General features: G+C 73.0%; 55 protein-coding genes, 1 other RNA gene and 1 pseudogene (2 of these 57 cut by a window edge). 30 read left to right on the top strand and 27 right to left on the bottom strand.

Annotated features, from left to right (window positions below; all coding sequences use genetic code 11):
• Nucleotides 1–860, top strand: partial view of a cytochrome P450 gene (locus ACIQVT_RS07440; protein WP_403748937.1) — the 3' portion only. Its footprint begins 355 nt before the window's first position; the window shows 860 of its 1,215 coding nt (coding positions 356–1,215); its start codon lies off the left edge, out of view; its stop codon occupies nucleotides 858–860.
• Here the strand turns inward: ACIQVT_RS07440 and ACIQVT_RS07435 are convergent.
• From ACIQVT_RS07435 to ACIQVT_RS07415, 5 genes are all read right to left on the bottom strand, one after another.
• Complete coding sequence (locus ACIQVT_RS07435) at nucleotides 850–1,269, bottom strand: hypothetical protein (RefSeq protein ID WP_403748934.1); 420 nt, start codon at nucleotides 1,267–1,269, stop codon at nucleotides 850–852. The two genes, ACIQVT_RS07440 and ACIQVT_RS07435, sit on opposite strands and share 11 nt — an antisense overlap.
• An 87-nt stretch (nucleotides 1,270–1,356) precedes the next feature.
• The gene (locus ACIQVT_RS07430; protein ID WP_403748931.1) at nucleotides 1,357–2,574 is read right to left on the bottom strand and encodes an MFS transporter; all 1,218 of its coding nucleotides are present in this window, start codon (nucleotides 2,572–2,574) and stop codon (nucleotides 1,357–1,359) included.
• Between the two features lie 105 nt (nucleotides 2,575–2,679).
• Nucleotides 2,680–3,729 (bottom strand): endonuclease/exonuclease/phosphatase family protein, encoded by a 1,050-nt coding sequence (locus ACIQVT_RS07425; protein WP_403748928.1) that lies wholly within the window; start codon nucleotides 3,727–3,729, stop codon nucleotides 2,680–2,682.
• A 191-nt stretch (nucleotides 3,730–3,920) separates the two neighbouring features.
• Nucleotides 3,921–4,547, bottom strand: coding sequence for a TetR/AcrR family transcriptional regulator (locus ACIQVT_RS07420; RefSeq protein WP_403748926.1), 627 nt, complete (start codon nucleotides 4,545–4,547; stop codon nucleotides 3,921–3,923).
• 76 nt (nucleotides 4,548–4,623) lie between these two features.
• A complete protein-coding gene (locus ACIQVT_RS07415; RefSeq protein WP_403748924.1) occupies nucleotides 4,624–6,210 on the bottom strand; it encodes an MFS transporter in 1,587 nt (528 codons plus the stop codon).
• 170 nt (nucleotides 6,211–6,380) lie between these two features.
• Here ACIQVT_RS07415 and panB point away from each other — a divergent pair, with 170 nt between their 5' ends.
• From panB to ACIQVT_RS07400, 3 genes are all read left to right on the top strand, one after another.
• A complete protein-coding gene (gene panB, locus ACIQVT_RS07410) occupies nucleotides 6,381–7,247 on the top strand; it encodes a 3-methyl-2-oxobutanoate hydroxymethyltransferase (RefSeq protein WP_403748922.1) in 867 nt (288 codons plus the stop codon).
• A gap of 195 nt (nucleotides 7,248–7,442) precedes the next feature.
• Nucleotides 7,443–8,468, top strand: a complete 1,026-nt coding sequence (locus tag ACIQVT_RS07405; RefSeq protein ID WP_403748920.1) for an ATP-binding cassette domain-containing protein — start codon at nucleotides 7,443–7,445, stop codon at nucleotides 8,466–8,468.
• Nucleotides 8,465–9,286 (top strand): ABC transporter permease, encoded by an 822-nt coding sequence (locus ACIQVT_RS07400; protein ID WP_403748918.1) that lies wholly within the window; start codon nucleotides 8,465–8,467, stop codon nucleotides 9,284–9,286. Before ACIQVT_RS07405 ends, ACIQVT_RS07400 begins: the two co-directional genes overlap by 4 nt.
• Nucleotides 9,287–9,298: 12 nt before the next feature.
• Here ACIQVT_RS07400 and ACIQVT_RS07395 read toward each other — a convergent pair whose 3' ends face one another.
• Nucleotides 9,299–12,544 carry a BTAD domain-containing putative transcriptional regulator gene (locus ACIQVT_RS07395; protein ID WP_403748916.1) on the bottom strand — a complete coding sequence of 1,082 codons (3,246 nt, stop codon included), beginning with the start codon at nucleotides 12,542–12,544 and terminating at the stop codon, nucleotides 9,299–9,301.
• A gap of 22 nt (nucleotides 12,545–12,566) precedes the next feature.
• Nucleotides 12,567–13,094, bottom strand: coding sequence for a DUF6578 domain-containing protein (locus ACIQVT_RS07390; RefSeq protein WP_403748914.1), 528 nt, complete (start codon nucleotides 13,092–13,094; stop codon nucleotides 12,567–12,569).
• A 107-nt stretch (nucleotides 13,095–13,201) separates the two neighbouring features.
• Here ACIQVT_RS07390 and ACIQVT_RS07385 point away from each other — a divergent pair, with 107 nt between their 5' ends.
• Nucleotides 13,202–14,002 (top strand): site-2 protease family protein, encoded by an 801-nt coding sequence (locus ACIQVT_RS07385; protein WP_403748910.1) that lies wholly within the window; start codon nucleotides 13,202–13,204, stop codon nucleotides 14,000–14,002.
• Here the strand turns inward: ACIQVT_RS07385 and ACIQVT_RS07380 are convergent.
• The 3 genes from ACIQVT_RS07380 to ACIQVT_RS07370 are packed head-to-tail and all read right to left on the bottom strand — an operon-like array spanning nucleotide 13,992 to nucleotide 16,063.
• The gene (locus tag ACIQVT_RS07380) at nucleotides 13,992–14,234 is read right to left on the bottom strand and encodes a hypothetical protein (RefSeq protein WP_403748907.1); all 243 of its coding nucleotides are present in this window, start codon (nucleotides 14,232–14,234) and stop codon (nucleotides 13,992–13,994) included. The genes ACIQVT_RS07385 and ACIQVT_RS07380 overlap by 11 nt on opposite strands.
• A 13-nt stretch (nucleotides 14,235–14,247) precedes the next feature.
• Complete coding sequence (gene npdG / locus ACIQVT_RS07375; protein WP_403748904.1) at nucleotides 14,248–14,952, bottom strand: NADPH-dependent F420 reductase; 705 nt, start codon at nucleotides 14,950–14,952, stop codon at nucleotides 14,248–14,250.
• Between the two features lie 37 nt (nucleotides 14,953–14,989).
• On the bottom strand, nucleotides 14,990–16,063 hold the full coding sequence (locus tag ACIQVT_RS07370) for an exo-alpha-sialidase (RefSeq protein ID WP_403748901.1): 1,074 nt from the start codon (nucleotides 16,061–16,063) through the stop codon (nucleotides 14,990–14,992).
• Between the two features lie 108 nt (nucleotides 16,064–16,171).
• Between ACIQVT_RS07370 and ACIQVT_RS07365 the strand changes: the two genes are divergently transcribed.
• Nucleotides 16,172–16,774, top strand: a complete 603-nt coding sequence (locus tag ACIQVT_RS07365) for a hypothetical protein (RefSeq protein WP_403748898.1) — start codon at nucleotides 16,172–16,174, stop codon at nucleotides 16,772–16,774.
• A gap of 548 nt (nucleotides 16,775–17,322) precedes the next feature.
• Here ACIQVT_RS07365 and ACIQVT_RS07360 read toward each other — a convergent pair.
• Nucleotides 17,323–17,556, bottom strand: coding sequence for a hypothetical protein (locus ACIQVT_RS07360; RefSeq protein WP_403748896.1), 234 nt, complete (start codon nucleotides 17,554–17,556; stop codon nucleotides 17,323–17,325).
• Nucleotides 17,557–17,614: 58 nt separating this feature from the next.
• Between ACIQVT_RS07360 and map the strand changes: the two genes are divergently transcribed.
• Nucleotides 17,615–18,472 carry a type I methionyl aminopeptidase gene (map, locus tag ACIQVT_RS07355; RefSeq protein ID WP_403748893.1) on the top strand — a complete coding sequence of 286 codons (858 nt, stop codon included), beginning with the start codon at nucleotides 17,615–17,617 and terminating at the stop codon, nucleotides 18,470–18,472.
• A 78-nt stretch (nucleotides 18,473–18,550) separates the two neighbouring features.
• Here map and ACIQVT_RS07350 read toward each other — a convergent pair whose 3' ends face one another.
• Both ACIQVT_RS07350 and ACIQVT_RS07345 read right to left on the bottom strand, forming a co-directional pair.
• Entirely contained in the window at nucleotides 18,551–18,748 is a 198-nt protein-coding gene (locus ACIQVT_RS07350) for a hypothetical protein (RefSeq protein ID WP_403748891.1), read from the bottom strand.
• A gap of 115 nt (nucleotides 18,749–18,863) precedes the next feature.
• On the bottom strand, nucleotides 18,864–19,523 hold the full coding sequence (locus ACIQVT_RS07345; RefSeq protein WP_403748889.1) for a PhzF family phenazine biosynthesis protein: 660 nt from the start codon (nucleotides 19,521–19,523) through the stop codon (nucleotides 18,864–18,866).
• A gap of 219 nt (nucleotides 19,524–19,742) precedes the next feature.
• Here ACIQVT_RS07345 and efeO point away from each other — a divergent pair, with 219 nt between their 5' ends.
• From efeO to ACIQVT_RS07325, 4 genes are read left to right on the top strand one after another with little or no spacing between them, the layout of a single operon-like run.
• Nucleotides 19,743–20,888, top strand: coding sequence for an iron uptake system protein EfeO (gene efeO, locus ACIQVT_RS07340; RefSeq protein ID WP_403748886.1), 1,146 nt, complete (start codon nucleotides 19,743–19,745; stop codon nucleotides 20,886–20,888).
• Nucleotides 20,889–20,904: 16 nt separating this feature from the next.
• A complete protein-coding gene (efeB, locus tag ACIQVT_RS07335; RefSeq protein WP_403748883.1) occupies nucleotides 20,905–22,164 on the top strand; it encodes an iron uptake transporter deferrochelatase/peroxidase subunit in 1,260 nt (419 codons plus the stop codon).
• Nucleotides 22,165–22,167: 3 nt separating this feature from the next.
• On the top strand, nucleotides 22,168–23,040 hold the full coding sequence (gene efeU / locus ACIQVT_RS07330) for an iron uptake transporter permease EfeU (RefSeq protein WP_403748881.1): 873 nt from the start codon (nucleotides 22,168–22,170) through the stop codon (nucleotides 23,038–23,040).
• Nucleotides 23,000–23,992: a hypothetical protein gene (locus tag ACIQVT_RS07325; RefSeq protein ID WP_403748879.1), complete on the top strand. Its 993-nt coding sequence runs from the start codon at nucleotides 23,000–23,002 to the stop codon at nucleotides 23,990–23,992. The genes efeU and ACIQVT_RS07325 overlap by 41 nt, the downstream gene beginning before the upstream one ends.
• Nucleotides 23,993–24,104: 112 nt before the next feature.
• Here ACIQVT_RS07325 and ACIQVT_RS07320 read toward each other — a convergent pair whose 3' ends face one another.
• The 4 genes from ACIQVT_RS07320 to ACIQVT_RS07305 form a co-directional block, all read right to left on the bottom strand.
• Complete coding sequence (locus ACIQVT_RS07320; RefSeq protein ID WP_403748877.1) at nucleotides 24,105–24,842, bottom strand: bifunctional DNA primase/polymerase; 738 nt, start codon at nucleotides 24,840–24,842, stop codon at nucleotides 24,105–24,107.
• 158 nt (nucleotides 24,843–25,000) lie between these two features.
• The gene (locus ACIQVT_RS07315) at nucleotides 25,001–26,002 is read right to left on the bottom strand and encodes a small ribosomal subunit Rsm22 family protein (RefSeq protein ID WP_403748874.1); all 1,002 of its coding nucleotides are present in this window, start codon (nucleotides 26,000–26,002) and stop codon (nucleotides 25,001–25,003) included.
• Nucleotides 26,003–26,216: 214 nt separating this feature from the next.
• Entirely contained in the window at nucleotides 26,217–27,386 is a 1,170-nt protein-coding gene (locus ACIQVT_RS07310; RefSeq protein WP_403748871.1) for a serine hydrolase domain-containing protein, read from the bottom strand.
• Nucleotides 27,338–28,627, bottom strand: a complete 1,290-nt coding sequence (locus ACIQVT_RS07305; RefSeq protein ID WP_403748869.1) for a multidrug effflux MFS transporter — start codon at nucleotides 28,625–28,627, stop codon at nucleotides 27,338–27,340. The genes ACIQVT_RS07310 and ACIQVT_RS07305 overlap by 49 nt, the downstream gene beginning before the upstream one ends.
• An 87-nt stretch (nucleotides 28,628–28,714) precedes the next feature.
• Between ACIQVT_RS07305 and ACIQVT_RS07300 the strand changes: the two genes are divergently transcribed.
• Both ACIQVT_RS07300 and ACIQVT_RS07295 read left to right on the top strand, forming a co-directional pair.
• Nucleotides 28,715–29,776 (top strand): Gfo/Idh/MocA family protein, encoded by a 1,062-nt coding sequence (locus tag ACIQVT_RS07300; RefSeq protein WP_403748867.1) that lies wholly within the window; start codon nucleotides 28,715–28,717, stop codon nucleotides 29,774–29,776.
• Between the two features lie 56 nt (nucleotides 29,777–29,832).
• Nucleotides 29,833–30,591 carry an SDR family oxidoreductase gene (locus ACIQVT_RS07295; RefSeq protein WP_403748865.1) on the top strand — a complete coding sequence of 253 codons (759 nt, stop codon included), beginning with the start codon at nucleotides 29,833–29,835 and terminating at the stop codon, nucleotides 30,589–30,591.
• A 321-nt stretch (nucleotides 30,592–30,912) separates the two neighbouring features.
• Here the strand turns inward: ACIQVT_RS07295 and ACIQVT_RS07290 are convergent, their stop codons facing one another.
• A complete protein-coding gene (locus tag ACIQVT_RS07290; RefSeq protein ID WP_403748863.1) occupies nucleotides 30,913–32,118 on the bottom strand; it encodes a D-alanyl-D-alanine carboxypeptidase family protein in 1,206 nt (401 codons plus the stop codon).
• Between the two features lie 199 nt (nucleotides 32,119–32,317).
• Nucleotides 32,318–32,644, bottom strand: a complete 327-nt coding sequence (locus ACIQVT_RS07285) for a nuclear transport factor 2 family protein (RefSeq protein ID WP_403748861.1) — start codon at nucleotides 32,642–32,644, stop codon at nucleotides 32,318–32,320.
• Nucleotides 32,645–32,838: 194 nt separating this feature from the next.
• Here ACIQVT_RS07285 and ACIQVT_RS07280 point away from each other — a divergent pair, with 194 nt between their 5' ends.
• From ACIQVT_RS07280 to ACIQVT_RS07255, 6 genes are all read left to right on the top strand, one after another.
• On the top strand, nucleotides 32,839–33,384 hold the full coding sequence (locus ACIQVT_RS07280) for a DoxX family protein (protein ID WP_403748859.1): 546 nt from the start codon (nucleotides 32,839–32,841) through the stop codon (nucleotides 33,382–33,384).
• A gap of 448 nt (nucleotides 33,385–33,832) precedes the next feature.
• The gene (locus ACIQVT_RS07275) at nucleotides 33,833–34,171 is read left to right on the top strand and encodes a MazG-like family protein (RefSeq protein ID WP_403748858.1); all 339 of its coding nucleotides are present in this window, start codon (nucleotides 33,833–33,835) and stop codon (nucleotides 34,169–34,171) included.
• A 210-nt stretch (nucleotides 34,172–34,381) separates the two neighbouring features.
• Complete coding sequence (locus ACIQVT_RS07270; RefSeq protein WP_403748856.1) at nucleotides 34,382–35,383, top strand: hypothetical protein; 1,002 nt, start codon at nucleotides 34,382–34,384, stop codon at nucleotides 35,381–35,383.
• A gap of 154 nt (nucleotides 35,384–35,537) precedes the next feature.
• On the top strand, nucleotides 35,538–36,353 hold the full coding sequence (locus tag ACIQVT_RS07265) for an SDR family NAD(P)-dependent oxidoreductase (protein ID WP_403748853.1): 816 nt from the start codon (nucleotides 35,538–35,540) through the stop codon (nucleotides 36,351–36,353).
• A 323-nt stretch (nucleotides 36,354–36,676) separates the two neighbouring features.
• Nucleotides 36,677–37,807 (top strand): ATP-binding protein, encoded by a 1,131-nt coding sequence (locus ACIQVT_RS07260; protein ID WP_403749730.1) that lies wholly within the window; start codon nucleotides 36,677–36,679, stop codon nucleotides 37,805–37,807.
• Nucleotides 37,804–38,850: a ParA family protein gene (locus ACIQVT_RS07255; protein ID WP_403748849.1), complete on the top strand. Its 1,047-nt coding sequence runs from the start codon at nucleotides 37,804–37,806 to the stop codon at nucleotides 38,848–38,850. Before ACIQVT_RS07260 ends, ACIQVT_RS07255 begins: the two co-directional genes overlap by 4 nt.
• A 191-nt stretch (nucleotides 38,851–39,041) precedes the next feature.
• Here the strand turns inward: ACIQVT_RS07255 and ACIQVT_RS07250 are convergent, their stop codons facing one another.
• Both ACIQVT_RS07250 and ACIQVT_RS07245 read right to left on the bottom strand, forming a co-directional pair.
• Nucleotides 39,042–39,395 (bottom strand): hypothetical protein, encoded by a 354-nt coding sequence (locus ACIQVT_RS07250; RefSeq protein WP_265861963.1) that lies wholly within the window; start codon nucleotides 39,393–39,395, stop codon nucleotides 39,042–39,044.
• A 16-nt stretch (nucleotides 39,396–39,411) separates the two neighbouring features.
• Nucleotides 39,412–40,668 (bottom strand): multiprotein-bridging factor 1 family protein, encoded by a 1,257-nt coding sequence (locus tag ACIQVT_RS07245; protein WP_403748846.1) that lies wholly within the window; start codon nucleotides 40,666–40,668, stop codon nucleotides 39,412–39,414.
• 347 nt (nucleotides 40,669–41,015) lie between these two features.
• Between ACIQVT_RS07245 and ACIQVT_RS07240 the strand changes: the two genes are divergently transcribed.
• The 6 genes and pseudogenes from ACIQVT_RS07240 (at nucleotide 41,016) to ACIQVT_RS07215 (ending at nucleotide 44,788) form a co-directional block, all read left to right on the top strand.
• Nucleotides 41,016–41,222 carry a hypothetical protein gene (locus ACIQVT_RS07240; RefSeq protein WP_403748844.1) on the top strand — a complete coding sequence of 69 codons (207 nt, stop codon included), beginning with the start codon at nucleotides 41,016–41,018 and terminating at the stop codon, nucleotides 41,220–41,222.
• A 79-nt stretch (nucleotides 41,223–41,301) separates the two neighbouring features.
• Nucleotides 41,302–41,562, top strand: coding sequence for a putative ATP-grasp-modified RiPP (tgmA, locus tag ACIQVT_RS07235; RefSeq protein WP_403748841.1), 261 nt, complete (start codon nucleotides 41,302–41,304; stop codon nucleotides 41,560–41,562).
• A 5-nt stretch (nucleotides 41,563–41,567) separates the two neighbouring features.
• Nucleotides 41,568–42,527: an ATP-grasp ribosomal peptide maturase gene (gene tgmB / locus ACIQVT_RS07230; protein WP_403748838.1), complete on the top strand. Its 960-nt coding sequence runs from the start codon at nucleotides 41,568–41,570 to the stop codon at nucleotides 42,525–42,527.
• Nucleotides 42,524–43,686 (top strand): annotated as a pseudogene (gene tgmC / locus ACIQVT_RS07225) (ATP-grasp peptide maturase system methyltransferase). Before tgmB ends, tgmC begins: the two are co-directional and overlap by 4 nt.
• A 17-nt stretch (nucleotides 43,687–43,703) precedes the next feature.
• A complete protein-coding gene (locus tag ACIQVT_RS07220; protein WP_403748836.1) occupies nucleotides 43,704–44,000 on the top strand; it encodes a DUF6087 family protein in 297 nt (98 codons plus the stop codon).
• A 353-nt stretch (nucleotides 44,001–44,353) separates the two neighbouring features.
• Nucleotides 44,354–44,788, top strand: coding sequence for a hypothetical protein (locus ACIQVT_RS07215; protein WP_403748834.1), 435 nt, complete (start codon nucleotides 44,354–44,356; stop codon nucleotides 44,786–44,788).
• Between the two features lie 193 nt (nucleotides 44,789–44,981).
• On the opposite strand, the gene rnpB is transcribed toward ACIQVT_RS07215, so the two are convergent.
• Nucleotides 44,982–45,385: RNase P RNA component class A (gene rnpB, locus ACIQVT_RS07210), an RNA gene on the bottom strand.
• Between the two features lie 164 nt (nucleotides 45,386–45,549).
• Between rnpB and yaaA the strand changes: the two genes are divergently transcribed.
• A complete protein-coding gene (yaaA, locus tag ACIQVT_RS07205; RefSeq protein WP_403748832.1) occupies nucleotides 45,550–46,335 on the top strand; it encodes a peroxide stress protein YaaA in 786 nt (261 codons plus the stop codon).
• 65 nt (nucleotides 46,336–46,400) lie between these two features.
• Complete coding sequence (gene eda, locus ACIQVT_RS07200) at nucleotides 46,401–47,069, top strand: bifunctional 4-hydroxy-2-oxoglutarate aldolase/2-dehydro-3-deoxy-phosphogluconate aldolase (RefSeq protein ID WP_403748829.1); 669 nt, start codon at nucleotides 46,401–46,403, stop codon at nucleotides 47,067–47,069.
• On the opposite strand, the gene ACIQVT_RS07195 is transcribed toward eda, so the two are convergent.
• From ACIQVT_RS07195 to ACIQVT_RS07185, 3 genes are read right to left on the bottom strand one after another with little or no spacing between them, the layout of a single operon-like run.
• Nucleotides 47,059–48,411 carry a bifunctional RNase H/acid phosphatase gene (locus ACIQVT_RS07195; protein ID WP_403748827.1) on the bottom strand — a complete coding sequence of 451 codons (1,353 nt, stop codon included), beginning with the start codon at nucleotides 48,409–48,411 and terminating at the stop codon, nucleotides 47,059–47,061. The two genes, eda and ACIQVT_RS07195, sit on opposite strands and share 11 nt — an antisense overlap.
• Before the next feature lie 15 nt (nucleotides 48,412–48,426).
• The gene (locus ACIQVT_RS07190) at nucleotides 48,427–49,170 is read right to left on the bottom strand and encodes a zinc ribbon domain-containing protein (RefSeq protein ID WP_403749728.1); all 744 of its coding nucleotides are present in this window, start codon (nucleotides 49,168–49,170) and stop codon (nucleotides 48,427–48,429) included.
• 13 nt (nucleotides 49,171–49,183) lie between these two features.
• Nucleotides 49,184–50,032: a Nif3-like dinuclear metal center hexameric protein gene (locus ACIQVT_RS07185; protein ID WP_403748824.1), complete on the bottom strand. Its 849-nt coding sequence runs from the start codon at nucleotides 50,030–50,032 to the stop codon at nucleotides 49,184–49,186.
• A gap of 187 nt (nucleotides 50,033–50,219) precedes the next feature.
• Between ACIQVT_RS07185 and ACIQVT_RS07180 the strand changes: the two genes are divergently transcribed.
• Nucleotides 50,220–51,455, top strand: a complete 1,236-nt coding sequence (locus tag ACIQVT_RS07180; RefSeq protein ID WP_403748821.1) for a hypothetical protein — start codon at nucleotides 50,220–50,222, stop codon at nucleotides 51,453–51,455.
• A gap of 97 nt (nucleotides 51,456–51,552) precedes the next feature.
• A complete protein-coding gene (locus ACIQVT_RS07175; protein WP_403748819.1) occupies nucleotides 51,553–51,720 on the top strand; it encodes a hypothetical protein in 168 nt (55 codons plus the stop codon).
• Between the two features lie 34 nt (nucleotides 51,721–51,754).
• Here the strand turns inward: ACIQVT_RS07175 and ACIQVT_RS07170 are convergent, their stop codons facing one another.
• On the bottom strand, nucleotides 51,755–52,678 hold the full coding sequence (locus ACIQVT_RS07170) for a MaoC/PaaZ C-terminal domain-containing protein (RefSeq protein WP_403748816.1): 924 nt from the start codon (nucleotides 52,676–52,678) through the stop codon (nucleotides 51,755–51,757).
• Nucleotides 52,679–52,863: 185 nt separating this feature from the next.
• Between ACIQVT_RS07170 and ACIQVT_RS07165 the strand changes: the two genes are divergently transcribed.
• Complete coding sequence (locus tag ACIQVT_RS07165) at nucleotides 52,864–54,177, top strand: sensor histidine kinase (RefSeq protein WP_403748813.1); 1,314 nt, start codon at nucleotides 52,864–52,866, stop codon at nucleotides 54,175–54,177.
• Here the strand turns inward: ACIQVT_RS07165 and ACIQVT_RS07160 are convergent.
• Nucleotides 54,143–55,069: the 3' portion of an alpha-L-arabinofuranosidase B gene (locus ACIQVT_RS07160; RefSeq protein ID WP_403748810.1), read on the bottom strand. It continues 666 nt past the right edge of the window; 927 of the gene's 1,593 nt are visible here — the last part of the coding sequence; the start codon falls outside the window, past its right edge — the gene reads right to left on this strand; its stop codon occupies nucleotides 54,143–54,145. The genes ACIQVT_RS07165 and ACIQVT_RS07160 overlap by 35 nt on opposite strands.

Genomic DNA, 55,069 nt, shown 5'->3' with positions numbered 1-55,069 from the left:
TGGACGAGGTCGTGGCCAAGCTGCTGTCGGCGGTGGCCGAGGAGGGGCCGCCCGCGGACCTGGTGACGCGCCTGTCGGTCCCGCTGCCCCACCTGACGATCTGCGAGCTGCTGGCCGTACCGGAGGCCGACCGCGAGCGGCTGCGGACGTACACGATGCGGCTGCTGGTCACCTCACCGGACGCCCGCGAGGACGCGGCCGACGCCAAGGCCGCCCTGCGGGAGTACTTCGCCGGGCTGATCCCGGCCCGGCGGGAGGCACCGGGCGAGGACCTGCTCAGCGCGATGATCACCGCGCCGCTGCCGCCGGGCGAGGAGCCGCTGGGCGACGACGAGTTGGCGGTCATGGCGGTGACGCTCATCCTCAGCGGCAACGACACCGCGACCTGCCAGATCAGCAACATCGTCTACCTGCTGCTGACCCGGTTCGAGGACCGTGCCGCGCTGGTGTGCGACTCCGACCGGTTCCCCGGCGCGCTGGAGGAACTGCTGCGGTTCATCCCCTTCCGCAAGGGCGTGGGCATTCCGCGGATCGCGCTGGAGGACGCGGAGGTCGAGGGCACCGCGATCGGTGCCGGCGACTACGTGCACGTGTCCTACCTGGCGGCCAACCGCGACCCGGCCGTCTTCCCCGATCCGCACCGGCTGGACCTGGAACGGCCGGTGCGTCCGCACATGACGTTCGGGTGGGGCGGGCACCACTGCCTGGCCGCGCCGCTCGCGCGGGCCGAGCTGGAGAGCGCGGTGACCGCTCTGCTGACCCGTTTCCCGCAGCTGCGCCTCGCCGTGCCGCCCGAGGACATCGAGTGGGACACCGGGACCATCCGCCGCTTCCCGGTGCGGCTGCCGGTCACCTGGTAGCCGCGGGGCGGGCTCGGCGGCCGGAGCGGCGGCCGAGGAGCACGAAGAGGAGGAGGCCGGCGGCGGACAGCAGTACGCCGCCGGCCAGGAACGGCACCGGCGCGTACTCGTCGGTGCAGGTCTGCGCGGTGGCCGTGGTGGCGCACACGGTGCCGGGGCCGCCGCGGTTGGAGTAGGCGAGGTAGAGGAGCGGCAGGGCCAGGCCGGTGAGGCTCCCCGCGACGGCGGTCCCAGGTCCCCGGCGGAGCAGGAACACGGCGGCCGCCACGGCCAGGACGATCAGGATCACGCCGAACGACAGCAGGGCGGCCAGTCCCAGGGCGAAGGCCCCGCCGACGGCCAGCCAGGCCAGGAACCAGCCCCACCGCACATCCGGCCGGTCCTCGGCCGCCACCGTCGTCCGTCGCACCGTGCCTCCTGTCGAGGGGCGAGCCTGCGCGCGCCTCCGGCACGGCGCCGGTGGCCGGTCCAGCGTACCGCCGGGCCGCGGGACGGGTCAGTGGTGCAACGCCCCTGATTCCTCCGGCAGGTGGGAGGTGACGACCCGGCCCGTCGACGGGGTCGCCCGGCGGCGGTCCACCGCGTGGGCGACGCCCGCGACCCCCAGGCCCAGGACGGCCAGGGCCGCCCCCGTCAGCGCCGGGGAGGTCGTGCCGAGGCCGGCCGCGAGGGCCAGGCCGCCGATCCAGGCGCCGCCGGCGTTGGCCAGGTTGAAGGCGGCCTGGTTGGCAGAGGAGGCGAGGGAGGGGGCCGCCGAGGCCTTCTCCATGACCATCAGCTGGAGCGGGGAGCCGGTGACGAACGCCGCCGCGCCGAGCAGTGTCACGGCGAGGGCCGCGCTCCACTCCGCGCGCATCAGCAGCGGGAACAGGCCCAGCACGACGGCCAGGGAGGCCAGGCCGCCGAAGAGGGTGCCGCGCAGGCAGTGGTCGGCGAGCCGGCCGCCGAGGAGGTTGCCGGCGGTGGCGCCGACGCCGAAGAGGGCGAGCAGCACGGTGACGTTCGTCTCGGCGAAGCCGGCGGTGTCCGTCAGCATCGGGGTGACGTAGCTGTAGGCGGCGAACAGCGCGCCGAAGCCGGCGACCGTGGTGCCGAGGGCCAGCCACACCGGCAGCGACCTCAGGGCCGCCAGTTCGCCGCGCAGGCCGGCCGACGGCGCCGCGTGCGTGCCGTCGCGCGGGATCAGCAGGGCGAGGGACGCGATGGCGACCAGGCCGATCGCGCTCACGCCGAGGAAGGTGGCCCGCCAGCCGAGGTGCTGGCCCATGAGGGTGGCGGCGGGGACACCCGCGACGTTGGCGACGGTCAGGCCGAGGAACATCAGGGAGACCGAGCGGGCCTTGCGCTCCGGCGGGACCATTCCGGTGGCGACGACCGCGCCGACGCCGAAGAACGCGCCGTGCGGCAGGCCGCTGAGGAAGCGGGCGGCGAGCAGGGAGCCGTTGCCGGGGGCGAACGCGGAGAGCGCGTTGCCGGCGACGAACAGGGCCATCAGCGCGATGAGGACCGTGCGCCGGGACATCCGGGCCGTGAGCGCGGCCAGCAGCGGGGCGCCGATGACGACGCCCAGCGCGTACGCCGAGACCAGGTGCCCGGCGCTCGGGATGGAGATGCCCAGGTCGTCCGCGACGTCGGGCAGCAGGCCCATCATCACGAACTCGGTGGTGCCGATGCCGAAGGCTCCGACGGCCAGGGCGAGCAGGGCCAGGGGCATGGGGGACCTTTCGAGGAGCGTGGTGCCGTACGGGTGCGAGTCTCGCAGTATGTTCCCGTCCGGAACAAATACGCTCGGTTCCGGTATTCCCCCGGTCCCCCGGGGTTACGACGGGGTGTCGAGCTTCACACGCGCGGCCACCGGCAGATGGTCGCTGTTCGTGCGGGGCAGCGTCCAGGAACTGAGCGGCCGCACGCCCTTGACCATGATCTGGTCGATCCGCGCCATCGGGAACGACGCCGGCCAGCTGAACCCGAAGCCGCTGCCGGCCGCGCCCTGCGTGGAGCGCAGCTGGGAGGTGACGGCGTTGAGCGAACGGTCGTTCATCGTGCCGTTCAGGTCGCCGAGCAGCACCACGCGGTGCAGCGTCTCGTCGGCGATGGCCTCGCCGAGCGCGTCGGCGCTCTTGTCGCGCTGCCGGGCGGTGAACCCGGCCTGCATCTTCACCCGCACCGAGGGCAGGTGGGCGACGTACACCGCGACCGGGCCCTTCGGCGTGGTGACCGTGGCGCGCATCGCCCGCTTCCAGCCGAGCTTGATGTCGACGGCCTCCACTCCGGCCATCGGGTACCTGCTCCACAGGCCGACCGTGCCGACCACCGCGTGGTACTTGTACGTCGCCGCGAGCGCCTTCTCGTAGACGGGGACGGCGGAGGCGGGCAGCTCCTCCAGGGCCAGCACGTCCGCGCCCGAGGCGGCCACGTCGCGGGCGGTCGCGGCCGGGTCGGGGTTGTCGGCGTTCACGTTGTGGGTGGCCACCGTCAGGTCGCCGCCGCCGCCCGACCGGTCGGTGAGCAGTCCGCCGAACAGGTTCAGCCACACGACCGCCGGGAGCAGCACGGCGACGAGCGCGGTCGCCGACCGGCGCAGCAGGGCGAGGACCAGCAGCACCGGGACGGCCAGGCCCAGCCAGGGCAGGAAGGTCTCGGTGAGACTGCCGAGGTTGCCCACCCGGTTGGGGATGCGGGAGTGCACCAGCATCACCAGGCCGAGGAGCAGGGCCAGCGCGGCGAGCACGAGGCCACGGCGCCAGATGCCCGGATCGTCCCGCCAGCCGGCGGCCAGGCGGTGCGCGAGGCGCCGAAGCCGGGTTCCCGGTCGCTCGGGCCCCGAGCCGCCGCCGTCCGTCTCCGTCATGTACGCCTGCTGCGCCATACCGCCTGCCTCACTGCCTGCCGTGCACACCGTTCGTCCCCCGTTCACTTCCGACCCTAGGGGATGATCGGTCCCGTTCCCGCCGTCGCGTGACGGCCTTACGGAAGAGGACGACGAGCGGTGCGGGGCGGAGAGTTCCGTTTAGTCCCCGTCCGGGCGGGGTCTGTGACGGAACCCGCACATCGGCGTGACTAGGCTGTCGAGCTGACGGGCCGTAGGCCGGCCAGGACGGTGTCGACGATCTGCGCCGCGAGCCCCTCGGGGAGGTCGCCCTCCGGGCGCATCACGGCGCGCACCAGCATGGGGCCGACGAACATGTCGTTGGCCAGTTCCAGGTCGACGTCGGCGCGCAGTTCGCCGTTCTCCTGCCCGCGGCGCAGCACCTCCAGGCCGAGGACGCGGCGGGGCTCTATGACACTGGCGTGGTAGGCGGCCCAGATCCGCGGGCTGCTCTTCATCTGCGCGTACACGTTGTGCAGGATCGCCGAGGAGCGGCTGGCCAGGCCGCGCCGGCGCAGCGACTCCAGCAGCACCACGAGGTCGTCGCGCAGGGAGGTGCCGGGGAGTTCGGGGTCGGGGGGCTCGGCGGCGCGGACGACGTCGACGAACAACTCCTCCTTGCCGCTCCAGCGGCGGTAGATGGTGGCCTTGCCGACCCCGGCCGTGCGCGCGACGCGCTCGATGGACAGCTCGGCGAGGGGCACGCCCTCCTCCAGGAGCTTCATCACGCCTTCCAGGATGGCGTGTTCCACGGCTTCGCTGCGCGGCCGGCCCCGCACGGGTCCCTCCGGCCGCGGCCGGCTGTCGGCAAGGCTCACGTCGTACCGTCCTCTCACTGACTGCGGGAATTCTCCCGCAACGGCCCCCCTCCCCCGTGGATGTCGCGCCGGACCGTCAGTCCTTGGCGCCGACCAGTTCCGCTTCCTTGTCCTTCGGCTGCCCGGCCTGCGGCCTGCCCGGCAGGAACAGCGCCACCACCACGGCACCGACCAGCGCGACGCCCGTACCGCACAGGGCGGTGATGTGCATGGCGTGCAGGAAGGCGTCGTCGGCGGGGGTGACCAGGGCCTGGCCCCGCGGGCCCAGCTTCTCGGCGATACCGAGGGTGGCCTCGATGGACTCCCCCGCGGTGTCGCGCAGGGCCGGCGGCAGCGCGCCGAGCTTGCCCTCGATGCCGTTGCGGTAGGAGGTGGCGAGCACCGAGCCGAGGACGGCGATGCCGAGGGCGCCGCCGACCTGGCGGAAGGTGTTGCTGAGCGCGGAGGCCGAGCCCGCCTTCTCGCGCGGCAGGGCCTGCATGATGACGACCGAGGTGGGCGTCATGATGTGCGCCATGCCGGTGCCCATCAGGAAGAAGACGACCTCCAACAGCCAGATGGGCGTGTCGGCCTCGAAGCCGGCGAACGCGGCCAGCGTCGCCGCGATCAGCAGCAGACCGGCGGTGGTGGTGGCCTTGTTGCCGAACCGGTCGACCACCAGCCGGGCGCGCGGCGCGAAGATCAGCTGGGCGACGGCGAGCGGCAGCATCAGCACGCCCGACTCCAGCGGGGAGTAGCCTCGCACGCTCTGGGTGTAGAAGACGCCGAAGAACGTGACGCCCATCAGCGCGAAGAAGACCAGCGCGATGGCGCTCATGGCGGCCGAGAAGGCCTTGTTGCGGAAGTAGCTGACGTCCAGCGACGGGTGGTCGCTGCGCTTCTCGAAGACGATGAACCCGGCGAGCACGACGAGGCCGGCGATGATGGTCGCCAGTACCTTCGGGTCGGTGAAGTCGGCCAGCTCGCCGCCCTTGATGATGCCGTAGACCAGCAGGACCAGGCCGACGACGGACAGCACCACGCCGACGGGGTCGAGGCGGCCGGGGCTCGGGTCGCGGGAGTCGGGCACCAGCCAGATCATCAGCACGAGCGCGAGGATCACGATCGGCACGTTGACGAAGAAGACCGAGCCCCACCAGAAGTGGTCCAGGAGCGCGCCGCCGGTGATCGGGCCGATCGCGATGGCGAGGCCGACGCCGCCGGCCCAGATGCCGATGGCCTTGGGCTGCTCCTCGCGCTCGAAGACGTTCATGAGCACGGCGAGGGTGGCGGGCATGACGAAGGCGGCGCCGACGGCCATCAGCGCGCGGTAGGCGATCAGCTGGGCCGGGGAGCCGGACTCGGCGGCGAGGGCCGAGCCGATGCCGAAGACGGCGATGCCGCCGAGGAGCACCTTCTTGCGGCCGATCCGGTCGCCGATGAGGCCGGAGGTGAACAGCAGGCCGGCGAAGACGAGGGTGTAGGAGTTGATCGCCCACTCGATCTGGCCCTGGGTGGCACCGAGGCCGGTGGGCGCGGGAGTGGCGATGGTCTTGATGGCGACGTTCAGGATCGAGTTGTCGAGCACCACGATGAGCAGGCTCAGCATCAACACGCCCAGGATCGCCCAGCGGCGCCGGTGCACCGCCTCCGGTATCCGGGGGGCAGGGACGGGACTTGTCATGGGTACGAGCCTAGGGGCATTTCGATACGGAACCGTTCCGTATCTTATTTTCTTTACCAAGGCCTTAATCACGGAACCCCCCTCTGGCCGTGTCCGGCACGAGGTGCCACCATGGAGGCGATCCGGGGACGCCGTCAGGGCGCCTCGAGATGACTGAAGGAGCCGTTGCCATGACGCAGCTCTCGGCTGCCCAGAACAAGCCCTCCGACGGCAGCAAGGCGCTGTACGGGGGGAAGGGCACCCGCCGCATCACCGTCCGCGACATCGCCCTCGCCAAGGAGCGGGGCGAGAAGTGGCCCATGCTCACCGCCTACGACGCGATGACCGCGTCCGTCTTCGACGAGGCCGGCATCCCGGTGATCCTCGTCGGCGACTCGGCGGGCAACTGTCACCTCGGCTACGAGACCACCGTGCCCGTCACCCTAGACGAGATGACCATGCTCTCGGCGGCCGTCGTCCGCGGTACGACCCGCTCCCTGATCGTCGGCGACCTGCCGTTCGGCTCCTACCAGGAGGGCCCGGTGCAGGCGCTGCGCTCGGCGACCCGGCTGGTGAAGGAGGCCGGGGTCGGCGCGGTCAAGCTGGAGGGCGGCGAGCGCTCGCACGAGCAGATCCGCCTGCTGGTGGAGTCCGGCATCCCGGTCATGGCCCACATCGGCCTGACGCCGCAGTCCGTCAACGCGATGGGCTACCGCGTGCAGGGACGCGGCGAGGAGGCGGCGCAGCAGCTGCTGCGGGACGCGAAGGCCGTGCAGGACGCGGGCGCCTTCGCGGTCGTGCTGGAGCTGGTACCGGCGGAGCTGGCGGCCGAGGTCACCCGGGTGCTGCACGTGCCGACCGTGGGCATCGGGGCCGGCCCGGAGACCGACGCGCAGGTGCTCGTCTGGACCGACATGCTGGGCCTGACCTCCGGCCGGGTGCCGAAGTTCGTGAAGAAGTACGCCGACCTGCGCGCGGTCATGACCGGCGCGGCCAAGGCGTTCGCGGAGGACGTCGTCGGCGGGACGTTCCCGCTGGACGAGCACTCCGTCCACTAGACCACCGCGGCAACACCCCGGGCGGCCCGCCGATCTTCCCCCGTCGGCGGGCCGCCCCTCTTTTCCCTTCCGACGGACCTCCGACACGGCCGACAGGACACCGACAGACCGCCGACGGGACACCGACAGCCGCCGGGCGGTCGTTGTAGGTGTCCTGTCGGCCGTTTGTCGGTGGGGGCTGGCACTGTCGTCCCCATGACACGCATCGACGACAACCCCGCCGGCGTGGCCCACGCCGTGACCGTACGGGGACTGGTCAAGCACTACGGCGAGACCAAAGCGCTGGACGGTGTCGACCTGGACGTGCGCGAGGGCACCGTGATGGGTGTGCTCGGACCGAACGGCGCCGGCAAGACCACCCTCGTACGCATCCTGTCCACCCTGATCACCCCCGACGCCGGACGGGCCGTCGTGGCCGGCTACGACGTCGTCCGCCAGCCCCGGCAGCTGCGCCGGGTCATAGGCCTCACCGGCCAGTACGCCTCGGTGGACGAGAAGCTCCCCGGCTGGGAGAACCTCTACCTGATCGGCCGGCTGCTCGACCTGTCCCGCAAGGACGCCCGCACCCGCGCCGACGAACTGCTGGAGCGGTTCTCGCTGACGGAGGCGGCCCGGCGTCCGGCGAGCACGTACTCCGGCGGCATGCGGCGCCGGCTCGACCTCGCCGCGTCCATGATCGGCCGCCCGGCCGTGCTGTACCTGGACGAGCCGACCACCGGCCTCGACCCCCGCACCCGCAACGAGGTCTGGGACGAGGTGAAGGCGATGGTCGGCGAGGGCGTCACCGTGCTGCTCACCACCCAGTACATGGAGGAGGCCGAGCAGCTCGCCTCCGAGCTGACCGTCGTGGACCGCGGCCGGGTCATCGCGGGCGGCGGCATCGAGGAGCTGAAGGCCCGGGTCGGCGGACGCACCCTGCGGGTCCGCCCGCTGGACCCGCTCCAGCTGCGGCCCCTCGCCGTCATGCTGGACGAGCTGGGCATCACCGGCCTCGCGTCCACCACCGTGGACCACCGGACCGGCACCCTGCTGGTGCCCATCCTCAGCGACGAGCAGCTGACCGCGGTGGTCGGCGCCGTCACCGCGCGCGGCATCACGATCTCCGCCATCACCACCGAACTGCCCAGCCTGGACGAGGTGTTCCTGAACCTCACCGGCCACCGCGCCAGTGCCCCGCAGGACGCCGTACCCGCCGACGACCGCAAGGAGGTCGCCGTATGAGCGCCGCCACCCTCGCGCCGGCCGCGCCGCCGGCCGACACGCCCATCTCGCTCCGCGCCCACCTGCGCCACACCGGCGCGCTGATCCGCCGCAACCTGCTGTGGATCCGGCAGGACCCGGAGTCGATGTTCGACGCCATCCTGTTCCCGGTCGTCTTCACGCTGCTGTTCGTGTACGTCTTCGGCGGTTCCATCGGCCAGTCGCTGGGCGGCGGTCAGGACCGCTACGTCCAGTACGTGGTGCCCGGACTCATGGCCATGATGGGCATGAACATGGCCCAGGGCGTCGGCACCGGCTTCAACCAGGACTTCAACTCCGGTGTCATGGACCGCTTCCGCTCACTGCCCATCGGCCGCGGCTCGGTGCTCTTCGCGAAGATCGCGGTGGAGCTGATGCGGATGCTGTTCGCCACGGCGGTGCTGATGGTCGTCGCCGTCCTGGTGGGCTACGACATCAAGGACTGGACCGGCCTGCTCGCCTCCGTGGCGCTGTCCGCCCTGTTCGGCTCCGCGCTGATGTGGGTGTTCCTCACCCTCGGCGTGATGATGAAGAGCGCGCAGTCCGTGCAGGCCATGGGCTTCCTGGTGCTGATGCCCTTGCAGTTCGGCTCGTCGATCTTCGCGCCGACCGCCTCCATGCCGGGCTGGCTCCAGTCGTTCACCGACTACAACCCGCTGTCCGCGCTGGCCGACACCGCCCGCGGCCTCATGGAGGGCGGCCCGGTCGCCCACCCCCTGTGGGTGACGCTGATCTGGTCGGTGGGGCTCACCGCGGTCATGGCACCGGTCGCGATCCACAAGTTCCGTACGAAGAGCTGACCCCCATCACGCTCACACCAGGGCGGTGGCCTCCGCGAGGGAGAGGCCACCGCCCTCGGCGTACGCGGCCTCGAACCCGGCTCCGCACGCCTCGCGGACCCGGGCCTCGGTCATGTCGTACGCCCGCCGCTCCAGCCGGGAGGCGACATGGCCGGGCGGCAGCTGCGCCCGCGCCACGGCGAGGCAGCGGGCCGCGTCCGAGGCGCGGCCGGCCACGCCGGTGCCCGCGAGGACCGTCGCGGCGACGGTCAGGGACAGGGACTGCTGGTGCGGGGCGATGGCCCGGGACAACGGGTCCGCGGCGAGCCGCAGGGCCCGGCGGACCTGGACGAGGGCCTCCTCGGTGTGCCCGTCCAGGGCGTTCAGCCAGGCCTGCTGGCTGACGATCATGGCGTCGAACACGACGAAGTGCGCGACCGGCAGCTCCTCGCGCAGCAACCGCAGCTGTTCGCGGCCCTCGGCGGTGCGGCCGGTCAGGCCGAGCCAGGCGGCGAGGTACAGCCGGGCGGCGGGCATCGCCTCGTGCAGGGTGCCGTCCTGGCTGTCGATGACCTCCCGGAGCAGCCGCTCGCCGTTCGCGGCGTCGCCCGACTCCAGGAGCACGCCGCCCAGCCGGGAGCGCAGCACGGCCATCTGGGCGCGGGCGCCGAGGCGTTCGGCGTACTCGATGGCCGTGCGGTAGTCGGCGGCGGCCTCCCGGTAGGCGCCCTTGCGTTCGAGGGCCTCGCCGCGGGCCGACAGGGCCTCGGTGGTGCCCCAGGCGTCGCCGAGGCGGCGGAAGATCTCCAGCGACTCGTCGGCGTCGCGGGTGGCGTCACCGGCCCAGGCGGTGCGGTTGGCGAGGAGTCCCGCGCGCATCTGGAGCGCGCCGGCCAGCTCCCACTCGTAGCCCGGGGTCTCCCGGCAGGTCCGCACGCAGGCGTCGACGATGGTGTGCAGCCGCTCCGCGCGGCCGGTCAGCAGCTCGGCGAAGAACCACAGCATCCCGGGGGCCCGGCACACCTGCGGCAGGCCGGGCTCGTAGGCCTTCGTGACCGCGCGCAGCTTCGCCTGCGCCTCGGGCGTCTGCCAGCTGTCGAGCTCGGTGTCCATGCAGGCCAGGTGGGCGAGGTGGACACCGCGCCGGGCCTCGGCGAGGTCCTCGCCGGTGTAGGGGGGCGGACCGTCGGTACAGCGCCGCCACACCGGGCGGGCGCGCGGCACCGGTTCGGCGAACGGGTCCGGGCCGAGCGCCATGACCTCCTGGCACCAGGTGCGGGTCTCGATGCGCTGGTCGCGCATCTGCCAGAACCAGACCAGGGACAGCACCAGGCACAGCCCCTCCTGCTCGTCGCCCAGGGCGACCGCCGAGCGCAGGGCCGTGCGCAGGTTCTCGTACTCCAGTTCCAGTCGGTCGATGGCCGCGCGCTGTTCCGGCCCGCGCAGCAACGGGTCGGTGGTGCGGGCGAGTTCGCGGTAGTACGTCAGGTGGGCGCGGCCGGCCTCGGTACGGCGGCCGGCCTCCGCGAGCCGTTCGGCGGCGTACTCGGCGACGGTCTCCAGCAGCCGGTAGCGCATGCCGCCACCGGATGACGGGGCGGCCACCACGAGGGACTTGTCGACCAGGGAGCCCAGGGCGTCCAGCGCGACGGGCCCGCACACCGCCTCGGCGGCGGCCAGGTCGCAGCCGCCGGCGAACACCGACAGCCGGGCCAGCACGTCCCGTTCGTCCGCGTCGAGCAGCTCCCAGGACCAGTCCACGACGGCGCGCAGGGTCTGCTGGCGGGGCAGCACGGTGCGGCTGCCGGAGGTGAGCAGCCGGAAGCGGTCGTCCAGCCGGTCCGCTATCTGGCGGGGGGTGAGCATGCGCAGCCGGGCGGCGGCCAGCTCGATGGCGAGGGGCAGCCCGTCCAGCCGGCGGCAGATCTCGGCGCACGCCTCGGGGTCGTCCCCGGCGCGGAAGCCGGGGCGGGCCGCCGCGCCGCGCTCGGCGAGCAGCCGCAGCGCGACCGGCTCGGGCAGCGGTTCCACCGGGTGCAGCAACTCCCCCGGCACGCCGAGGGGTTCGCGGCTGGTGGCGAGAACGGTCAGCTCGGGGCAGCGGGCCAGCAGCCGTTCGGTCAGCCGCGCGGCGGCGTCGACGACGTGCTCGCAGTTGTCCAGGACGATCAGCATCCGGCGCCGGGCGCAGTGCTCCACGAGCCGTTCCAGCGGGTCGCCGTGCCGGTCGGCGACCGCCCGCATGGTCTCCACGCCGGCGCCGTGCAGCACGGTCTCACGGGCGCCGATCGCGGTGAGCACGGCCTGCGGCACGGCCTCCGGGTCGTCCACCGGGGCGAGTTCGGCGAGCCAGACCCCGTCCCGGACGGTGTGCCGGACCGCCGCCGCGGCCTCCTGGGAGAGCCGGGTCTTGCCGGCGCCGCCCGGTCCGAACAGGGTGACCAGGCGGTGGGCGCCGAGGTGGGCGCCGAGGGCCGCGAGGTCGGCCTCCCGGCCGACGAAGGAGGTCAGCCGGGCCGGCAGGTTGCCCGGGCCCGGCGCGGGCCGCGGGTCCACCTGCTCGTCCTCCAGCAACTCGGCGTGCAGTGCGCGCAGTTCGGGCCCGGGGTCGGAACCGAGCCGGTCCGCGAGGAGCCGCCGGACGTCCTCGTAGGCGGCGAGTGCCCGGGCCGGGCGGCCGGTGTCGCGCAGCGCGCGCACCCGCAGCGCCTGGAGCGGCTCGTCCAGCGGGTGCGCGTCGCACAGGGCGGTCAGCTCGGGCAGCGACTGCTCGGCCCGGCCGAGGGTGAGGGCGGCGGTGTGCCGGGCGCGCAGGGCGTCGAGGCGCCGGGTGTCCCAGCGAGCCGCCTCGGCGGCGCGGTCGGGCAGGTCGGCGAGGGCCGGGCCGCGCCACAGGGCGAGGGCGTCGTCGAGGACGGCGGCGGCCTTGGCGGGGTCGCCGTCGGCGAGCGCGCGCAGCCCGTCGCCGGTCAGCCGGTCGAAGCGGGTGACGTCGACGTCGTCGGCCGCGGCGGTGAGCCGGTAGCCGCCGTCGGCGGAGGCCACGGCGCCGGCACCGAGGGCCCGCCGCAGCCGGCCGACGAGCGCCTGGAGCGCGCCGGCGGTGTCGGCGGGCGGATCGTCGCCCCAGACCTCGTCCACCAGCACGGTCATGGGCACGGTCCGGCCCGCCCGGAGCGCGAGCACGCTCAGCAGGGCACGCAGCCGCGCCCCGCCGACCGGGACGGGCGTACCGTCGGGGCGGAGGGCCTGGGTGGTGCCGAGCAGCCGATAACGCACGGACCCATTGTCCCCGCGGCGATCAGTGGCGGTCACCGGGTTCCTCCGGCGTGGTGCCGGACTCCTCGGCAGGGATGTCGCGGACCCCGGTGACGTCCAGCGTGACCAGGGCGCCCTGGGTGCGCCGGATGCGGTGGGGGCCCGGTCCCCGGCCCGGTTCCTCGCTCCGGAACCACTTCGGGCAGGCGGTGACGGGCTCCAGGGTCCACGCGCCGGGGACCGCTTCCATCTGGTACGGGGACGGCAGCAGCAGCGCCCCCTCGGACTCCGCGTCCGGGTCCGGCGCGCGGTCGAGCCGCTCCGCCGCGCGCGGGTCGGTGAGGACGACGTGCTCCTGGTGCACCAGCTCGATGGCGTGGACGCGGCCGAGAGTCTCCTGCCCGACGTCCGCGTGGTTCTCCACCCGGGCCCCGGCGCCGTACCCGGGGTCCTCGCCGCGCTCCCCGTCGCCGTGGACGGCCAGCGGCCAGGCCACCTCGTCCCCGACCGCGAACGGCGTGCCGCAGCACTCCATCTGCCAGTCCTCGTAGAACACCCTCGTAAGCGCCATTCCCCCACCTTCCAGGAACCGGACCGCGGGGGCGAGACGTTTTCCCCACGGGGCCGTGGCCGGTACGGTCGCCTGACCGACCGTCCCCGCACTCCAGGAGCGCGCCCATGACCACCGTCACCACCCGCCACGGCGAGCGCAGGGTCAGTCCCGTGTTCGTCGGGATCCTGGCCGTGACGGCGGTGACCGGCTGGGCGACCTGGACCGGGTTCGCCGCGCAGCCCGGCGTGGCGGTGTTCCTGTTCGTGACCGCCGCCTGGATCGTCTCCCTGTGCCTGCACGAGTACGCGCACGCCCGCACCGCCCTGCACAGCGGGGACATCACGGTCGGCGCGAAGGGCTACCTCACGCTCAACCCGCTGAAGTACACGCACGCGCTGCTCAGCATCGTGCTGCCCGTGGTGTTCGTGATCATGGGCGGGATCGGACTGCCGGGCGGCGCCGTGTTCATCGAGCGGGACCGGATCAAGGGGCGCTGGCGGCACAGCCTGATCTCGGCGGCCGGGCCGCTGACCAACGTGCTGTTCGCGGCCGTGTGCACGGCCCCGTTCTGGCTGCACGCCCTGGACGGCGTGCCCGGCGTGTTCCGGAACGCGCTGGCGTTCCTGGCGCTGCTCCAGGTGACCGCGGCGATCCTGAACTTCCTGCCGGTGCCGGGTCTGGACGGCTACGGCGTCATCGAGCCGTGGCTGTCCTACGGGGTCAAGCGGCAGGTCGAGCCGTTCGCGCCGTTCGGGCTGCTCTTCGTCTTCGCGGTGCTGTGGCTGCCGTCGGTCAACGGTGTGTTCTTCGACGTGGTCGACACGGTCCTGCGCGGCCTGGGCGTGGACGACTTCTCCCGGTACTGCGGCGAGTCGGTCTACCGCTTCTGGGAGGACAGCCCGGAGATCTGCTCGCTCAGCTCGTGACGGACGGGCCGTCGCCCCCGGCGGGCCGGCCGCGCTTCACGTAGTACCACGTCATGTTGGACGTCACACCGGCCAGCAGCACCCAGACGACACCCAGCCAGCTGCCCTGGACGAACGAGACGACCGCCGCGACCACGGCGAGGACGCAGACGACGAGGGGGTAGAGGGCGATGCGGGGCATGGGGCTCGGCTCCTTGCGGGGGACACTGCTTCGACGACCAGTGTCCCCCATGGCCCGCCCGGTCTCACACGTCGGTGACGCGGAGCCCGGCGTGCGCCTTGTAGCGGCGGTTGACGGAGATCAGGTTCGCGACCAGCGACTCGACCTGGTGGGCGTTGCGCAGCCGGCCGGCGAAGACACCGCGCATGCCGGGGATGCGCCCGGCCAGCGCCTGGACGATCTCCACGTCGGCGCGCTCCTCGCCGAGGACCATCACGTCGGTGTCGATCCGCTCGACCCCGGGGTCCTGGAGCAGGACGGCCGAGAGGTGGTGGAAGGCGGCGGTGACCCGGGAGTCCGGCAGCAGGGCGGCGGCCTGCTCGGCGGCGCTGCCCTCCTCGGGCTTGAGGGCGTAGGCGCCCTTCTTGTCGAAGCCGAGCGGGTTGACGCAGTCCACGACGAGCTTGCCGGCGAGTTCCTCGCGCAGCCCCTTCAGGGTGTCGCCGTGGCCGTCCCACGGCACGGCCACGATCACGATGTCGCTGCGGCGCGCGGTCTCGGCGTTGTCCGCGCCCTCGACGCCGTCGCCGAGCTCCGCGGCGGCGGCCTCGGCGCGGTCGGCGGACCGGGAGCCGATGATCACCTTCTGGCCGGCCCGGGCGAGCCGGTGGGCCAGGCCCTTGCCCTGCGGTCCGGTGCCGCCGAGCACGCCGACGACGTACCCGGAGACGTCGGGCAGGTCCCAGGGGTCCTTGGCGGGGGCCTTCTGTGCGCTGTCGGTAGAGGTCATGGCCCGACTCTACGTCCGTGCCCGGGCCCGCACCGGGTCAGGTCAGCCGCCGCACGGGGACCCGGCGGAAGGTGATCGTCTCGTAGGCGCCGAAGTCACCGGTCTCGTACAGGAGCCCGACCGTCCGCGGGTCGACGCGGACCAGGTCGGAGTAGGCGGCGGGCAGCCCGTCGACGGTGAACGCCGTGCGCCAGGTGGTGCCGCCGTCGGTGGATGCGCGCAACGTCATCAGGGCGCGGGCGGCCGGGTCGGCGGGGCCGGAGTAGAGCAGCAGGTCGGGGTCGCGGAGCTGGAGGACGGAGGCCTGGCAGACCGGCGCGGTCAGCCCGGCCTGCGGGCGGAACGGCTTGACCAGGGTGCGGCCGCCGTCCACGGAGTGGGCGTCGGCGCGGTTGCCGGGCGAGGGCGAGTCGTTGCGGGTGTTGAGGTAGACGCGGCCGTCGGGGAGTTCGGCGGCGGTGGTCTCGTTGGCGTTGACGTAGCCGTCGGTGTTCTCGTCCACGTAGCCGAGGTACCAGCTCGCGCCGCGGTCGTCGCTGAGCAGGCAGTGCCCGCTGTTGTACCGGGGCTCGGCGCCGGTGTCGGTGCCGGTGGGCGGCACGGTGTGGTTGGCGGGGACGAGGACGCGGCCGCCGCTCAGCTGGAGGCCGTGCCCGGGGGTGGTGGCGTACCAGCGCCAGCCCGGCTTCTTCACCCGCGCGGTGATCTCCGTCGGCGCGGACCAGGTGAGGCCGTCGTCGTCGCTGTGCCGCACCCACACGCGGCGCCCGTCGCTGTCCTTGACCTGTCCGCGCAGGATCGCGGCCTCGGTGGCCCCGGCCGCCGCGCGGACGTGCACGAGCAGGACGCGGCCGGTGTCGAGGACGACGGGGGCGGGGTTCCCGGCGAGGTCGCGGCCGTTGCCCGCCGCGACGGTGAGCGGCCCCCAGGTCCGGCCGCCGTCCGTGGACCGCCTCAGCACGATGTCGATGTCGCCGTGGTCGGCCGGGGAGTTCACCCGGCCCTCGCAGAACGCGAGCAGGGTGCCGGCCCGGGTGGCGACGACGGCCGGGATGCGGAAGGCGGCGTACCCGTCGTGGCCCGCGCGGAAGGGGACGGTCGCGTCGGTCATGGGCGGCTCCTCGCTCCTGGCGGCACGGACCCCCTCCCCTTCCCCGGTCGGGCGAATTCCGGGTGAACTCCGTGTCACGAACGGCCGGTTACGGCAGGATGCGGCCGCATGGACGCCGTACGGGTCGCGCTGCTGCGGGACGTGCTCGCCGGGACCGAGTGGCTGGGCGCCACCCGCCGCTTCGCGGGGGTGCTGCGCGGATCGGTGGTCGCGCGCGGGGGCGGGCTGCTGCTGGTGGGCGCCCCGGCGTACGAGCCGTGGCACCTGGCCGCGCACCTGGTGGACGAGGCCGCCTGGTCGGGCACGCCGGAGCTGGCCCCCACCCTCGTACGGCACCGGGTGCGCCCCGGCGATCCCGCACACCTGGCCGTCGGACCGGGCCGGATCACCGCGGCGCGGCGCGGTGACACCCTGCTGGTCGTGGCGCCCGAGGAGCCCGCGCCGCTGCTGGAGCGGGTGCACGACGCCCGGCGGGCCGGGGTGACGGTGCTGGCGCTGGGCGCGGGCGGCGGCGAGCTGGCCGCGATGGCGCACGACACGCTGGCGGTGCCGGAGGGGGCGGAACTGGACCTGGACAGCGTCCAGCACCTGGTCAGCGCGGCGGCCGGCGAGAACCCGACCGGCGACCGCCCACGGTCCCGCCGCCACCTGCGGGACCGCCTGTCCAGACTGGCAGAGACCCTGACAGCACCACCGCCGGCCCCTTGGTGAACGGGGGCGGACCGGGTCGGTGGGCCTCCCCCGGGCTGACAGACCCCCGGGGCCGACCGACCCCGTCCCGGTCGGGTCGCCCAGGAGGTCAGTTCAAGGGGGCCGGGCGACTCCGGTGGTCGGTCGCCTCCCGGGTGTCAGTCGCCCCGGGGATCAGTCCAGGGGGTCGGCCGAACCACTGGGTGAGTCAGCCCAGAAGGTCACGTGACCCCGGTGGCCAGGCGACCCAGGGGGTCAGCCGCCCCGAGGAGCCAGGCGGCCCCGGGGGCAGTCCAGAGGGGCGGGCGGCCCGGCGGGCCAGTCGACCCAAGGGGCACCGGGAGCCAGGGGGACAGTCGGCTCCGGTGATCAGTCGAGTTCAAGCGGTCAGGGGCCCGGAGATCAGTCAGCCCAGGAGGTCGCACATCTCCCCCGGGGAGGTCCGTCGCCCAGGGGGCGGTCAGCCCAGGGGGTTGGGCGGCCCGGGAAGTCAGTCGAGCCCGGTGGTCCGACGGCCCCGGGGACAGGCGGCCCCGAGAGAGGCGGGCTCGGGGGCAGTCGGCCTGGGGTCAGTCGGTCCCGGGGTCCGTGTCGGTCGCCTTGTCGTGCCAGCGTGGGTCGTTCTCCCACTGGAGGTTGCGCTCGCGCGCGGCCTCCATCGCGTGGCCGGCCTCCTGGGCGGACGCGTAGGGACCGAAGCGGTCCTTGCCCGGGCAGTCCGGGCCCTCCTCGACCTTCTGGTGCTCCAGGCAGTAGTACCACTCGCCCGGCTTGCCGGCGGTGCGCTTCTTGAACAGGGCCATCGACAGCTCCTCTCGCCACCGTCATGTTCCCCCATGTCGGCTCGATAGACTCGCCGGTATGTCTGGCCAGTCGCTGCTCGTACCAGGGGAGCTGTCCCCCATCCGTCCGGTCCCCGGAAACATCCGCCGCCCCGAGTACGTCGGCAAGCCCGCGCCGGCGCCGTACACGGGCCCGGAGGTGCAGACGCCGGAGACCGTCGAGGCCATGCGGACCGCCGGCCGGATCGCCGCCCGGGCGATGGCGGAGGCCGCGAAGATCATCGCGCCGGGGGTGACCACCGACCGGCTCGACAAGGTCGCCCACGAGTACATGTGCGACCACGGGGCCTACCCGTCCACGCTGGGCTACCGCGGTTTCCCCAAGTCGCTGTGCACCTCGGTCAACGAGGTCATCTGTCACGGCATCCCGGACTCGACGGTCCTCAAGGACGGCGACATCGTCAACCTCGACGTGACGGCGTACATCGGCGGGGTGCACGGCGACAACAACGCCACCTACCTCGTCGGTGACGTGGACGAGGAGTCGCGGCTGCTGGTGGAGCGGACGCGGGAGTCCCTGGAGCGCGCGATCAAGGCCGTCCGGCCGGGCCGGCAGATCAACATCATCGGCCGGGTCATCGAGTCGTACGCCAAGCGCTTCGGCTACGGCGTCGTCCGGGACTTCACCGGACACGGCATCAGCTCCGCCTTCCACTCCGGTCTGATCGTCCCGCACTACGACAGCCCGCACGCGACGACGGTGATGCGGCCCGGGATGACCTTCACCATCGAGCCGATGCTGACCCTCGGGACGCACGAGTACGACATGTGGGACGACGGCTGGACGGTCGTGACGAAGGACCGCAGGCGGACCGCGCAGTTCGAGCACACGCTCGTGGTGACGGAGACCGGCGCGGACATCCTGACCCTGCCTTAGCGCCGCACCGACGGGCCGGGACGGGACGGGGCGGACGACCGGGTCCCCCGCCGCGTGCGGGAGGGGACCCGGGTCGGCTCAGCGCAGGTAGTCCCTACAGTGGGCACCGGACCAGGACGCGTGGTTGTAGAGCGAGTTGAGTTCGCCCGCGTACGGGCTGCACACGGCGTCGTCGTCGTCCCGGGTGTCGTTGCCGTAGGCGCTGGCCGACGTGGCGCCGGCGGCGGCCAGGGCGACGGCGACGGCAGCCGTGGCCAGGACTGATCTGATGCGCATGGTGCTCCTCTCGGAGGGGCTGAGTGGTCACGCCCAGAGGTCCCCGTTCGTCATCGTGCGCACACGCGGATCCACTCGAACGGGGGCGGGTACGGCCACCCGGACGCGCGGCTCGTCAGCGTTCGAGGTGCACCCGGCCGCCGATCTCGGTCCAGCCGTGCGGCTGCGGCGCGGTGAGGAGCTGCGAACCGGCGCCCTGGGCGATGTTCAGGGCCCGGCCCAGCAGGTCGGTGAGCAGCAGCGCGGCGGCGCCCGTCGCCTCGTCCTCCGCGGGGTCGTCCTCCACCCCCTCCTCGACTCCCGGGAAGCCCCGGGCGCGCACCCGGCCGGCCGCCTCGTCCTCCCAGGCCCAGGCGTAGAGCCCGGCCCCCGGTGGCGCCTGCGGGGCGAGCGCGTCGACCTCGGCGGCGCCGGCGCACCGGCGCAGGGTGTGCGGCGGGGCCCACTCGGCGCGGGCCTCGATCCAGCTGAACTCGCCGTCCAGCCGGGCCCCGACCACCCCGGCGGGCGTGACCAGTTCCGGCACGTCGAGCAGCCAGGCGGCGCCGACGCAGGCGTGCACGGCGAAGGGCCGGCGCCGGGCGGGGGTGTAGAGGTCGATCACCCCGCGCTCGGGATCGTCCACGAACACGGTGGTGGAGAAGCCGAGCTTGGCGGCGAGGGCCTGCCGCTCGTCGCGCTCCGGCGTGCGCGAGCCGTCCCGGACGACACCCAGCTCCTTGCCGTAGCCGCCGTACGGCCCGCAGAAGACCCGGAGTACGTCGTATGCAGTCACCGGGAGATTAGATCACCGTGTCCGGGCGGACCACGTCCCCGGCCCGGCCCTCGCTTGACCGTCGGTTGACCGGCTGGTGGCAGGGTGTTGGGGCCCTCGGGAGCGGGACATGAAGGTGATCTTCCGGTGAGAGGTGAATCACGACCCGCACGGTTCTGGGTCAGGTAAGCCTCATGTAAGTTAGGGCAGCCTCACCAATTAGATCCGCTGGGAGCCCGCATGCGAGCCGTCCGACTGACCGTCACCGCCGCCGCCACCGCGGCCGCCCTGACCGCCCTCTCGGCCTGCACCGCGAAGAGCGACGCCAAGGACGGGGACGCCATCCGGGTCACGGCCGCCGACTCCACCTGCGAGACCTCCGCCAAGTCCGTCCCGGCCGGCCAGGTGACGCTGAAGATCGAGAACAAGGGCTCCCAGGCCACCGAGGTCGAGATCCTCTTCCCGGACGACCGCATCGTCTCCGAGAAGGAGAACATCGGACCGGGCACCCGCTACACGCTCACCGCCGAGGTGAAGGCCGGATCGTACGAGGTCGCCTGCCGGCCGGGCATGAAGGGCCACGGCGTCCGGCAGAAGCTCACCGTCACCGGTGGCGGCGGCAGCGCGCGGCGCGACCCCAAGCTGGACACGGCGGTCGCCGAGTACCGGCGCTACGCCCAGGACCAGGCCGACCAGACGCTGCCGAAGGCCGAGGCCTTCGTGAAGGCCGTCAAGGCCGGCGACCTGGACGCCGCCAAGAAGGCCTACGCCCTGTCCCGCCTCGGCTGGGAGCGCACCGAACCGGTCGCCGAGTCCTTCGGCGACATCGACCCGAAGGTCGACGTCCGCGAGGACGGCCTGGAGGCCGGCCAGAAGTGGACCGGCTGGCACCGGCTGGAGAAGGCCCTCTGGCACGACAAGAAGATCGGTGCCGAGGAGAAGGCCCTCGCCGGCCGCCTGCTGACGGACCTCGAGGACTGGCGGCAGCGGGTCGGCAAGGCCGAGATCACCCCGACGTCCATGGCCAACGGCGCCAAGGAGCTGCTGGACGAGGTCGCCACCGGCAAGGTCACCGGCGAGGAGGACCGCTACGCCCACACCGACCTCGTCGACTTCAAGGGCAACGTCGAGGGCGCCCAGAAGGCGTACGAGCTGCTGAAGCCGGTCGCCGCGCACAACGACCCGGCGCTCACCGGTGAACTGGACAAGCAGTTCAAGACCCTCGACGCGCTGCTGGACACCTACCGCAAGGATCCGGCGCAGAAGACGGGGTACGACTTCATCTCCTACGACAAGGTCACCAAGGACCGCCGCAAGGAGCTGTCGGACGCGGTCAACGCGCTCGCCGAGCCGCTGTCCAAGCTCGCCGCCGCGGTCGTGAAGTAAGCAGAGGGGCAGGGCGATGACCGAGACCCAGGGGAGCACTCCGTCGCGTCGCGCGCTGATCGGCTGGGGCGGGGCCGGGCTCGCGCTCGGTGCCGCCGCGGCCGGCGGCACCGTGGCGATGACCAGGGCGGGCGAGGACGTGGACCCGGTGGCCGCCGAGACCGGCGGAGCCGTGGAGTTCCACGGCGTCCACCAGGCCGGCATCGCCACCCCGGTGCAGGACCGGCTGCACTTCGCCGCGTTCGACGTGAAGACCGACGACCGCGACGCGTTCGTGCAGATGCTGAAGGACTGGACGGCGGCGGCCCGGCGGATGACCGCGGGCAAGGCGGTCGGCGAGGGCGCCTACGGCGGGCTCGCCGAGGCCCCGCCGGACGACACCGGTGAGGCGCTCGGGCTCAAGCCGTCCCGGCTGACGCTGACCATCGGGTTCGGGCCCTCCCTCTTCGACCGGTTCGGGCTGAAGGACCGGCGCCCCGAGGCCCTGGCCGACCTGCCCGCCTTCCCCGGCGACAACCTCGACCGGTCCCGCACCGGCGGCGACCTGTGCGTCCAGGCCTGCGCCGACGACCCGCAGGTCGCCGTGCACGCCATCCGCAACCTCGCCCGCATCGGCTTCGGCAAGGTCGCCATCCGCTGGTCGCAGCTGGGCTTCGGCAAGACCTCCTCGACCACCCCGGGCGCGCAGACCCCCCGCAATCTGATGGGCTTCAAGGACGGCACCCGCAACATCGCGGGCACCGAGACCGACCGGCTGAAGAAGTTCGTGTGGGTCGGCGACGGCGACGGGGACGCGCGCACGGACTGGATGACCGGCGGCTCCTACCTGGTCGCCCGGCGCATCCGCATGAACATCGAGACCTGGGACCGCAGTTCCCTCCAGGAGCAGGAGGACGTGTTCGGCCGGGACAAGCGCGAGGGCGCCCCCGTCGGCAAGGCCCACGAGCACGACGCGCCGTTCCTGAAGGCGATGAAACCCGACGCGCACGTGCGGCTCGCCCACCCCGACTCCAACAACGGGGTCACCATCCTGCGCCGGGGCTACTCCTTCACCGACGGCACCGACGGCCTCGGCCGCCTCGACGCCGGCCTGTTCTTCCTCGCCTACCAGCGGGACGTGCGCAAGGGCTTCATCCCGCTCCAGCGCAAACTGTCGGCGCACGACGCGCTCAACGAGTACATCCAGCACGTGGGTTCGGCGGTCTTCGCGGTGCCCCCCGGCGTCCGGGACTCGGGCGACTGGTGGGGCCGCACGCTGTTCTCGAAGGAGGCGTAGCCCGTGTTCTCCAACTACCTGATCGGCCTGCGCGAGGGACTCGAGGCGTCGCTCGTCGTCTGCATCCTGATCGCCTACCTGGTCAAGACCGGCCGCCGGGACGCCCTGAAGCCCATCTGGATCGGCATCGCCATCGCGATCGCCATCGCCATGGGTTTCGGCTCCGCCCTGGAGTTCGGCTCCCAGGAACTGACGTTCCAGGCGCAGGAGGCGCTCGGCGGCTCCCTGTCGATCGTCGCCGTGGGCCTGGTGACCTGGATGGTGTTCTGGATGCGGCGCACCGCCCGGCACCTGAGGTCGGAGCTGCACGGCAGGCTGGACGCGGCCCTCGCCCTCGGCACCGGCGCGCTCGTCGCCACCGCGTTCCTCGCGGTCGGCCGGGAGGGCCTGGAGACCGCGCTGTTCGTGTGGGCGTCGGTGCACGCCGCCTCCGACGGCACCCCGCGCCCGCTGGTCGGCGTCGCCCTCGGCCTGGCCACGGCCGTCCTCCTGGGCTGGCTGTTCTACCGTGGCGCCCTGAAGATCAACCTGGCGAAGTTCTTCACCTGGACCGGCGGCATGCTCGTCGTCGTCGCGGCGGGCGTACTGGCCTACGGCTTCCACGACCTCCAGGAGGCCGACTGGGTCCCGGGCCTGACCCACCTGGCGTTCGACATCAGCGACACCGTCCCGCCGGACAGCTGGTACGGCACCCTGCTCAAGGGCGTGTTCAACTTCCAGCCCGACCCGACGGTCGTCCAGGTCACGGTGTGGGCGCTGTATCTGGTCCCGGTGCTCGGGCTGTTCCTCTCCCCGGTAGGGTTCGCCTCCGGGAAGGGGAAGGTGAAGCAGCCGGATGACCAGGGAACGCAGCCGTCGACGGCTCCGCAGGCGTGACCGGAACGCACTCATAGCGGCCTCGCTGACCGCCATGTCGGTGACGGCGAGCGGCTGTGTGGTGGTGCACGGGGAGCGTGTGGTGCTCCCGGCCGCCACCCGTACCGAGGCCGCCAGGGCGCTGACCGCGTTCACCGACGCCTACAACAAGGCCGACAAGGCCTACGACAGCTCCCTGGACGCCCCCCACGTCACCGGCGCCGTCGCCGACATCGACGCCGCCCGGCTGAAGGCCGGACACACCGTCAGCCCGGCCGGGAACGCCCGGCACGCCCCGCTGACGCTGACCGACGTCACGTACACGATCCCGAAGAAGGCCGGCTGGCCGCGCTGGTTCGTCGCCGACGCCAAGGGCAACAAGGGCGGCGACGACCGCTGGGTGCTGGTCTTCACCCGCCACGGCCAGGGCGAGCGCTGGCAGGTGGCCTACCTGACGCTGATGGCGCCCGGCACCGTGCCGAAGTTCCGCACGGACGACGACGGCTGGGCCGAGGCCGTACCGGCAGCCTCCGGCGGACTCGCCGTCCGGCCGGACGCGCTGAGCGCCTCGTACACGGCGTACCTCAAGAACGGCGGCGGCACGTTCGCGGACGGCCGTGACACCAGCGTGCTGCGCGCGGGCCGCAAGAAGGCGGCCGAGAAGCCCGGCCTGGTCCGCCAGTTCATCGACGAGCCGGTCGGCCGCGGCGACTACGCCCCGCTCGCGCTGCGCACCGCGGACGGCGGGGCGCTGGTGTTCTTCACCACCCGCCACTTCGAGAAGCGGACCGCCTACCCGGGCGCGACCGTGCCCAATCCCGGGCAGGACGTCCGGGCCCTCGTCAAGGGCGAGGTGAGGCAGTCGCTGACGCTGGAGTCGATGGCCGACGAGGCGGCGCTGGACCCGGCCGGCGGCGGGCCGGTGCGCATCCTGGGCCGCGTGCAGGGCCTGACGGGCGGCCAGGGCTCCTGAGGCCGGGGATGTCGGAGACCTGAGGCGGGCGGTGGCGTGCGGCCCCTGGTGTCGGACTTCTGAGGCCGGCGGTGTCGGACTTCTGGGCGGCCGTGGGACGCGGGCGGCGGTGTCAGTGGCGCGGCGGCCAGGCCGCGGCCGGGTGGGCGGGCTCCTCGGCCGCGTACCGGGCGCACGCGTCGGTGAGGACCTCCAACAGGGTCAGCGGGTCGGGCAGCGCCTGCTCCGGGCCCCGCACCCAACGCACCCGCCGGTCGTCACCGGGGAGCCGGGCGGGCGGCACGAGCACGTACGAGCCGCGGCAGTGCCAGCGCAGGCCCGGGTGCTCGTCCATGGTCTCGGGGTGGCAGTCCAGCTCGCACGGCCACCACTCGTCCTCGTCCTCGGGAGTGCCCCGGGTGAGGGTGAAGAACAGCATGCGGCCGTCGTCGCTCTCCGCGACCGGGCCGACCTCCACACCGGCGCCGAGCAGCCGGTCCAGCGCCTCGCGGCCGGCCTCCAGGGGCACGTCCAGCACGTCGTGCACCATGCCGGTGGCGGTGATGAAGTTGGCCTGCGGCTGGTGCCGGGCCCAGCGCTCGATCTGGCCGCGCTCGGTGGTCGACTGGGTCTGCCAGGCGAACGACACGGGGTGCCGGGCCGGGGTGGGACAGCCGACGCGGTCGCAGGAACAGCGGTAGCCGGGCGCGGGGTGCGCGGCCGGGGCCAGCGGCAGACCCGCTCCGGCGGCGGCGAGCAGCAGCGCCTCACGGCCGTCGTCGCCGGCCGCGGCTCCCTTCGGGCGGCGTCCCGGCAGCCACCGGGAGAGTTTGCCCTGGAGACCGGTCCGGCCGCCGAACGTCGCGCTCATCTGTCCCCTCGCCTCGCTGTGTGCGGACAGCATCCCTCACCGCCCTATCTTCCCTCCGCCGCGGGGGCGCCGGGGACGGTTCCGGCGCAACCGGGCGAGACAACCCTCACAGCCGCTGTACGGGACGGTTCCCGGAGCCGGGGTGGGCGGGCGGTGGGCTACGGCACGGAGCCGTCCGGCGGCCACGCGTCGCCCCAGCCGGTGTCCCGGGCCGCCCGGTACAGGTCGCCGTGGCGCTTGGTGACCGTCGTACGGTCCAGCCGCTCGTCGGCCTCGCACAGGTCCAGCAGCACCTGGCCCTTGCGGATCTGCGGGCGCCGGACCACCCGGGCGGGTGCCGGTGCGACGGGCAGCCGGGTGGCGGCGACGTAGGAGAACTTCTCGTCCTCGTACGCCAGCGAACCGCCCTTGACCTGGCGGTGCAGGGAGGAACGGCCGACCCGGGCGGAGAAGTGGCACCAGTCGGTGCCGGGGGCGATCGGGCAGGCGGCGCTGTGCGGGCAGGGCGCGGCGACCGAGAACCCGGCCCGCACCAGCCGGTCCCGGGCCTCGATGACCCGCTCGTACCCCGCCGGGGTGCCCGCCTCGACGATCACCACGGCCCGGGCGGCGCGCGCGGCGGCGTCGACGAGGGCGGCCCGGTCGGGTGCGGCGAGCTCGTTGAGCACGTACGACACCGTCACCAGGTCGGTGTCGTCCAGGGTGAGGCCGGCGTCGATCCGGGCGCGCTGCCAGCGGGCGTCCGCCAGGGCCGGGTTCGCGGCGGCCAGCTCCCGGCCGAGGGCGAGCGCGGGCTCGGCCCAGTCCAGCACGGTCACCGGGCGGGTGCCGTCCCAGGTGGCGGTGACCGCCCAGGTCGCGGCGCCGGTGCCGCCGCCGACGTCCACGTGCCCGGCGGGCGTCCAGTCCGGCACGGCGTCGGCGAACGCCGCCAGCGCCGAGCGGACCGCCTCGAAGGTGGCCGGCATCCGGTAGGCGGCGTACGCGGCGACGTCGGCGCGGTCGCGGAGGATCGGTGCGTGGGTGGGGGTGTCGCCGCGGTAATTGGCGATCAGCCGCTCCACGGCTCCGGCGACCCGCGACGGCGGCAACCCGGCCAGCAGCCCGGCAAGGGCCCCACGCAGGCTCTCGCCCGGGGACAGGGATACGGGGTGGTTCACCACCCGATTGTACGAGGCCCGCACCTGGGGGACGCGAGAGCCGGGGGCGGGGGCCGGGCCGGTGACGGGGGCGGTGGGCGGCGTGGCGGACCAGGCAGGCGATGCCCTCGCCTGGTGGTCGCCACCGGGACGGTAAGTGGGGCAACAGGTCGCGGCCGGCCGGCCGCGTCCGTGGGCGGCCCGGTCGGGACCGGGCCGGCGGTGTCGGGGTGGGTCAGATGACCGCGCGGGCCAGGCGGGTCGCCAGGGCCGCTCTCGGGGCGCTGTCCGGCGGGCGACGGCGGGGGTGGACCGTGTTGGCCAGCAGGACGAGGAAGGTGTCCGTCGCCGGGTCCAGGACCAGGGAGGTTCCGGTGAAGCCGGTGTGGCCCGCGGCGCCGTGGCCCGCCAGTTCACCCATGAACCACGGCTGGTCCAGGGCGAAGCCCAGCCCGGGCGGCGTGAACAGCAGCTCCACGAAGTCGGGCCCGAGGATGCGCGCGGGGCCGTAGGAGCCGCCGGCGAGCAGCGCGCGGCAGAAGACGGCCAGGTCGGGCGCGGTGGAGAAGAGGCCGGCGTGGCCGGCGACCCCGCCGAGCGCCCAGGCGTTCTCGTCGTGGACCACGCCGCGCAGCATGCCCCGGTCGGCCTTGGCCCAGGGCCGCCGCTGGTCCTCGGTGGCGGCGGCGCCGGGGCAGGGCCCGAAGGCGGTGGCGGTCATGCCGAGCGGCCGGGTGATGCCCTCGTGGACGAGGACGTCGAGGGTGCGGCCGGTGATGCGTTCCAGGACGAACTGGAGCAGGAGCATGTTGAGGTCGGAGTACCGGTAGGTGCCCGGTTCCGCCGTGGGGGCCGTGTTGCGCAGCAGGGCGAGGCGGGCCCGCTCGTCCGGGCAGTCGTACAGCGGGAGCTCGGGCCGCAGCCCGGAGGTGTGGGTGAGCAGCTGGCGCACGGTGACGCCGTAGGCGGCGGCTCCGGTGAACTCGGGCAGGTAGGCGCCGACCCGGGCGTCCATGCCGAGGGTGCCGCGTTCGATCTGCTGCACCGCGGCGACGGAGGTGAACAGCTTGGTGAGGGAGGCGAGGTCGAAGGGGGTGTCGACGGTGACCGGCACCCGGGAGTGGGCCGGCAGCGCGACAGCGTTGTCGGTCTTCGGGTCGTGGGCGCTGTAGCGCACCGCCCAGCCCGCGGCCTCGGCGACGGCGACCACGGGTCCGCGTCCGGCCACCACGACGGCACCGGCCGCCCAGGGGCGGACGCCGGTGGTGAGGGCGTGTACGTCGTCGGTCAGACGCTCGAGTTCCCTGGGGTCGAGACCGGCCCGCTCGGGCGTGCCGGTACGCAGTCTCGGTGCGCTCAGTTGTCGTCTCCCTCCGGACCCGTACGAGTGTTCCAGGGACGGCACATTCCCACGAAGCAGGCCGCGGCGACCAGAGCGCCCGCCAGTTGGACGATCGCCATGGGCACGGCGGTGTGTTCCCCGGCGACGCCGACGAGCGGGGAGGCCACCGCGCCGACGAGGAAGGAGGTGGTGCCGAGCAGCGCCGAGGCGGAGCCGGCGGCGTGCCGGGTGCGCAGCAGGGCGAGGGACTGGGCGTTGGGCAGGGTGATGCCCATGGCCGACATGAGGACGAACAGGGCGACGGAGACGGGCGCCAGACCGACCTCGCCGAAGGCGCCGGCGGCCATGAGGAGCAGGGCGGTCGCGGCGAGCACGATGACGGCGAGGCCGGTCGCGAGGACCTTGTCCAGGCTGACCCGGCCCACCAGGACCTTGCCGTTGATCTGGCCCGCGATCATCAGGCCGACCGAGTTGACGCCGAACAGCAGGCTGAAGGTCTGCGGGGAGGCGCCGTAGATCTCCTGGATGACGAACGGCGAGGCCGATATGTAGGCGAACAGGGCGGCGAAGGCGAATCCGCCGGCCAGGGTGTAGCCGGTGAAGGGCAGGTCGGCGAGGAGGCCGCGCATGGCGCCGAGGGCCTGGCGGACGCCGCCGCCGTGGCGCTCGGCGGGCGGCAGCGTCTCGGGCAGCCGCCACCGGACGACGGCGGCGAGCAGGACGCCGACGACCGTGAGGACGACGAACACGCCCCGCCAGTCGGTGACCCGCAGGATCTGCCCGCCGATCAGCGGCGCCACGATCGGGGCGACCCCGGAGATCAGCATCAGGGTGGAGAAGAAGCGGGCCATGGCCACGCCGTCGTACAGGTCGCGTACGACGGCCCGCGCGATGACGATGCCGGCCGCGCCCGCGAGGCCCTGGGCCAGCCGGAAGGCGACCAGGGTCTCGACGTTCGGGGCGAAGGCGCACAGGGCGGTGGCGAGGATGTACACGGCGAGGCCGGCCAGGAGCGGGCGGCGCCGGCCCCAGCGGTCGCTCATCGGGCCGACGATCAGCTGGCCGACCGCCATGCCGGCCAGGCAGGCGGTGAGGGTGAGCTGGACGGTGGCGGCGGGGGCGTGCAGGGAGCGGGTGACCTCCGGCAGCGACGGGAGGTACATGTCCATGGCGAGCGGGGGCGTGGCGGTGAGGCCGCCCAGGACGAGGGTGACGAGCAGACCGGTCCGGCGGTCGGCGGGCGGGCTCTGCGCGGTGGACGCCTGCTCCGTCCCGGGTGTCTGTGCCGGTGCGTGCTCGGGCATGTGTCCCTCCCTCTCGTACTGGACCGGCACCTATGCTCTCAGCTCGTACACACTGCCGAGGTACACACGAGCGAGGGCGGGGCGGGGATGGCGGAGCGGGGCGTGCGGTGGGGGATCCTGGCGACCGGCGGGATCGCGGCGGCGTTCGCGTCGGACCTGACCGCCGAGAAGGGCGATGATCCCGAGGGACCGGCGGCGGAGATCGTGGCGGTGGCGTCGCGACGGCCCGAGTCCGCGCGGGCGTTCGCCGACCGGTTCGGGGTGGCGCGCGCGTACGGCGACTGGGAGTCGCTGGCGGCGGACGAGGACGTCGACGTCGTGTACGTCGCCACCCCGCACACCGCGCACCGGGCGGCGGCCGGCCTGTGCCTGACGGCGGGACGGAACGTGCTGTGCGAGAAGCCGTTCACGCTGAACCTGCGGGAGGCGGAGGAACTCGTCGCGCTGGCGCGGGAGCACGACCGCTTCCTGATGGAGGCGATGTGGATGTACTGCAACCCGCTGGTGCGGCGGCTGAAGGCGCTGGTGGACGACGGCGCGATCGGCGAGGTGCGCACCGTGCAGGCGGACTTCGGGCTGGCCGGCCCGTTCGCCGCGGACCACCGGCTGCGGAACCCGGCACTGGGCGGCGGGGCGCTGCTGGACCTGGGTGTGTACCCGGTGTCCTTCGCGCAGCTGCTGCTGGGCGAGCCGGACGGGGTCGCCGCGAGCGCGGTGCTGTCCCCGGAGGGCGTCGACCTCCAGACCGGGGCCGTGCTGTCCTGGAACAGCGGCGCGCTGGCCTCGCTGCACTGCTCCATCGACGGCGCCACGGCGGCCACCGCCTCGGTCACCGGCTCCCGCGGGCGGATCGACGTGCCGTCCGGCTTCTTCCACCCGGACCGGTTCGTGCTGCACCGGGAGGGCCGGGACCCCGAGGAGTTCACGGCGGACCCGGCGGACGGGCCGCGCGAGAGCATGCGGCACGAGGCGCGGGAGGTCATGCGGGCGCTGCGGGCGGGCGAGAAGGAGTCGCCGCTGGTGCCGCTGGAGGGCACGCTCGCGGTGATGCGCACGCTGGACGCGGTGCGGGAGCGGACCGGGGTGCGGTACCCGGGGGAGAGCGGGCCCCGGCGTCGGGACGGACAGGCCGCCGGCACCCTCGGGTAACCGTATGGCGGACACCTGATTCCGTATGACGGATGCGCCGCCTAGGCTGCGGAGCCATGACCGACAGGGGATCGAAGATCGCGGTGGTGACCGGGGCGGGCTCCGGCATCGGCCGGGCCGTCGCCGTGGAGCTGGCGCGCCACGGCTGGTCGGTGGCGCTCGCCGGCCGCCGCGCCGGCACGCTGGCGCAGACCGCGGCGTCGGCGCCGCAGGGCACGACGCTCGCCGTGCCCACCGACGTGTCCCGGCCCGAGGACGTGGACGCGCTGTTCGCGGCGGTGGTGGAGCGGTTCGGGCGGATCGACCTGCTCTTCAACAACGCGGGGACCTTCGGGCCCGGCGGGGTCCCGGTCGAGGACCTGCCGTACGACGCCTGGCGGCACGTGGTGGACACCAACCTCAACGGCGCGTTCCTGTGCGCGCAGGCCGCCTACCGGCGGATGAAGGAACAGGACCCGCGGGGCGGCCGGATCATCAACAACGGCTCCGTCTCGGCCCACACGCCGCGCCCGCACTCGGTCGCCTACACCGCGACGAAACACGCGCTGACCGGGCTGACCAGATCGCTGTCGCTGGACGGGCGGCCCTACCGCATCGCGGTCGGGCAGATCGACATCGGCAACGCGGCGACCGACATGACGGCCCGGATGCGGACCGGCGCGCTCCAGGCGAACGGGGAGACGGCACCGGAACCGGTGATGGACGTGGCCGACGTGGCGCGCACGGTACGGCACATGGCGGAGCTGCCGCTGGAGGCGAACGTGCAGTTCGCGACGGTGCTGGCGACCGGGATGCCGTACATCGGGCGCGGCTGAACCCGGTCCCGGTACCCGTCGGCACGGCCGCACCACCCCTGGGGAGAACCGGAATTTGAACATCCGCGCTATTGCGGCCGGTCACGCGCGTGTGCTCAACTTTTCTCCACCCGAGCTTCACAGTTGACGCACCGACGGCCCGCGGCCACTCCCAGGGGGGAAGGCGGCGGCCGTTCCACCGGACCGGAGTGGGGGCGGGCCCCGCGGCCTGCCGCGGGGCACACACCGGCGAGTGGAACGACCGCCGCGCACAGGCGCGCGGGCCGAACGCCCCCGCCCCACGCCGTCACACGCGGTCAGGGAGATGCTGACCGCGTCTCCTCAGCTCCGGTGCCGGCCCCTCGGCCCGCTCCCGTCGCCGTCGCGGACCTCGCCGGCCCCGCCGGTCGCCGCCGGCCGTGCCCGGCGGCGGCGCAGGGCCCAGGCGCCGGCGCCCAGCAGCGCGGCCACTCCGGCCGAGCCCGCCACCGGCCCCCACTCCGAGCCGCCCGCGGACCCCGACGCCGGCGCGCCGGCCGCCGCCCGGGCCGGCCTGCGCGCGGGCGGCGGACCGGCCTTCACCCCGCCCTCACTGAGCGGTGCCGCGAGCAGGCCCACCGACTGCGCCGAACGTCCGTGGCCGAAGCCCCAGTCGAGCAGCGCGGCGGTCTCCTCGTAGACGGCGTTGCCGCCGGCCCCGGGATGCATCACGGTGACCAGCAGGGTGCGCCCGCCCCGGGTGGCGGCGCCGGTGAAGGTGTTGCCGGCGTGGCTGGTGTAGCCGTTCTTCACGCCGATCAGCCCGTCGTACGTCTTCAGGCCCCACGCCCCGGTCAGCAGGCGGTCGGTGTTCTGGATCTGGAAGGTCTTCTTGCCGCCCGCCGGGAAGTCGGCGGTCCGGGTGCCGCAGTAGCGGCGGAACGCGGGGTCCTTCAGACCGTGGCGGGCGAAGAGCGTGAGGTCGTACGCCGAGGAGAGCTGACCCTTGTGGTCGAAGCCGTCGGGGCTGACCACATGGGTGTCCATGGCCTGGAGGTCCGCGGCCCTGGCCTGCATCTGGGCGACCGTCCGGGCGATGCCGCCGTTCAGGTGGGACAGCACGTGCACGGCGTCGTTGCCGGAGCGCAGGAACACGCCCTGCCACAACTGGTCGACGGTGTAGGTGATGCCGGGCTTGACGCCGACGAGGCTGGAGCCGGCCGGGACGTCGGCGAGGTCGGCGTCGGTGACCCGGTACCGCTCGCCCGGGTCCAGCCGCTTCAGCACGGTGTCCGCGAACAGCATCTTCAGGGTGGACGCGGGCGGGAGGCGGCGGTGCGCGCCGAACGAGGCGAGGACCTCGCCGCTGTCGAGGTCGGCGACCAGCCACGAGCGGGCGGTGAGCTTCGCGGGCAGCCCGGAGGCGCCGCTCACCTGGACGCCGGGGCGGGCCAGCCGCTCACCACCGACGACGGTCGAGGCGGCGGCCGGGGAGGCCGTGGAAAGGGGGAGGGCGGCGGCCGTCAGCCCGAGGACGGCACGTCGGCTGAGCCGGGAACATTCACGCACCCGGGGACCGTACACCGCACCCGGCGCGGGTCCGGCGCACGGGAGGGCCGGGGGACCGGAGAACCAACCACCGGGAGGAAGCCCGGCGGGTCACCGCCGCCGGACGGAGCACACCGCCGCCGGACGGGGCACACTGTCGCCGGAAGGGGCACCGCGGCCGCGCGGCACCGGCGCGCGGCGCCCGGTGCGCGGGCGCCGTTCAGGCCTGCCCGGTCTCGAACCGGGAGATCCGCCCGTCGTCCGCGACCGTGAAGACCCACCGGGTGCGCATCTCGCCCCAGGTGTCGTTGCGGTAGCGGGCGAGGACGGTCCGGCCGCCGTCCGACTCGTTGTCGACCTCGAGGTGCCCGTGGGAGGAGAAGATCTCCCGGTCGGTCCACTCGGCGAGGTCACGGTCGGAGCCGTCGTCGCACATGGTCGCGCCGGGCGCCAGGAGCGACATGAAGCCCTCCAAGTCGTGGGAGTTGACGGCGTGCACGAAAGCCCTGACGGACGGGTCGCTGAGCCGGGTCGGCTGAATCGTCATGGCGTCAGGCTCACACCGCTCCACCGGGCCCGCCACCCGAACGGCAGCCCAGCGGGGGCCGGACGGCGCCGGGGGTGCCAGGCTGCGAGGGGGCGGGAATCCGTCCAGGCTGCGAGACGGGAGCGTCCGGCCGCCGGTCCGCCTCCGCCGTCCGCGGCCGCCCTCCGCATCCGCCCGTCTGCATGGGAGTCACCGTGAGCTGTTACGACCGACGTGATCTGGGCCTGCTGCTCCTCCGGCTGGGCACCGGCGGGGTGCTGGCCGCGCACGGCGCGCAGAAGCTGTTCGGCTGGTTCGGCGGCCACGGCCTGGAAGGCACCGGCCAGTTCATGGAGTCCGTCGGCTACTCGCCCGGCAAGGCCAGCGCCACCGCGTCGGGCCTCGCGGAGGCGGGCGGCGGCCTGCTGCTGGCGCTCGGCCTCGCCACCCCGGCGGCGGGAGCGGCGACGGCCGGGGCGATGACGGGAGCGGCGGCCGTCCACGTACCCAACGGCTTCTTCGCCCAGGAGGGCGGTTACGAGTACGCGGTGAGCCTGGGCCTGGTCGGGGCCGGCCTCGCCGTCACCGGACCGGGCCGCCTCTCCCTCGACCACGCCCTGGGACACGCCCTCGACCGCGACTGGATGGTGCCGGCCGCGCTCGGCGTGACGGCGGCGGTGACGGCCGTGGTGGTCGGCGCCCGCAACCGCCGGGTCCGCGCCCAGGCGACGGACGAGCAGGACCCTTTGTTCGAGGAGTGAGCCGTCGCTGTTCGGGCAGGGGACGGGCAGCCGTCGCCCGGGGAGCGGGGCGCCACCGTTCGCGCGGCGGGCTGCCGTTCGCGGACCGGGACCACCGATCCGAGGAACGGGCACCGCCATTCGGCGAAGTGCGACCGCCGATACGCGGAGCGGAGCCGCTGCTCCGGGGAACGGGTGTGCCGCCACTCGCGAAGTGGGCCTCGCCGATCCGAGGAGCGGCAACCGCCATTCGCGGGACGGGGCCGGCTGCTCCGGGGAGCCGAGGCCGGCGTTCGCGGGGCGGGGCGGGCGCCGCCGCTCGCGGAACGGGACCGCCGCTCCGGGCAGCGGGCGCCGCCGTCCACGGAGCGGGTGTCGTCGTCCACGGAGCGGGTGTCGTCGTTCCCCGGAGTGGGGGTCGTCGGGGAAACCGCCCGGTGGCGCTCGTGGGCGTGGCAGGCTGCGGGGTATGAGCGAGGAGAACTCCGCCGCTGGCATCTGGCCCGCCGTGGACGCCCTGTGGGCCCGCCTGGAGGCGCCCCGCGCCCACCCCGGCCAGGACGGCGTCCTGCTGCGCGTCCTCAAACTGTCCGAGGAGGTCGGCGAGGTGGCCGAGGCGGTCATCGGCGTGACCGGACAGAACCCGCGCAAGGGCGTCACCCACACCTGGGAGGACGTCCAGGCGGAACTGTGCGACGTGGCGATCACGGCGCTGGTGGCCCTGCGCACGCTGACCCCGGACGCCCGGCAGGTCTTCGAACACCACCTCCGCGAGGTCGGGGCCCGCCCGTACGACCGCCCCGCCTGACGCCTCGTACGCGCGCGAGATCCGGCCGCCCCTCCCCTCTCCCGACTTCGCGGGACGCGCGGGGCAACCTTCCGCACCGGTGGTGAGTCTTGTGAGCGACCACGTCGTGGTCGGACTCACGAGGAGACCATCATCAGCGCCATACGCAAGACCCTCACCGCCACCGCCGTCGTCGGTGCCGTGCTCGCGGGCTCCGCCGCCTGCGGAACGGTGGAGCAGCTCTCCGCCGGCAAGAAGCTCGACCGGGCCTTCGACAAGCTCGGCAAGAAGCACACGCTCTCCTTCGAGCTCGACCTGGACACCGACGCCGCGTCCCTGAAGGCGCTGGACGCCAAGTCCGACCCGGCGCCCGGCGACGAGATGCCGGACGAGGCCGCGAAGCTGCTCAGCGACGCGAAGATCGCCGTCACCGTGGAGTCGAAGAAGCCGCTCGACGAGTCCGGCGACAAGGACCTCGTCGGCATGGCCATGAAGATCAGCAGCCCGGCCGGCGCACTCGCCGAGTACCGGCTGATCGGTGACTACGCCTACCTCCGGGCCGACTTCAAGAAGATCGGCAAGCTGACGGGCACCCCGGTGCCCGGCGCCGAGGAGCTGCCCCCGCAGGCCGGCGCCCTGAAGAACGTCCTGGCCGGCAAGTGGGTGAAGTTCGACGCCAAGGAGACGCGGAAGGCCGCCGCCGGGGGCCAGGGCTCCCACGGCAGCCCCGCGCCCGCTCCGTCGCTCGACGCCGCGACGCAGAAGAAGCTCGGGGCGGCCGTCCGCCAGGTCGTCGCCCGCGACGTACACCTGAAGACGGTCGACGGCGAGGACGGCACCGAACACGTCACCGCCACCGCCCCCTTCCGCAAACTGGTCAGCGAGCTGCTCGGCAAGGTCCGCCCGCTGCTGGCGAAGGACCTGCCGCAGGGCATGGAACTGCCCACGGCGAAGGACCTCAAGGACGCCCCGAACGCCAAGGTGACGGCGGACTTCACGCTCAAGAACGGCGACCTGACCGAGGTGGACGTGGACCTCGCCAAGCTGGCCGAGACCGCCAAGGTCAAGAAGCTGGGCCTGCGGGTGCGGCTGGGCGAGGGCACCAGGCCCACCGTCCCGGCCGGCGCCGCGAAGCTGGACATGAAGGACCTGATGCAGGGCTTCTTCGGCGGCGCGCCGACGGGCGACTCCAGCTTCGCCGAGAGCGACCTCTCCGGCCTCGACGCGTCCTGACCCACCCCGCGTACGCGCGGAGCGGGGGCGGCCCCCGGCCCCCGCACGGTCGACGACCGTGCGGGCCCCGGCCCCTGGCCGGAAGTCACCGTCGCCGGCGCCACCGGTCCTAGCATCGGGGGTCAGGTGATCTCGGTGAAGGGGTTCGACTGCCTTGACGGACGAGCGGGTTGTCATCGTGACCGGCGGAGGCACGGGTATCGGCGAGGCCACGGCCCGGCTGCTCCGCGCGGGAGGCCACCACGTGGTCGTCTCGGGCCGCCGGCCGGAACCCCTGCGGCGCCTCGCCCGGGAGACCGGCGCGCTGGCGCACCCCTCCGACGTCGGTGACCCCGACGCCGCCGAGGGGCTGGTCCGGGCGGCCCTGGCCGAGTACGGGCGGATCGACGGAGTGGTCCTGAACGCCGGGATCGGCCGCGGCGGGGCGGTGGGCGACCTGACGCTGAAGGACTGGGACGACGTGATGCGCACCAACGTCACCGGCCCGCTCCTGCTGCTGCGCGCGGCCGTCCCGCACCTGCTGGCGTCCAGGGGAGCGGTCGTCGCCGTCGCCTCGGTCTCCGCGCTGCGCAACGGCACCGGCAACGCCCCGTACGCCACCTCCAAGGCGGCCCTGCTCCAGCTCTGCCGTTCCGTGGCCGTCGACTACGGGCGCCGCGGGGTGCGCGCCAACACCGTGTGCCCCGGCTGGGTGCGGACCGAGATGGCCGACCGGCGCATGGCGCGCTTCGCCGAGGAGGCCGGTCCGGGCGACGGAGGCACGGCGGCCGCCTACGAGGAGGCGACCAGACTCCTGCCCGCGGGACGACCGGGCGAGCCCCGCGAGGTCGCGGAGGCGATCGCCTGGCTGCTCTCCCCCGCGGCGTCCTACGTCAACGGCGCGGTCCTCACCGTCGACGGCGGGGCCACGGCCCTCGACCCGGGCACCCTGGCCTTCGACTTCCACATCACCCCCCGCACCACCGACTGACCACCTGCCGCACTCAGCCGCGCCTCGAGGATGCCGGTCATGGGCTCCGGGTACCGCCGCACGCGGCCGGTCCGGCCGTCCGTGACCGTCTCAGCAGGCTGTCCACGGGCCGGAGTTCCGCGGTCCGGCGGCTCCCACCGACACCGTTCGCCGGTGGGGCCCCGGCCCGGGTGAGCCGCCAGGTGCACGGCGCCCTCTCCGGTGGGGCGGACGGACCGGCATGGCCTGCGCCGGGTCCAGCGCGTCGTTGTCAGTGCCGCAGGCGAGAATGAGCGCATGACGACCGACCTCGCTGAACTGCTCGGCACCAGGAGACCTCGGCCCTGGAATTCAAGCGCAGCGCCAAGCGTCCCGAGGCCGTCCGCCGGGCCATCTGCGCACTGGCCAATGATCTCGGGGAGCACGGTGGCGGTGACCTGCTGATCGGTGTCGCGGACAACGGTGAGCCCGTGGAAGATGTCGACACGAGCGACCGTGCCCTGCTGGCGCTCACCGATATGCGCGAGGACGGGCTGCTTCTCGACCGACCGTCCATGACCGTTACCGTCGTCCCCTTCAAGGGGAAACCGGTGATCCGGATCAGGGTCGAAGCGTCCGCTGCCCCTCCTGTCCGCTTCGACGGTGTGGTCTGGGTCCGGCCAGGGCCTACGACGCGTCGGGCCACACGGGACGACGAGCGGGTGCTGACCGAGCGCCGCAGGGCGGCCGACGGGCCGTACGACAGCCGCCCGGTGACCGGGGCGAGCGTCGATGAGCTGGACCTCGGCCTGTTCCGCACGACCTATCTGCCGACGGCGGTCGATCCCGAAGTGCTGGAGGAGAACGGCCGTCCGGAGGCCCAGCAACTCGCCTCACTGCGTTTCGCGACGCTGGACGGCACGGCCACGGCGGTCGGACTGCTGGTCACCGGCTACGACCCGAGCGCCTTCATCCCCGGCGCCTACGTCCAGTTCGTTCGTTACCAGGGCGATGACCTGGACGCGGCCATCGCGGACGAGCAGGAGCTGCGGTACAACGTCGTGGCAACCGCCGAGCGGCTGGAGGCGGTTCTTCGGGGCCACCTCCATACCCGGGTGGTCCAGTCCTCCGGCTTCAAGGAGGAGGCACGCCCCGACTACCCCCTGGCGGCCCTGCGCGAACTCTGCATGAACGCGATCATGCACCGCAATTACGAGACGTCCTACGCGCCGGTCAGGATCGCGTGGTTCGACGACCGGATCGAGGTGACCAATCCCGGCGGACCGTACGGCCAGGTCCGCAGTGACAACTTCGACCGTGTCAACGACTACCGCAATCCGTCCCTCGCCGCGGCGATGAAGTCGCTCGGCTATGTCAATCGCTTCGGGCGGGGCATCGGACGGGTGCGTGCGTCCCTCGACCGCAACGGCAACCCGCCGGCCGAGTTCCTCGTGGACGATGCTTCATGGTCCGTGACCGTAAGGAGAGCGCAGTGATCTCTGTCGCCCTGTTCAACAACAAGGGGGGCGTCGGCAAGACGACACTCGCCTATCACCTGGCTCACATGTTGCAGCGCCAGGGGAAGCGCGTCCTGGCTGTGGACCTCGATCCCCAGTCGAATCTCACGGCCGCGATCCTGGACGAGGAGGAGCTGGAGGAGATCTGGGACAACGACTCGGAGCTGTTCGCCCAGGCCGACTACCCCGAGCAGCGCAAACTCTTCACCCGGACCGAGGGACAGCGCACCGTCGCGGACGCGGTGCGTCCCATTCTGGAGGGGACCGGTGACATCGCCCCGGTCAGCCCGGTGACGGTCACTTCGGGCCTGTGGCTTCTGCCGGGCAACCTGGAACTCAGCAAGTTCGAGGACAAACTGTCCGCGGCCTGGCTCAACGGCTACGGGGGTGACCCAGCCGCCATCCGTACCACCACCGCCTTCCACCGCATCATCGAACAGGCGGCCCGCGAGGTCGACGCGGAGCTGGTCCTCATCGACGTGGGCCCGAACCTCGGCGCCATCAACCGGGCGGCGCTGATCGCCGCGGACACGGTCCTCATGCCGATGGCCGCCGACCTGTTCTCGCTGAAGGGACTCCTCAACCTGGGTCCCACGCTGCGCGACTGGCGGAACCAGTGGCGGCAGCTCGTGCTGCCGAAGATCCCCTCCTCCATCTCCGCTCCCCCGGCGATCATGCGCCCACTCGGCTACGTGATCATGCAGCCGGAGATGCGTCTCGACCGGCCCGTGCGGGCGTACGAGCGCTGGCTCGCCAGAATCCCCTGGGTCTACGGCACCGCGGTTCTGGGGCATACGGACTGGCCCACCGACGACCGTTCCTACGAGATCGCCACACTGCGGAACTACCGCAGCCTGATGCCACTGGCACACGACGCCCGTAAGCCGATGTTCGATCTCCGGGCAGCGGACGGCGCGCTGGGCAGCACCCAGAAGTACGTCCAGACGTGCTACCAGGAGTTCAAGGCGCTCGCTGAAGCGATCACGGAGCGACTTGAGGCGTCCGCGGAGATCACGGCCTAGCACCGGCTGCCTGAGGCAGGCGCGGCCACGAGTGGGGACAGACGAGTCGGGCTGTACGCCGGGGACTGTCAGCGCAACGCTATGACCTGCATAAACGTGCAGGGATGGTGCTTCCGTGGCTACTTTGATGGCTACGCAACAAGACGTCCCCGCCCGGATCGGCCCGGACGGAGAAGTCGTCGCTCCTGAGATCAGACGGTCCCCTCGATGCGTTCGAAAATGTCCGCGTCCGTCTCCCGCTGCCAGACCGGCAGGTCGGACCAGTCGGCAACATATCCGGGCTTCGGGTCTTCGAAGTGCCTGAACATCTGGGCGGTCCAGCAGATCGCGACGAATCGGCCCTTCTGCTCGCGGGTGAGCCGGGCCGCATGCCCGCCGCTGACCTCGATGAAGTCGCGCACTTGCCCGTACACGGCGGTGGCGGCTTCGCGCTCCCACTCGGGCGTCTCGTCCCACGGCGTGACGTAGCCAGGCTTGGGCTCGCCGGGATAGTGCTTGTTCACACCGTCGATCCACGCCTCGCGGAAGATCCGGCCGTCATTCATGCGTGTGTCCCTCTCATCATGCGGTGCGCGGAAGCGCCGCGATTCGGTGATCAAGAGTCGAGACTCGGTCTTCGGACAGGAGCGGGGCAAGACGCCCCCGAAGCCCGTCCAGCTTCTTGCCGATGAATCCCGAATTCGACCGGTCGGCCAGTCCGAGCGCTTGCTCCGCGTAGTGCACGACCTGGTCGATGTCCCGTCTGTGCGCCCCGAGCACGGCGAGGTCACTCAGGACAGCAGCGCGGCGACGCAGGGACAGAGGCTGGGCAAGGGCCGTGGTGAGCGCTTCCTCGGCGAGATCAGGGCGGCCCAGTTGGAGGTAGCAGGCCCCTTTCTCCTCTGCCAGGCGGGAGCCGTCGAAGCGGAGCCAGCCGCCGTTGTGGGAGTGAGCGCCGTTGAGGGCGTGCACTTTCTCAGCTTCGTCAAGAGCCCGGTTGCACGCGTCGAGGTCGCCCATGGCCGCGTACGCCTGCGCCTGGACGGCCGCGACCCAGTGACGGGTGGAGAGAGCGCCGTCGCCCCTTCGGGCGATGCGGAAAGCTGCCGAGAGCAGGGGTTGGGCAGCAGGCGCGCGGCGCGCGTACAGCTCGACGTACGCGTGGCGGGTCATGGCACACGCCCACAGGTCGTGGTCGCCACCGGCGTAGGCCGCGTTGGCGGCCAGTGTGTAGCACTGCGCGGCGTCGGTGTACCGGTTGGCGTCGAAGAACAGCTCGCCGACGAGCTGGTAGAGGTCGGCCGTCATCCGACACAATCGGGACCGATCCACAGCAGTACGGGTCTCGGTCAGTCCCTTCGCCATCACACCGAGCTGTGCGCGCACCGCAGGGAAGACGACCTGCTTGGCGTCCGATAGCGCGTAGACCTGCCAGAGGCTGCGATGCAAGGCGTCCCCCGTCTCCAAGAGCGTCGATGCTGCGCGCTCTCGGGCGGCATCACCGGCATCGGGAAGAGCGACCAGCGCACCCGTAACGGCGAGCAGACCCAGGACTTCGCGGCGCTTCATGTCGTCATCATCACCATGGAGGAGGGGTGGAGCAGCGGAGAGCCCGGCTGTCTCGGCCGGCTGTTCGTCGCAGAGAAGGGCTTCCAACTCGGGGAGGGTCACTCCCAACAGCCCTGCGATCTTCGGCCGTTGGTGGGGACGCGGGGTGGCGCGACCATTTTCCCAACGGACCACGGTGGACGCGGCCACCGAGAGCGCTTCTGCGAATTCCTCCTGCGAGTAACCCCGGGCCGCGCGCCGTTCCGCAAAGTGCTTACGCCTCGACGTCATAGGTCTCCCCTCACGAGAACCCTTTCACGCACTCACACCCGCCACGCGCCAACGCCCGGAAAACGCCCGGGTATTGCGCGAGGTTCGCTCTGGGAGAAGGTAACGGATCGTCGTTCACTGGTCACACGCCGCTCGGAAGTCGAAGGACCCTCCGGACGGCTCCCCACGGAGAGGAGCAACCTCGTGACAACCTCCGGACTGCCCCGCAGGGACCCTGGCGCCAGTGGCCGTACGTACACGCCGCCGGAGCCCCGGCCGGGTGCGCCGAGCCGGGCTCTGCGGGTACGGGCGGCCGGCGGTTGGGAGAGGTTCATGCGCCGCCTCGAGGCCCGGCAGGAGCCGGAGGAGTGAACCCGGTCGGTTCCGACGGTTACGAGCACCACCCGCTCCTGGACACGCTTGTCCGTGACATCGCCTCGCGTGGGGAGGGTGTACTCGTCGCCGTCACACACGAGCTCCACAGCCACGGCACGGTCCGCATCGCGCACATCCGGCCCGCGTCCGGAGTCGAGTGGACGACCTCGGCCGACAACATCCAGGCCGCTCGCCCCTGAGCCGCGGCCCGCAGATCGCCGTCCGCGCCCCCTGGCGTAGACGGATTCCCGCACCACACCCTTCAACCCAAGGAGTCTCATGACCACCTCTGCCGCACTCCCCTCCCCCACGCGGCCGTGGGGTGCGGGCCGACTCGCGCCCTACCCGACGGTCGTTCGCCGACCCCACGCCACGGTCGCCATCGACCCCACAACGCAGCTCGGGGTGTTCCGCGACCGCGTCGGGCAGGTGGTCGAGATGGGCAAGCACGGCACCAGCTCCGGCACCGAGACTTCCACGACGACGAACTCGGACTCCCGGAACGACCAAGGTCACGATCAGGACAGCACGCAGGACTGACGACCATGACCGAGGAGAGGCCGGTTCTGGTGGCTACCGAGGCGGACGACATCACCGCTGACATGGTGATCACCGAACTCAACCGGCGCGATGTGCCGGTGGTCCGGTTCAACCCCGTCGACATCGGCGAAAACCTCACGGTATCGGCTCGGTTCGGCACCTGCCCGGCCCCGGTGGTCGGGCAGGTGCGCACTCCGTCGAGAACCGCTGATGTGACCCAGGTCCGATCGGTGTACTGGCGCCGCCCGGAATGGCCCACGTTTCCCCACCTGTCCGCTGATGACTCCCGGTTCGCGGCGGCGCAAGTCCGTTACGGACTCGGTGGCACCCTCTACGCCCTGGCTGGCCCACTCTGGGTCAACCACCCCCTGCGCGTCGCCGCAGCCGACTACAAACCCGCGCAGCTCGTTCTCGCCCAGCAACTCGGCTTCACCATCCCTCCCACCCTCGTCACCAACGACCCGGACGAGGCCCGCGAGTTCGTCCAGGCTCAGAGGCAGGCGATCTTCAAGACGCTGCGATGGACCCCCTGCACGCGGGACAGCGTGCCAGTGACGGGATGGGCTGCCCCCGTCGCCCCCGAGGAGATCGACGACAGCGTTCGGGTCGCACCCCACCTGTTCCAGGCCCGTGTGGACAAGGTCGCCGACGTTCGCGTACTGCTCGTAGGCCGGCATACGTTCGCCGTACGCATCGACTCCGACCTCCTGGACTGGCGCAAGGACTACAGCGCCCTGACCTACACCGTGGAGCATCTACCCGACCGGGTAGACCAAGCACTGCATGCCTACCTGGACCGGCTGGATCTGGTGTCGGGAAGCTTCGACCTCGCGGTCGACCGGGCGGGGGCCTACTGGTGGCTGGAACTGAATCCCAACGGACAGTGGGGGTGGCTGGAGACCGAGACTGGCCTCCCGATGTCCGCTGCCTTCGCCGACCTACTCGCACAAGGGGATCGCCGATGACCGACCCGGCATCCGAGCGACGCCGCATGGCGACCGTTCTCGTGAATGAAGGGGTTCTGAAATCCCCCTGGCTGCGTGATGCCATCGAGTCCGTCCCCCGCGAGCGGTTCCTCCGCCCGGGAGTCTTCCTGGACGAGGGGCGGACCTGGCGGCCCGTCACCGCCACCGATACGAATCCGGACGAGTTACTGAAGATCGCATACAGCGTCGACACCCTCACCACCCAGCTCGACGGCCACCTCACCGCCGACCAGGCCGACGAACCCGTCGTGGGCGTGCCCACGTCCTCCTCGACCGACCCGGCCACCGTCGTCGGCATGATCGAGACCCTGGACCCGCGACGGGCCACCGAGTCCTGGAGATCGGCACAGGCACCGGCTATTGCACAGCCCTGATGTGCCACTGCCTCGGCGAGGACAACGTCGCCACGGTCGAGGTCGACGCACAGGTGGCCGCACGCGCCGATGCCGCTCTCGAAGCCGCTGGCTTCTCGACCTGGACAGTGACGGGCGATGGGCTCCTGGGCCACCCGTTCCGGGCACCGTACGACCGGGTCATCGCCACCTGCGCAGTCCGTCGCATCCCGTACGCGTGGATCAGGCAGACGAGACCCGGAGGCGTTGTCCTCGGCACGGTCGGCTCGTGGTCGTGGGGAACCGGCCTCGCGAAACTGGCCGTCGGCGATGACGGCACCGCCGAGGGCTTGATCGTCGGGCGCTCCTCCTTCATGCAGGCGCGGGCCCAGGCAGTGGCCCCCGTGGCTGGCGATCTCTCCGCCCGGACCGCGTACGCGGACAGTGAGCGGCGCACTCAGGTGTCTCCTCTTGTCCTGGAAGAGTGGATGCCCGCCTTCCTTGCGCAGTTGGCGGCGCCCGGCGCTCAGTTCGTCCGTGGGACGGGCGGGGACGGCTCGCCCTTGCGGTACCTGTTCGATCCGGAGAAGGAGTCGTTCGCCGAGTTCCTCGTCGACGGCGAGAACTGGACCGTCCGCCAGGGCGGCCCGGTGGCCCTGTGGGACGACGTGGAGCGTTCCCTCGTCGCCTGGCAGGACGCCGGGGCGCCGGAGATCGACTCCGTACGGCTCCACGTGACATCCGCATCCCACCGGTACTGGATTGACCAGGCGCCCTCCCTGCGCTGGGAACACCGGATCAGCTGACCCGCTACGCTCCGGACATGGACGACGAACCGCTCTCCCAGTGGGCCGAGCGCCGCGACGCGAGGATCGGGCAGCTCCGCGCCGTACCCCTCGTCACCGGTGACGGCCCGAGAGCATCGCATCTGAACCCCGATGCGCCCCGTGCGATCCAGCGGTGGAACGGCCATCTTTGGGAGCCGCACGGCTTCGCGGCGAACCTCGCGGAGGCACGGCGCATCCTGATTCCCCACACCGAGGCTGCCTCCACCCGTGAGGCAACACCGAAGCTCGGCCCCGGGACCGGCAGACATCGGAAGCCTCCGACTTCCTCATGACTCCCTGGCGTCCCATGTCATGCCTCTGAAACCGACCCCGGCCGGTAGACCACCTGCGGCACACTGGCGCCCGTGAGTAACGACATATCCGATGACCCATGGGCACAGCGGGTGTATTTGACGTGGGTGGCCCGCGATACTCGCTACGCTCTGGCAGCCCTGAACGCCCTGATTGGCTATGCGCAGACCACTCCGGTCCCACCAGCCGCCTGGGTCTGCTTCGAGGACTTCCTTTCGTTCCTCGGAAAGGTCTCCCGGACTCTGTGGCCTGCCACAAAAAGAGCCCGAAAGGGACCGACGAGGGCCTGGAGTGGCGGACGAAGCGAGGTCCGTTTCTACGAAGGATTCTTGAGGTGGAGGACTCGTCCCCGCTGAAGGCCCGCGAGGTCCGTAACGGAAGCGAGCACTTCGACGAGCGCCTTGACGAGTGGATCGTCAGCCTGCCTCGCCCCACCGCTGAGGAGTGGCGGGCGGGCACCAAGCCCGCATTCCCAGCTCCCCCCATGCGCCTCATCAACGTAGAGGCGGGAACGATCCAAGTCGCCGGCGTGGACCTGGATCTGCGTTTCATGGCTGAGGAACTTCAGCGAGTTCTGACCAAGATCGAGGAGCTTGAACCCTCGGTGGCCGTACTTCCCGCTGACATGGCGGCTCTGCCAGCCACCTCGGTCCCTATCCCGATCATCCCGTTCGACGCGCCCGCGCAGGACCCTGGCGGCATTCAAGCCTGGTTTGACGAGCAGAATTCAACCGGCCCCGGGACAGCAACGGGAGATGCCGAGGCGTAGGCACAGAACGCGGAAGGCTCCTCCGCGGCTCGGTCGACGCTCACGCCAAGCCGCCCAGCGAGGCTACTTTCATGGCTGCTTTCGTAGCCGCGAGGTCCAGTTCAAGCCGGTACGGAACGGGGTGAGGCGACGCCCACGATTCCACGACAAAAGGCCTCTGACCGGCGATATTGCAGGTCAGAGGCCTATGGGGCAGACGAGTCGGGCTGTACGCCGGGTTCTGTTCCCCGGTCGCCTCGCGGCGGTCGGGGCGACGGCCATCCATCTAGGACCGGCGTTGCCGCCGGCCTCGTGCGGTCTACCCGCGGACTCGGGCGGGCAGCCCTCGATCGTCCGCGCAGAGCGCTTTTCACGGCGCTCCTCTTGACCTTGCTCCGGGTGGGGTTTACCTAGCTGCCCAGGTCACCCTGGGCACTGGTGGTCTCTTACACCACCGTTTCACCCTTACCGAGGACCGAGGTCCCCGGCGGTCTGTTTTCTGTGGCACTGTCCCGCGGGTCACCCCGGGTGGCCGTTGGCCACCACCCTGCCCTGTGGAGCCCGGACGTTCCTCGGGAAGCCCCCTGAGGGACTCCACGCGGCCGCCCGCCCGGCTCGTCTGCCGTGTCGACCATGGTACCGGGCGCGGGCCGCATCGCCGACCGGCGGCCGTCGCCGGGACCGAGGCGCCCGGTACGGAGGGGCTCGTGCGGTCCACGGCCACCGTCACGCCGGTCAGGCGACGGGTCGTACCCTGGCGCGGAGGTCTACGTGAGGAGTACGTGTTGCTGGTCCTGCTGCCCCCCTCGGAAGGCAAGGCGAGCGCGGGTGAGGGCGCCCCGTTGGAGCTGGAGTCGCTGTCCCTGCCGGGGCTGACCGGCGCGCGGAGGGCAGTGCTCGCCGAACTGGTCGAGCTGTGCGCCGCCGACGAGGAGAAGGCCCGCGGGGTCCTCGGCCTCAGCGAGGGACTGCGGGGCGAGATCGCCAAGAACGCGGGACTGCCCACGGCCGGCGCCCGTCCCGCCGGGGAGATCTACACCGGCGTGCTCTACGACGCCCTCGGCCTGGCCACGCTGGACGCGGCGGCGAAGCGGCGCGCGGCGGACTCGCTGCTGGTCTTCTCGGGGCTGTGGGGTGCCGTGCGGGTGACCGACCGCATCCCGTCCTACCGCTGCTCGATGGGCGTGAAGCTGCCGGGGCTGGGCTCGCTGGCCGCGCACTGGCGGGCGCCGATGGCCGAGGTGCTGCCCGCGGTGACCGCCGACGGTCTGGTGCTCGACCTGCGCTCCGCCGCCTACGCGGCGGCCTGGAAGCCGAAGGGCGAGGTGGCTGGGCGGACGGCGACGGTACGGGTGCTGCACGCGCCCACCCGGAAGGTCGTCAGCCACTTCAACAAGGCGACGAAGGGCCGGATCGTCCGCGCCCTGCTGACCTCGGGGACCGTGCCCGGGGACCCCGCCGAGCTGGTGGCCGCGTTGCGCGAGCTGGGGTACGTCGTGGAGGCGGAGGCGCCCGGGAGGGCGGGCCGGGCCTGGTCGCTCGATGTGCTGGTGGACGACGTCCACTAACGCTTGCGGTTGCAGCATCTGCAACGCTCATTGCGTGTGATGGGGTCGCTCGGCACGATGAGCGCATGACCTCGCCGCTGCCCTCCCTCCCGGCTGCCTCCGTGCTCGACCTGGCGCCCGTCGTGCCCGTCGTGGTGCTCACCGACGCCGCCGACGCCGTACCGCTGGCGCGGGCGCTGGTGGCGGGCGGGCTGCCCGCGATCGAGGTGACCCTGCGGACACCGGCCGCACCGGCCGCGATCCGGGCCATCACCGACGAGGTGCCCGGCGCCGTGGTCGGGGCGGGCACCGTGCTCACCCCGGAACAGGTCGCGGTGTGCACGGCGGCCGGGGCGCGGTTCCTGGTCAGCCCGGGCTGGACGGAGGCATTGCTGGGGGCGATGCGCGGGTCCGGGGTGCCGTTCCTTCCCGGGGTGTCGACCACCTCGGAGGTCGTCGCGCTGCTGGAGCGCGGGGTGCGGGAGATGAAGTTCTTCCCGGCCCAGGCCGCGGGCGGAACGGCGTATCTGCGCTCGCTCGCCGGGCCGTTGCCACAGGCGCGGTTCTGCCCGACCGGCGGCATCGGCCCGCGGAACGCCCCGGAGTACCTCGCCCTGCCGAACGTCGGCTGTGTCGGCGGCAGTTGGATGGTCCCGGCGGACGCGGTGGCCGCCGGGGACTGGAGGCGGATCGAGGAACTGGCGGGGGCCGCGGCCCGGTTGGGCGCCACAGCCGCAGGCGCGCTCAGGCCCTGAGGTGCGAGGTGTCGTTGAAGAGCCGGACGCTCGCGTTGCCGTCCGCGTAGTACGCCACCGCCGACAGTGACGCGGCCGACAGTTCCATGCGGAACAGGGACTCGGCCGGGGCACCCAGGGCGAGACGGATCAGGGTCTTGATCGGGGTGACGTGCGTGACCAGCAGCACGGTACGACCCGCGTGGGCGGCGACCAGCCTGTCCCGGGCGGCGGCGATCCGCACGGCCGTGTCGGCGAAGCTCTCGCCGCCGCCGGTGGGGTGGGCCTCCGGGTCGGCAAGCCAGGCGTTCAGGTCGTCGGGGTAGCGGTCCCGCACCTCGCCGAAGGTCAGGCCCTCCCACGCGCCGAAGTCCGTCTCCCGCAGGCCGTCCTCGACCGTGACGTCCAGGCCCAGGCGGGCGGCGACCACGGCGGCGGTCTCCCGGGTACGGGCCAGGGGGGAGGCGACGACGGCCTGGACCGTGCCGCGCCTCGCCAGCGCCTCCGCGACCCGCCGGGCCTGCTCACGGCCGGCACCGGAGAGGGAGGGGTCCGTGCCACCGCTGCCGGAGAAGCGCTTCTGCGGGGTCAGCGGGGTCTCGCCGTGCCGGAGCAGCACGAAGGTGGCGGGAGCCCCGAGGTCGGGCGCGGCACTCCAGCCGGGGGCGGACGTGCGGTGCTCGGCGTCCGCGCGCCGTCCGGCGCCCCCCGCAGCTGCCGGGCCGGGGAACGACGCGGGGACGGCCAGCGCGGCGTCAGCGGCGGAAGACGCCGGGTCGGCAGCGGGCATCACGTCCCCCGGGGCCACTGGAGCCGCCAAGGTCTCCGCAGCCGCCGGGACGGTCGCCGCGTCGCCGGTCGCCGCGTCGCCGGTCGCCGCGTCCTCGGTCGTCGCGTCGTCGGTCGAGGTGTCCGACGCGGACGGGGACCGGTCGGGCGCGGACCACTGTTCGCCCCTCGCCCCCGCGTCCATCGCCTCGTTGGCCAGGCGGTCCGCGTGCTTGTTCCGCTCGCGGGGGATCCACTCGTACGTGACCCGGTCCGGCGGGAAGACGGACCGGGCCTCGGCCGCCAGCGGCTTCATCGCGGGGTGTTTGATCTTCCAGCGGCCCGACATCTGCTCCACCACCAGCTTGGAGTCCATGCGGACGTGGACCGGCGCGGACGGGTCGAGGGCGTGGGCGGCGCGGAGCCCGGCCAGCAGGCCGCGGTACTCGGCGACGTTGTTGGTGGCGACGCCGATGTACTCGGCCACCTCGGCGAGGGTCTCCCCCGTCGCCGCGTCGCACACCACGGCGCCGTACCCCGCGGGCCCCGGGTTGCCCCGTGACCCGCCGTCGGCCTCGACGACGAACTCCCGCACCGTCCGGCCCCTCGCCTAGAGACCCGACTCGGGCGTGCGCACCAGGATGCGGCGGCAGTTCTCGCAGCGCACCACCGTGTCCGGCGCCGCCGAGCGGATCTCGCTCAGCTCGGTGATCGCCAGTTCCTGCCGGCAGCCCTGGCAGGTGCGGGCGTACAGCTTGGCCGCGCCGATGCCGCCCTGCTGCGCGCGCAGCTTGTCGTACAGCTTGAGCAGGTCCGCGGGGACGGAGGCGGCCACGACCTCGCGCTCCTTGGTGACGGAGGCGACCTCGGCGTCGATCTGCTCGAAGGCCGCGTCCCGGCGGCCGGTGGCGTCGTCGATCTTCGACTGGACGGACGCGACCCGCCCGGTCAGCTCGGTGACCCGCTCCTGCGCGGACTCGCGGCGCTCCATGACCTCGAGGACGACGTCCTCCAGGTCGCCCTGCCGCTTGGCGAGGGAGGTGATCTCGTGCTGGAGGTTGGAGAGGTCCTTCGGCGAGGTGACCGCGCCGGAGTCCAGGCGCTGCTGGTCGCGGGTGGCGCGCCGGCGCACCTGGTCCACGTCCTGCTCGGCCTTGGTCTGCTCGCGGGCGCAGTCGCTCTCCTCGGTCTGCGCGGCCACGAGCAGGTCGCGCAGCTGGGTGAGGTCCCGGGTCAGCGAATCGATCTCGGCGTGCTCGGGCAGGGACTTCCGCTTGTGCGCGAGCTGCTGGAGACGGACGTCGAGGTCCTGGACGTCGAGGAGTCGGATCTGGTCGGCGGGCGCGGCGTTCAGTTGGGGGCTCCTGTTAGCTAGAGGGGGTGGTGGACGCCGCGTGGGCGGTCCAGGGGTCGGTGACCGTCCTGGAGACGTGGACGCGCAGGTCCCAGCCGTGGCGGTCGGAGATCTCGTCGAGCTGGGTGGCGGCCAGCTCGCACCAGGGCCACTCGGTGGCCCAGTGCGCCGCGTCGAGCAGCGCGAGGGGGTCGGGGGCGACGGCCGCGGTGAACTCCGCCGCCGGGTGGTGGCGCAGGTCGGCGGTGAGGAAGGCGTCGACGCCGGCCGCGCGGACCTGGTCGAAGAGGCTGTCGCCGGAGCCGCCGCTGACGGCGACCGTACGGACGACGGCCTCCGGGTCGCCGGCCACGCGGATGCCCTGCGCGGTGGCGGGCAGCCGTTCGGCGGCGCGGGCGGCCAGTTCGCGGACGGTCAGCGGGTGGTCGAGTTCGCAGACGCGGCCCAGGCCCCGGCGGCCGTGCGGGTCGGTGGGGTCGGGCACGAGGGGCCGTAGGACGCGGAGGTCCAGCGCGCCGGCGAGGGCGTCGGAGACGCCCGGGTCGGCGGTGTCGGCGTTGGTGTGGGCGACGTGCAGCGCGATGTCGTTCTTGATGAGGGTGTGCACCGCCCGGCCCTTGAAGTGGGTGGCCGCGACCGTGGTCGTGCCGCGCAGGTAGAGCGGGTGGTGGGTGACCAGCAGGTCGGCGCCCAGCCGTACGGCCTCGTCGACAGTCTCCTGGACCGGGTCGACGGCGAACAGGACCCGGGTGACCTCCTGGTCGGGGTCGCCCACGACGGTGCCGACCGCGTCCCAGGACTCGGCCCGCTCGGCGGGCCACAGGTTCTCCAGCGCGGCGATGACTTCAGACAGACGGGGCACGAGGGACAGGCTACCTGGCTGTTCTGCGGGGCCGTACCGCATCCGTCCGGTCCGGTGCCGGTCAGCACAGACGCCGCCGTTCCCTCTGAGGAATCGGTTCTGCCCCACCCGTATGTGTGAAGCGTGGGCCGCCGGTCCCCCGCCCGTGCGTACGAAAACTAGCTTCGTGGCCGGAGGTGACCGAACGATGACGGCCTGTGCGACCGAATCCCCGTCCATGGCGGGGGCCGAGGGTGGGCTGGGGGCGGGGTGCGTGATCACGGCGGACGGCGCGTACGCGGCCCGGCTGGCGCCGGCGGGTGACTCGTGGTTCCCGGAGCGCTGGACCCTGGACGGCCCGGAGCCGTACGCGGTGCCGCTGCCCGGCAACCAGCCGGAGGAGCCCGGCACCGAGGTGCAGCCGCTGGGCGACGGCCGGGTGCTGATCCACCGGCTGGTTGCCGGGCAACGGCACGCCTTCGCGCTGCTGTATCCGGCGGGCACCGGCACCGGTGAGCTGCCACTGGGGACGGTGGAGCACCCCGGGCCCGGCACCGGGCCCGCCGGACTCGCCCTGCTGCCGCCGGCACCGGGGGGCAGCAGGGCGTACGCCCTCGCCGTCGGGGCGCGGTCCAGCGCGGTGTGGCTGGTGGCGGGCGGGGCGTCGGGCCCGGAGCGGCTGGCCGAGGTGCCGGGGCGCTGCTCGGGCGGGGTCTGGCTGGACCGCGCCGGGCGGCTGCTGGCGCTGGACCGGGAACTGAACGGGCGTACCAAGACGGTCGTCGTGGACCTGGAGCAGGCCGGCGCCGTCTCGCCACTGCTCCAGATCACGGAGGACAGCGACGACCGGCTGTTGCTCGCCGACCCCGACAGCGGCCTGCTGCTGATCTCCTCGGACGCCCCCTCCCCGGGGCGGCGACGGCTGGGCTGGGGGGTGCTGGGCAGCACCCTGCCGGTGCGTTTCCCGGCGTGCCTGCGGGTGCCGGAGTGCCGGGTGACGCCGTTCGCGATCCAGCCGGGGCAGGTGCTGACGCCGGAGAGCTGCGGGGTGGGGCTGCGGATCGACGGGTCGTGCGGCACCTGGGTGGGCACCTGGCGGCCGGCCGAACGGCGGGTGCGTCATCTCGCGGCGCCGCACGGGTGGCTGGCGGGGACCGGACTGTGGACACCGGAGGGGGACCTGCGGCTGCCGTACGCCACCCGGGAGACGCCGTGCGGAGTGGCGGAGCTGACGGCGGCATCGAGGGACGGGACGGCGGGCGCGCACACCACCGGAGGGACGGAGGAACCCGGGGCACCCAGGGCGGCCGAGGACGACCGGATCGCGGTTCCCGAGACGCCCCAAGAGGTGCGGACCGAGGTGGAAGCAGCCCCTCCGGAGCCGGTGGCGGCCCGCCCCGTACCGCTCCAACAGGCGCCGCTGGGACGTCTTGTAACGAACTAGTGCCGGTCGGCGTGTGCGCCTGGATCCGCCCCGTGGTGCGCCGGTTAGACTCGCCCGGCTGTACGAAAGATCATTGTTGACGGGGTGAATTCTTCCGATGAGCGACACCAGCAGGACGCGGCAGCTGTCTGCCGACTCTCAGGAGAGCGCCGGCCACGGCCGGCACCGGGGGCCGATCGCGGCCCAGGACAGCGAGTCGACCAGGACTCCGCACGGCCGGCACCGCAAGCAGCCGGTCCAGGAGACGGTCGAGGCGGCTGTCTGACGGCAGGGAACGGCAGGAGACGGAGGGGCGCTCGTCACGACGAGCGCCCCTCCTCGTCGTATCGGCCCGGAACCCGCCGCCCCCGGCCCCGGACGTGCCCGACCGTGCCGGTGAGCACCGTGGCGCCCCGCCCGGCGGCGTCCACGACGACCCGCACCCGGTCCTCCCCGCGCCACATCCGCACGCGCAGGGTGTCCCCGGGGTAGACCACACCGGTGAACCGGGCGCCGTAGCCGCGTACCCGGCCCACGTCACCGCCGAGCAGCGTGTCCACGACGGCCTTGAGGGTGATGCCGTAGGTGCACAGGCCGTGCAGGACCGGCCGGTCGAAGCCGGCGAGCCGGGCGAACTCCGGGTCCGCGTGCAGGGGGTTGAGGTCACCGGAGAGCCGGTACAGGAGGGCCTGGTCGGGGCGGACGGGGCGTTCGACGGTCCGGTCCGGTACTCCGACGGGCGGGTCCGGCCGGGACACGGGTCCGCGGCCGCCGCCCCGGCCGCCCTCGCCCCGCACGAAGACCCGGGCGTCCTCCGTCCACAACGGGCCTTCGGCGTCGGTGACTTCGGTGCGCAGCACGAGGACGGCCGCCTCGCCCCTGTCGTACACGGCGGTGACGCGGCTGGTGGCGGTGGCGGTGCCCGAGGCGGGGACCGGCCGGTGCGTCGTCAGGTCCTGGCCGGCGTGCAGGACCCGGGCCAGGCCGACGTCGACGCCCGGCACGGACAGTGCGCGGATGACGCCGGGCGGGCCACCGCCGGCGACGGTGGCGAAGCTCGGCAGGACGTGCAGCCGGGACTCCAGGGTGTAGCGCAGCTCGTCCGGGTCGGTTGCGGGGTCGGCCTTGCCGGGGTCGGCGCCGGCCCCGATGCCGAGGTGGTAGAGCTGGACGTCCCCGGGCGTCCAGGAGATCTCGCCGGACCGGGGGGCGGCGGCGAGGGCGAGGGCGGCGTCGATGGGCATGCGGCTCCCGTCGGTGGGGTCTGGCACGACGCTACGTCAGCTCCGGGCGCCGGCCGTGGTGTCCGTACCGTCCGGCACGGTGGGTGCGCGTCCGCCGCCGGCCGGACCCGGCTCCTTACCGTCGATCCTTACGCTGTGCGTCGACCGCCGTACGGCGGGAACGACGTGACCGGGGGACGACAGGGATGACATGGTGGCGCACACCGCGCAGCGGGACGGCGGACGGGCGGGCGGAACAGCGCCGCCGGTGGGCGGAGCGCGAGGGCCCCGGGGCGGCGCGGCGGACCGGGCGGCGGACCGGCGGGGCGCCCGGTGACGACCACGCGGGCCCGCCGCCCACCGGCTTCGTCCTGCTGCCCTGGCTGCTGACGGGCGCGGGGCCGGTCTCCGACGTCCTCCAGGGCGAGAGTCCGAACGGGTGGGTCTGCGGTCCGAGCCTGCTGCTCTTCGCCGCCCTGTACGTGTACGTCACCTTCCGCTCCTTCGACCGGTGCCGACGCGAGGCGCTGTCCACCCGGGTGGCGCTCGGCCTGATGGGCCTGCTCACCAGCGGCCTGGCCCTCGCGTACGGCGGTGACTGGCTGGTGCTCTTCCCGCTGCTGGGCCTCGCGGCCGGCGCCTGTCTGCGCGGTCCGCTGCTGGGCCGCGCGGGGCTGCTGCTCGCGCTGTACGCCGGTGCGATCGCCTACTGGCGGGACGGCTGGGACGAGGCGTCGAGCATCGGGTACGCCACCGTCATCTCCAGCGTGGTGACCGCCGCGATCCTCGGACTGTCCGAGGTGGTAAGGGAGTTGCGGGCCGCCCGCGAGGAACTGGCGCGGCAGGCGGTGGAGAAGGAGCGGCTGCGGTTCTCCCGCGACCTGCACGACCTGCTCGGGCACACCCTGTCGGTGATCGTGGTGAAGTCGGAGGCGGCCCGGCGGCTGGCCCCCCGGAACCTCGACGCGGCGCTGGCGCAGGTCACGGACATCGAGGCGGTGGGCCGGCAGGCGCTCACCGAGATACGCGAGGCGGTGACCGGGTACCGCGAGGGCAGTATGGCCACCGAGCTGACCCGGGCGCGGTCGGCGCTGTCCGCGGCGAGCGTGGAGCCGGTGGTCCACCGGTCCGGGACGCCGCTCGACCCGCAGAGCGAGGCGCTGCTCGGCTGGGTGGTGCGCGAGGCGGTGACCAACGTCGTCCGGCACAGCCGCGCGACCCGCTGCGAGATCACCGTGGAGAGTACCTCCGAGGGGGCCCGGCTGACGGTCACCGACAACGGCACCGGCACCGGCACGGGGGCCGATGCCGGTGTCGGTGCCGGTGAGGGGGCCGGGCGACGTGTGGGCGGGACGGGGCTGAAGGGACTGTCCGAACGCCTCGCGGCGGCGGCCGGGTCCCTCACGGCCGGCCCGGCACCGCGCGGCGGTTTCACGGTCACCGCGCGGCTCCCCGTCCTCGCCGACGGACCCGCCCCGGCGGCGGCTACGGCGCCCAGGGAGAGCCGGTCGCCCAGCTGACGTCGGCGGCCCAGGAGGTGGCGCTGTCGAAGTCGTTCGGTCCGCCGTCGCTCGCTATGTAGAGCGTGTGGTTGTAGTGGCGCAGGTAGCGCGTCGGATAGTTGTACGAGGCGAACGAGGTGCCGGTGCCGCTCCTGCCGGCCTGCGGGCAGAAGGTGGCGTCGGCCCGGAACTGGGCGGTGCCGTCCATGGGCTGCCGGTGGAGCCGGTAGTCGAAGTGGCGCAGGAAGTCACCGGGGTAGTTGCGCGACTCGAAGGAGACGCAGGACGCGTCGGCGAGACCGCGGCGCACGATCCAGGTGGCGTCGTCCTTGTCGAGGGCGGAACTGCTCGACGTCACCGGGGAGGTGACGGCCACGTCGTTCTGGTGGCGGACGTACTCGGTGGTGCAGCAGGCGGTGGTGGCGCGCAGCGAGATCTCCGAGCCGGGGTTCAGTGTGCCGGCGCTGCCGGTCGGGCCGCCGTATCCGACGGAGACGATGTCGGCCTGGACGGCGGCGTCGGCGGCGTCGGTGGGGATGCCGGAGGTCATGACGCCCTCGAAGAAGGACCCGATGGAGCCGTTGCTGTTGTCGCCGCCGGTGCCGAGGACGATCGCGCCCTCCTGGTGCATCGGCGAGTAGCCGCTCGCGGTCGGCTCACCACCGGAGTAGGTGGTCGTCAGCCCGCCTGACCGAGCATTGCCGTACTTCAGCGCGAAGTGGTTCTGCCCGTTGTTCTTCAGCAGCGCGGTCACGAACGGCAGCGCTCCGGTCCCGGTGTTCGCCGTGTTCCTGCTGTACCCGGCGTCGGACTGGAACAGGCCGTTCTCCAGATCGGCCTGCACCCAGGGCCCCTGCCCGTAACAGGGCGCGAACCAGCACTCGGTGCCGAAGTTGATGGCGTCCATGTG

The organism is Streptomyces sp. NPDC100445 (assembly GCF_044759735.1).
Classification (GTDB): domain Bacteria; phylum Actinomycetota; class Actinomycetes; order Streptomycetales; family Streptomycetaceae; genus Streptomyces.
Note: the sequence above shows the minus strand (reverse complement) of the source record. Positions and strands in the feature narration are given on the sequence as shown.

Coding starts and splice junctions, on each gene's coding strand:
- ACIQVT_RS07430 (WP_403748931.1), bottom strand. CDS start 2,574: ATGCCCCTGGCCCTGCTCGCCCTGGCCGTCGGAGCCTTCGGCATCGGC.
- ACIQVT_RS07425 (WP_403748928.1), bottom strand. CDS start 3,729: ATGGCGCAGCAGGCGTACATGACGGAGACGGACGGCGGCGGCTCGGGG.
- ACIQVT_RS07415 (WP_403748924.1), bottom strand. CDS start 6,210: ATGACAAGTCCCGTCCCTGCCCCCCGGATACCGGAGGCGGTGCACCGG.
- panB (WP_403748922.1), top strand. CDS start 6,381: ATGACGCAGCTCTCGGCTGCCCAGAACAAGCCCTCCGACGGCAGCAAG.
- ACIQVT_RS07405 (WP_403748920.1), top strand. CDS start 7,443: ATGACACGCATCGACGACAACCCCGCCGGCGTGGCCCACGCCGTGACC.
- ACIQVT_RS07400 (WP_403748918.1), top strand. CDS start 8,465: ATGAGCGCCGCCACCCTCGCGCCGGCCGCGCCGCCGGCCGACACGCCC.
- ACIQVT_RS07390 (WP_403748914.1), bottom strand. CDS start 13,094: ATGGCGCTTACGAGGGTGTTCTACGAGGACTGGCAGATGGAGTGCTGC.
- ACIQVT_RS07385 (WP_403748910.1), top strand. CDS start 13,202: ATGACCACCGTCACCACCCGCCACGGCGAGCGCAGGGTCAGTCCCGTG.
- ACIQVT_RS07380 (WP_403748907.1), bottom strand. CDS start 14,234: ATGGGGGACACTGGTCGTCGAAGCAGTGTCCCCCGCAAGGAGCCGAGC.
- npdG (WP_403748904.1), bottom strand. CDS start 14,952: ATGACCTCTACCGACAGCGCACAGAAGGCCCCCGCCAAGGACCCCTGG.
- ACIQVT_RS07370 (WP_403748901.1), bottom strand. CDS start 16,063: ATGACCGACGCGACCGTCCCCTTCCGCGCGGGCCACGACGGGTACGCC.
- ACIQVT_RS07365 (WP_403748898.1), top strand. CDS start 16,172: ATGGACGCCGTACGGGTCGCGCTGCTGCGGGACGTGCTCGCCGGGACC.
- ACIQVT_RS07360 (WP_403748896.1), bottom strand. CDS start 17,556: ATGGCCCTGTTCAAGAAGCGCACCGCCGGCAAGCCGGGCGAGTGGTAC.
- map (WP_403748893.1), top strand. CDS start 17,615: ATGTCTGGCCAGTCGCTGCTCGTACCAGGGGAGCTGTCCCCCATCCGT.
- ACIQVT_RS07350 (WP_403748891.1), bottom strand. CDS start 18,748: ATGCGCATCAGATCAGTCCTGGCCACGGCTGCCGTCGCCGTCGCCCTG.
- efeO (WP_403748886.1), top strand. CDS start 19,743: ATGCGAGCCGTCCGACTGACCGTCACCGCCGCCGCCACCGCGGCCGCC.
- efeB (WP_403748883.1), top strand. CDS start 20,905: ATGACCGAGACCCAGGGGAGCACTCCGTCGCGTCGCGCGCTGATCGGC.
- ACIQVT_RS07325 (WP_403748879.1), top strand. CDS start 23,000: ATGACCAGGGAACGCAGCCGTCGACGGCTCCGCAGGCGTGACCGGAAC.
- ACIQVT_RS07320 (WP_403748877.1), bottom strand. CDS start 24,842: ATGAGCGCGACGTTCGGCGGCCGGACCGGTCTCCAGGGCAAACTCTCC.
- ACIQVT_RS07305 (WP_403748869.1), bottom strand. CDS start 28,627: ATGCCCGAGCACGCACCGGCACAGACACCCGGGACGGAGCAGGCGTCC.
- ACIQVT_RS07300 (WP_403748867.1), top strand. CDS start 28,715: ATGGCGGAGCGGGGCGTGCGGTGGGGGATCCTGGCGACCGGCGGGATC.
- ACIQVT_RS07295 (WP_403748865.1), top strand. CDS start 29,833: ATGACCGACAGGGGATCGAAGATCGCGGTGGTGACCGGGGCGGGCTCC.
- ACIQVT_RS07285 (WP_403748861.1), bottom strand. CDS start 32,644: ATGACGATTCAGCCGACCCGGCTCAGCGACCCGTCCGTCAGGGCTTTC.
- ACIQVT_RS07275 (WP_403748858.1), top strand. CDS start 33,833: ATGAGCGAGGAGAACTCCGCCGCTGGCATCTGGCCCGCCGTGGACGCC.
- ACIQVT_RS07250 (WP_265861963.1), bottom strand. CDS start 39,395: ATGAATGACGGCCGGATCTTCCGCGAGGCGTGGATCGACGGTGTGAAC.
- ACIQVT_RS07245 (WP_403748846.1), bottom strand. CDS start 40,668: ATGACGTCGAGGCGTAAGCACTTTGCGGAACGGCGCGCGGCCCGGGGT.
- tgmA (WP_403748841.1), top strand. CDS start 41,302: ATGACCACCTCTGCCGCACTCCCCTCCCCCACGCGGCCGTGGGGTGCG.
- tgmB (WP_403748838.1), top strand. CDS start 41,568: ATGACCGAGGAGAGGCCGGTTCTGGTGGCTACCGAGGCGGACGACATC.
- ACIQVT_RS07220 (WP_403748836.1), top strand. CDS start 43,704: ATGGACGACGAACCGCTCTCCCAGTGGGCCGAGCGCCGCGACGCGAGG.
- eda (WP_403748829.1), top strand. CDS start 46,401: ATGACCTCGCCGCTGCCCTCCCTCCCGGCTGCCTCCGTGCTCGACCTG.
- ACIQVT_RS07180 (WP_403748821.1), top strand. CDS start 50,220: ATGACGGCCTGTGCGACCGAATCCCCGTCCATGGCGGGGGCCGAGGGT.
- ACIQVT_RS07175 (WP_403748819.1), top strand. CDS start 51,553: ATGAGCGACACCAGCAGGACGCGGCAGCTGTCTGCCGACTCTCAGGAG.
- ACIQVT_RS07170 (WP_403748816.1), bottom strand. CDS start 52,678: ATGCCCATCGACGCCGCCCTCGCCCTCGCCGCCGCCCCCCGGTCCGGC.
- ACIQVT_RS07165 (WP_403748813.1), top strand. CDS start 52,864: ATGACATGGTGGCGCACACCGCGCAGCGGGACGGCGGACGGGCGGGCG.